The following is a 57,671-nucleotide window of genomic DNA, read 5'->3' on the forward strand; positions in this document are numbered from 1 at the left end:
CGCTTCAGTACTTATGATATTCCTTATGCCATCCCAGGCATAGACACTGCCTATCCATGAAAGTACTGCAACAAACCACCAAAGCAGAAAAAATACTGTAGCCGGATGTATTATGTTTTTATTCTTCATCTGGTTCAAGATTGTCAATATCAAGAATTCTCAGTTCGAATGCACGGGTTACCAGCCTGCATGCATTCACACCTACACGTTCATCCGAACGGAATAGTCTGTTTATCAGGTCATTCTGTCGTTTTTCTATAGACTTGACTCCAAATGGCATAGCTTTCAGGTTTGTTATCATTTCTTTTGTATAGCCAAGGGCAAGATGACGGAGCAGTCTTTCATCGTATTCATCAATATCATAATCGATTATTGCTTCCTGACGTTTCTGCTCAACAGCAACACTTTGTTTGAACCGTGAAACTATTTTCTCAAGAATTGGATAGTTGAACACAAGCTTCTTGCCTTCCATAACCGCCTGCACATCTACAGCTGTCAACAATTCTCCTGTCTTTAATATTATGCCATCGGCTCCTGCATTAAGCGCATCCACCCAAAGCTTTTCATTCAGTACCTCACCTGTAAATATCAATACTTTTATTTCAGGTTTCTGCTTATGCAGGCGTGAACATATTTCGACGCCGATAGTGGTAGAACCTCCCAGTCCCAAATCAAGCAACACAAGGTCTGGCGTTTTGGTTTCAAGCAAAGTCCAGAATTCGGCTTCTGTCATTGCTGTTCCTATCACTTCAGCATTAGGTATCTCATGACGGAAAATCTCTTCCGTACCTTTAAGTTCCAACTTTACATCCTCTACTATTATTACTTTAAATTTTTCCATCTTTATATGTATCTTAGTTTTTAATTTCTCTATTTACACTTTTCAAAGGCAAAGTGAACCAAACGCAGAAACCTTTTCCTCCGTCAGCTACCTTTGCATTAATCCGGCATCCTCTTCTTCCACCGAACTCGTCATGATCTCTTATAATCTGCTTGCATATCAGATATTCCGTTCCGTACAATACGTCTCCATTATCGGACAGACCAACTTTTGCATTATCAGGATAAAACAGCATGTTCAGTTCTTCCTGCGTGAAGTTACGCCTGTCGTCAACAAAATCGAATCTTGCAAATCCTTCGTCAACACTAACGGTAAGCGTAAGATTTCCTTCTGCGTTATACCTTAAAGCTTCGTCTATCAGATTTTCCAAAAGGAAACGAAACAGTATTTCATCTCCGGTCACAAAGCATTTATGACGCAATTCTATGTTAAACACAGGATAAGTTTTCAGACGTTTTACCGATTTGAGATAATACTTGCGAATATCTTCCATAACTGCCGGAACATCTATTGCAGTGCGCCTGAAAGTTACGCCATCAAGCATTCTTGAAGCGCATGAGGACAACAGGACGAATATATCTTTATAATAATTCACCAGTTCGTCCATATCTTCCAGATCTTTCAATACTGTATCGTCTGACGCACAGCAATCTTCCGCATATCTGATCTTTTCGACTATTTTCTTTAGTCTTCCCGGATAGTAAATGGTTTCGTGCTTGATTGTAGAAAGACAATTATCAAGTACAAGATTCTGTACATGCAACATGTTTTCTTCGTGTTGCGCCCTTAAAGTTTCATCTTTAGCAAGTTCGATATCCTGGAAATGTTTCTCTACCTGCACTATGGTATGATATAAAGCGACTCCCAGATATTCGCTCACAAGCTCAAGCAGCAAACGGTCTTCGGCCCTGACAGACCTGTCACTACTCATAAGTCCCATGACACCTATACACTTGATACCTCCGGAAACATCAACCCGAAGAGGCATAAAAATCCAGTTATTCCCGTCATAATCAATTATGCATCTGCCAGAATACGATTTATTCAGCTTTTCAAGTATAATCTCATCATCGCAATCCTTATACCACGAGCAGTTCAATTTCTTTTCCGAATCATCATATACACCAATTACAAGATTATCTATTGTAACAAGCTCATTTATATCGCGGAATATAACACTGACAGCATTGGAACATATTTCTGAAGGCGACTGCGAATGATTGTCGGACGCAAGTGACGAGAAAACAGAGCTGTTGATCGTAAGCACCTGTTCCATGTTATATCTGTAATGAAGCATGCGCCGTAAATAAATCACATAATATGCAACAACTCCCGCTATTATCAGCACAACAAAAAGCATTATAGCCACAATCTTGTTATTGGCCGATCTTTGCATTTTCTGACAATATTGTTCCAGCGATTTATCCTCACTTATCTGCTTGTACAAAGTAGTGTAAGCTTTATTATTGTAATAATATTTTGAGAACTCCTTAATGGCAAGACATGCCACGGCCACTTCATTGCGCACATCAAGTATGATATAGTAGTCCGTATCGAATTTTTCTCTCAACCACACCAGTTCCGGAATATCATCTTTATTTCCGGTATCAAGAAGAGGAGACTTCTTTCCTGAATATTTAATATAGTGCATATTCAGATAATGAAAAGCACTGTCAGCAAAATTCAAGGCTCTATTATATTGGGCTTTCACATTACTTTCATACACCATATTGGCATACGTATTTGCGATAGAAAGAAGGCTGTCGTAACCGGAAACTACATAGCCGTTTTCTGTAAACGGGATTGAATCCGAGCCACCCCAAGCATGGCATGGGGAATATCCAAAAGTTATCAATAGAATTAATACAGCAATAACCTTTCTTACCCCTTTAGGCAGGCGGAAATAAAAACGACTTCCCTTTCCCGGCTCACTGTCGATACCAAACATACATACACTGAACAGCGGACTTGTCTTACGATACTTGTCAATTATACCCTTACAGTTCATCAATCCAAAACCATGTCCTTTCTGACGGACAAGCTCATCTGTATCCAAAGCCGTATCCACACCTATCTTCAAGGAATCATATACCTTCTCGTTCAAGATACGCTCTACATCTGAGGACGAAAGACCGGGACCATTGTCCGAAACGGATACCTCCACATAATCATCACTCTCGCGGGCGGACAGAACTATCCTGCCTCCCGAAGACGTGTACTTACGGGCATTATCTGTCAATGTATTTATCATAAACATTGTCAAAGCCTTATCAGCTTTCACCACACTATGACACTCCTCTACATCAAGATGCTGTTTCTTCATCTCAAACGTATGTCTGCCCTTGGCTATGACTGAGAAAAGTTCGTCAAGTTCAAAGTTTTCTATATTCAGGCTTATGTCACCACGTTTCATCTTTATCCAAACAGCCAGTATCTCATTATAATCATTGATTTTGGACAAGAGTTCGTTGATATAATCCAACTTGGAATTTCGAATGTCGGCAACCTTTGCGTAAGACGCCTTTCTTAGTTTATCGACTTCGTTTATCACTCTGTCAATATACGGGATAATGCCTGTAACTATTGCCACACATGCCTTCTTCACCTCATTCTGGCGTTTGTTCTTGGCAATATGTTTTCTGTGTATATACTCTTCCTGTTCCAGCCTCAACCTTTCATCGGTAAGCATCATCAAATTCAATCCGTTCTCAAGCGTCCATGCCATATATGGGGTAACGAGTTTCATTATAGAAATCTCATCATGCTTCAACTTTCCTTTTTTCTTGAGCCACAAGCGTCCTACCGGTTCTTCTTTTCCAGGAGCCACAAGATCGAGTACCGGTATTCCAGCCTGACCGACCCATTCAGGTCTGTCATCATTATTCTCTCCGGAGCTCAATTCAATCCATAAATCATCTGATACAGTTATACTTAACACATCTATTCTGACTGCACGCTCTACCATATCAACCACTTCGTTAACTCCGGAAGCATCCTCAGGAACGGAGGCGGTTATGTTCCGACAGACTTCAAGCACTTTGCCCAGCTTGTCCATATAAAGGTTATTCCTGATTCTCCAGAACCTATTAAGGACAACCAATGCTACAGCAAGAACGAAAAAGCCAAGCATCACCATTATCAAAAGTATGTTCAGCAAATATGATTCCCTGTCAAGAGATGCATACCTGCTTTCCAGCTCCTTGTCCTGACGGGTGTAATCAAGAATATCAAGATAGATATTTCTGTTATAATCCGACTGGATTTTCATCCCCATAGCTGAATAGGTACGGCTCAACTGCTCCCTAAGACGGGCTATCCATTCAGGAACAGTCTTTATACCATCTTTGTTTATCCACTTCAACTCTAATGAATAGGGATATTCAGGATTGTATGTCATCAGGCGGTCTGTAGTATCACTACATGCATAGAACTTTTCATGATGCATATTCACATACTGCAAAGCCATATCAAGCAACGGCAAGGCCTTCTCTGGCATACCTATATAATTATAATATGTGGCCATAGTCCTGTACGAGCCTGAAATCTGATACCAGTCGCCGTAATCGCGAAACAAACCGAGCGCCCTTTGTGCCAAATTCAAAGGCAGACTGTCCAATGGGCAATCATACTCGTTTACCGCCTCCAGCCATCCTTTTCTTTTAGATGAAATCAAATCCCTGTTTGATCTGAAATTCAGAATCTCGGCCATAGCCTGCAAAGCATTCGCCTCGAAATACACATAACCTCTTTCAACAGATATCCTAAAGCAGTCCATCAGATATCCAAACTCTCCTATCACAACATCATCCGCAGTTGGAGCAGAATACATTCCTCCCGACCCTCTCATATACATATAATTGAGAAACTGAGCGGTATCTGACTCTATCTTATTGATATCAATGGCATCAATCTCAGCCATTGATTCTTTTTCCTGCTGCAAATAATAAAAATATACTCCTGAAGTTATATGATACTCGGACAGTGCATAGTTAAATCTAGCCGAAAGGATAGAGTCTGTCTCGACCACCCTATCCTGTTTTATTCTCTTAATACGTCTTTGGGCACGATTTCTGTAATCATAAAACTCTTTATTGGATGATGTACGCTGACAAATCTTCATCATTCCGACATCGGCCACAAGACACTCAACCTCATTGTCGGAAAGCTCTATAACTTTTGAGAACAAAGACATGGATTTCTCGAAGTCCATCGCCATGTACGCACAGAAACCCATATTGTTAAGCACCTGAGGGAATTCAGAATAATCAGGTGATGCCAAAAGATATGCCTGATTGGCAACCTCTGTCGCCCTGGACAAATCTTTATAGCGTAATCTGTAAGAAAGGCTATTCAATGAGTCAATCTCCGATACGACTTCGTCAGGTATTTCATATTTATTACATGAAATACAAGCTACAAATAATGACAATACAATAAACAAATCGAAGATTTTTCTCATCCTGACCTCCTAATATTAAACAATAACAACCGAATTATCGGATTTCACCGGAAGTACTCACCTCCGCAGTACCACACTTCCAAGGGGAACAACAGTTTGTTGACAATACATTCAAACAAAAAGGTTGTATCACTCCCACTTAACCGAAGTAATACAACCCCCTAAATAAAGCGTTGTCCCAAACATTATTTCTTAGATTCTTCCAAAGAAGCTTTTCTAAATTCTTTCAACACTTTTTCCAAATCCAAAGAAGCCTTACGTGCACGTGTACCGGCAGCTTTGTTACCTTTTTCAGCTTGCTGAGTAGCATCAGCAACAAGAGCAGCGCTCAATTCCTGAATTTTTTCAATTAATTCGTTCATAAATTATAATTTATTAAATTTTTAAATACCAAAACCGTTTATTATAAACCGCTTAGTATCTTCAAAGTAAATATAAAAACTTGGATTTACATCATAGCAGATGTGATATTTTACATCATTTAACCAAAAAATGCGCAATCTTATATCTTATTATCTATTTGTCTGATTTCTTTTTACAAAACGGAAAAATTATATGTTACCATCATCATTTGGATGACAATACCTCTATCTCAACGACATTTACTGTCTTACTGTCAATACGGAAACGGTTGTCTGTCCTTTCATTGACCAACCATACTATTTCCTCACCTGAAGTAACGACCATAACATTCTCTTTCTCAAACAATGACAGCTTCCTGTCGCGTAAATAATCACGTACTTTCTTAAAGCCTTTCATGCCGAAAGGAACAAACTTATCGCCTGATTTCCATTTACGTAATTTCAACTCACCACAAAGTTTATCAGCATCAATATATGCTATGTTATTGCATTTGGTAACTTCAAAACCTGACTCCACTGAAAACATTCGCACATTAAGTCTGTAATCTTCTTCACCGGCATTCCTCTCTCTCAATAAAAGCTGTTCCCTATCTCTAAGCAAAACCCAATCATTGGAAAAGAACATTTTGCCGGAAGTCGATTTAAGGCTTCTCATTACATCCTTTATCTGCGATGAATTAAATCCCAACGGGGACAACCATTCATACAATACTGCCTGTGGAGATACTTCACACAAAAGTTTTTCTATTGACATGCCATCAGGAGAAACCATTACACGCTCGATTGAAGAATTAATAGCCTGTCTGTATATGGCTGCTACATCCGCCAACCGTTGTGCAGTCTCGCATACCGACTCGCAAAACGAAGGATTTATCTGTTTAAAAAGAGGTATAATGTCAAGTCTTATTTTATTACGTGTGTATATATCTTCCAGATTTGTGCTGTCTGTAACATAATCCTGTCCGATTTGTCTCAGATATTCAAGAATATCATCTCTTCCAGCTTCAAGTAACGGCCGTACTATAAATCCGTTCTTAGGCATTATTCCTTTCAAACCGTTTATCCCTGTACCACGTGAAAGGTTCAACAAGAAAGTTTCAACACTGTCATCCCTATGATGAGCAACAGCTATGCACGAAGCTCCGTACTTCTTGCGTATTTCATCAAACCATCCGTAACGGAGTTCACGGGCTGCCATTTCTATAGACAAGGAGTTTTCACGGGCATAATCCGATGTCTGAAAATGAACAACCTCGAGAGGAACAGAAAGTCCCGCACAAAGTTTTCTTACAAAATCTTCGTCTCTGTCCGATTCGGCAGCACGCAAATGGAAATTACAATGTGCCGCCACACAGTCATATCCCAACGACAGCAATATACGCAATAATGCTACAGAATCGGCTCCCCCACTCAAGGCAACCACAAGTTTGTCTGTTTTGCCAAACAGCACTTTTTCACTTATATATTTTTCTATCTTACTTTCTAACATATTGCAAAAATAACGTTTTTATATATACAATAATAATGATAGAGACAATTTTATGACAATACGAAACAACATGACACATCCGACCGGAAACGAAAGCATCAATTTTATTATTTAAAAACAATCTAAATAACTTGCATAAAAAATTACTATCATCTATCTTTGCCAAAAATTAGCAATAAAAATGAAATTATCTGAACTCAAAACAGGAGAAAAAGGAGTAATAGTAAAGGTATTAGGCCACGGGGGTTTCAGAAGAAGAATCATCGAAATGGGATTCATCAAAGGAAAAACCGTTGAAGTGATACTTAACGCTCCACTCAAAGACCCTATCAAATACAAGATTATGGGATATGAAATATCATTACGCAGACAGGAAGCGGAAATGATAGAAATAATCAGTGAGGAAGAAGCAAGAAAAACAGGCAGAGACACATCTTTGTACGATCCCATTTCGGAAAACATCCCGGTTACGGAAGAACAAATGAAAATCCTTGCACAAGGGAAAAGACGTACTATAAACGTTGCCTTAGTAGGCAATCCCAACTGCGGAAAGACTTCCCTATTTAACATAGCATCAGGTTCGCACGAGCATGTAGGCAACTATAGTGGTGTGACAGTTGACGCCAAAGAAGGCTTTTTCGATTTTCAGGGATATCATTTCAGGCTTATCGATTTGCCTGGAACTTACTCATTATCAGCTTATAGCCCTGAAGAACTGTACGTCAGGAAACATATCATAGAAGAAACGCCTGACGTAATAATCAATGTGGTTGACGCCGGAAATATAGAACGGAACCTGTACCTCACCACACAGCTTATCGACATGAATGTGAGAATGGTTATCGCTCTTAACATGTACGACGCCCTGCAAAACAGCGGAAACAAACTTGACATTAAGAAACTAAGCCAATTATTGGGAGTTCCTGCCGTTCCGACTATAAGCCGTACAGGAGAAGGCATAGACGAGCTGTTTCACGTAATAATAGGACTGTACGAAGGTGCCGACTTCATGGGGCAGAAGGAAGAAATACAGAATGAGGCTCTTCAGGAATACCGTAAATGGCATGATGCATACGTGCCCGACCATAAATACGGAAGTCACAAGGAAGAGGAAAACGACTTTACTCCCAAAAACTTCATACGTCATATCCACATTAACCACGGTCCGGAACTGGAAAGAAGCATTGAGGCTATAAAGAAGGAAATAGGAAAGATTGAAAATATAAGACATAAATATTCCACACGTTTCCTGGCTATAAAAATGCTGGAAAACGACAAGGATATAGAACGTCGTATTATTTCCGACATGCCTAATGCCGACACAATAATAGAAATCAGGAATAAAGAAGCCGAAAGGCTTAAAGCCGTGCTTAACGAAGACAGCGAACAGGCTATAACCGACGCCAAATATGGTTTCATTTCAGGAGCCCTGAAAGAGACATATACGGACAATAATCAGAACACGGAAATGTTCACACGTATAGTGGACAGCATAGTAACCCACAGAATCTGGGGATTTCCTATATTTTTCATATTCCTATACATAATGTTCGAGGGCACTTTCGTAATCGGCGACTATCCTATGCAAGCCATAGAATGGCTGGTAGGCGTAATAGCACAGACTACAGAATCGCTCATGCCCGAAGGTCCTTTAAAAGATCTGATAATAGACGGTATTATAGGAGGTGTGGGAGGAGTTATTGTATTCCTGCCTAACATACTTATACTATATACCTTCATTTCGATTATGGAAGACTCAGGATATATGGCACGTGCAGCATTCATAATGGACAAGATAATGCACAAGATGGGGCTTCACGGTAAATCATTTATACCTCTCATAATGGGATTCGGCTGTAATGTACCTGCAATCATGGGTTCACGCATCATAGAAAGCCGCAAGTCAAGACTTGTGACAATGCTTATAACGCCTTTGATGTCGTGCAGTGCCCGTCTGCCTATTTACCTAATTCTGATAGGGGCATTTTTCCCAAGCCATGCCAGTCTTGTTTTACTTGGCATTTACAGTATAGGTATCATTCTTGCAATCATTATGGCAAGGGTTTTCAGCAAGTTCATAGTGAAAGACGATGACACTCCATTTGTTATGGAACTTCCTCCTTACAGAATGCCTACCGCAAAATCAGTATTAAGACATACGTGGGAGAAAGGTGTTCAATATCTGAGGAAAATGGGTGGCATAATAATGGTTGCTTCCATCATAATATGGTTCCTGGGATATTACCCTAACCATGACCAATATTCATCACAGGCAGAACAGCAGGAAAATTCATACATCGGCCAGATAGGAAAAGCCATAGAACCTGCAATAGAGCCTTTGGGATTTGACTGGAAGATGGGAATCGGTATCCTGTCCGGAGTAGGCGCAAAGGAACTTGTTGTAAGTACACTTGGAGTTTTATATGCAGATGATGAAGAAGTAGATAGTGTAAGCCTTGCCGAACGTCTCAATATCACGCCCCTTGTAGCCTTCGGATATATGCTGTTTACATTGATTTACTTTCCGTGTGTTGCCACAATTGTTGCAATAAAACAAGAATCGGGCAGTTGGAAATGGGCAATATTTGCAGCCACATATACCACAGTCCTGGCATGGATAGTATCATTCCTTGTGTATCAAATCGGAAAATTGTTTATGTAAATGGATATTCAAACTGTAATAATAAGTATAATAATAATCCTGTGCGTAGTCTTTGTAGGACTACGCATTTACAGGTTATTGTCCGGTAAAGGTAAGTCGGCATGCGACTCATGCACAGGTTGTGCGCTAAAAAATACGTGCCAAAAGAAATAAAAAGAACTTTTTTTCGCCAAAGTATTGCATATTTAAAAAAAAGCAGTACCTTTGCATCGCATTTGAGAAAAACGACATCAAATGACTTCCGGTTCCTTGGATGAGTGGCTTAGTCAGCGGTCTGCAAAACCGTGTACGGCGGTTCGAATCCGCCAGGAACCTCTTCTTACTGAAAAATTAATTGCTACGGTTCCTTGGATGAGTGGCTTAGTCAGCGGTCTGCAAAACCGTGTACGGCGGTTCGAATCCGCCAGGAACCTCAACAACAGGCAATGCACTCTTAGCTCAGTTGGTAGAGCAACTGACTCTTAATCAGTGGGTCCAGGGTTCGAATCCCTGAGGGTGTACAAAAGAGAGGATGTCAATCAAGACATTCTCTTTTTTTGTTTTTATATATCATTGAATTTTGTAATTTTGCGGCACTAACAAATAAATGTATTAATTATGGGTCTATTATCATCCCTGTTCGGAGGAAACAAGAAAGATGAAAGCAGCGAACAGGAGAAACAGGAAAAGAAAAACTTTGAAATTCTAAAATATGATGGTATCAGAGCGCGCAACATCCGACAGTTGCCATATGCCATCAAATGCTTTGAAGAAGCTACTGCAATAAAAGAAGATGTAGAGACAATGGAACTTCTGGCCGCATCATATCTTCAGACAGGAAAAACCGACGATGCGAGAACAGTATATAACCGACTGGCAGAAATTGTTCCAGAAAACACCAAAGTACTTCTTTCACTTGCAGGAGTATGTTTCATACAAGAAGATTATCCGGCCATGAAAGAAGCGTGCGAAAAAGCAATATCTCTTGACGATAAGAACAAAGCTGCATTCTATCTGGCTGCAAAGGCTGAAAAGGGAGAGAAAAACTACATTCAGGCAATAGTAATGCTGACAAAGGCAATAGCTATTGATGAGGATTTTAAGGATGCATATCAGCTGAGAGCAGAAGTTTTATGGGAAATGAGACAAGCCAAAGAAGCTATAGAGGATCTCGATTCTATTCTTTCAAAAGAAAGCGACGACGAAGATGCTTTGGTTCTGAAAGGTGAAATCTGTGCCGCTACAGGCAATTTCGAAGAAGGTATTTCATATTTGAACAAGGTTCTCTCAATGAATCCTTTCAACGAGAAGGCTTATATAATGAAAGGAACAGCACTACTTGGCAATAAGGAATTCGATCAGGCCATAGCCGTTTACGACGAGGCAATTGAATTATCTCCTGAAAACGCAAAGCTATATCAGAAAAGAGGCAGGGCAAAATTGCTTAAAGGCGACAAGGACGGTTCTGTTGAAGATCTGAAAAAAGCAATTGAACTGAATCCGGAAAGCGAGAACCTGATAAATGGGAATTACAACAATTTTTCTCAGGAAAATAAAGTAGGAATTTATTAATAGAAAACAGCAAAAAAACCGGAAATGAAAGCGATACCAGCATTACATTTCCGTTTTTTTATTACTCTGAAAAACAGATTACAGTGTATTATATGCTTCAGCAAGCTGTTTCATGGCACGTTCAAGGACAGAACGCTGCGTACCGATGTTCATCCTCATAAATCCTGCACCTTCACGACCAAACATCTCACCGTCATTCAATGCAAGACCGGCTTTATCGGCAAAGAATGAATTAAGTTCATCATGGTTCAACCCGAGTTCACGACAGTCAAGCCATATCAGGTATGAAGCCATAGGACGGATAGCTTTTATTTTCGGAGCATTCTCTTTCAGGAAAGAATCGACATAATCTATATTCCCCTGAATATAATCCAGACACTGGTCGAGCCACTCAGTTCCGTTAGAATAGGCAGCCTCAACAGCCGGAAAGGCAAACACATGTCCCGCATTCAACTCACCGGCTTCAAGATAAGCCTCAAATTTTCCACGCAAGGCATCATTATATATTATTGTATGCGATGCTGCGACACCGGGCATATTGAATGTCTTACTTGGAGCCATAAAGGTTACCGAATTCTTTTTCGCCTTCTCAGACACCATCGCAAAAGGCAGATGCTTATGCGGAGGAAGTGTCAAGTCGGCATGTATCTCGTCAGAGAATACCAGGATATTATCTTCAGCACATATTTCGGCAAGTTCCTCAAGCTCTTCTCTTTTCCATACTACCCCACCCGGATTATGAGGATTACAGAGGATAAGTACACGTACACCTTTCTTTATGCTTCTCAGGAGTTCAAGATTCATTCTGTACTCACCATTCTCGAATATCATAGGGCACTCCACCAACTGCCTGTTGTTTCTCGTTGTCAGCCATGCGAAAGGATGATAAACCGGCGGCATGATGACAACCTTATCGCCCGGAGCAGTGAAACAATTCAACGCCATTCCCAAACCGGCAACTATCCCCGGAACGTAGTTGATATGTTTTTTCTCAACCTCCATTCCGTAACGGGCCTTCACCCAGTTTATTATTGAATTGTAATAGCCATCGTGTTTTACCGTATATCCGAATACAGGATGTTCACAACGTTTCTTCACCGCATCGACCACAAAATCCGGTGTAGCGAAATCCATATCTGCCACCCACATCGGGATAAGATCGTCTCTACCCCATATATCTTTCATTTCGTCAACCTTGACAGAATTTGTATTTCTTCTGTCAATCAATTCATCAAAATTATACTTCATAATGATTATTCTATGTATTATAAATATTAAACCTGCATTACAAAATAAGGTAATAATGCTCGAAAATTAAAAATTTTGAAGAAAATTTTCATCATATTCTTGTTTTTTCAAGAAAAGTATTACATTTGCATCAGAAACGATAACAAAAAGTATAATATGAAAACATTTGCAACATACTTCTTCTTTTTCTTTTATTACTTTTACTTTAGCAATAAAGTGAAGCGGGAAGTCGTATGTGTAAGATACGTAAGATAATCAATACAAAATAAAATAACGAAATCCCGCTTCTGTATGAGGCGGGATTTTTTTTAATGGTATAATAAGAAAATGAGAAAGATAGCAATTCAAGGAGTAAAGGGCTCGTATCACGATATAGCTGCCCATAAATATTTTAAGGATGAAGAAATAGAACTTATTTGTTGTAATACATTCGAAGAAGTTTTTGCACAGATGAAAAAGGACAGCGACGTGATAGGTGTGATTGCAATAGAGAATACAATAGCCGGAAGCCTGCTGCACAACTACGAATTACTTCGTGAAAGCGGCGCCACTATCATAGGAGAACACAAACTCAGAATAAGCCACAGCATCATGTGTCTGCCAGAAGATAATTGGGAAGACCTCACCGAAGTAAACTCCCACCCTGTAGCCCTGGCACAGTGCCGCGACTTCCTGCACAACCATCCGGAACTGAAGGTAGTAGAAACGGAAGATACAGCAGGTAGCGCCGAGAATATCAGAAAAAACAACCTGAGAGGACATGCAGCCATCTGCTCCAAATATGCTGCCGGACTTTACGACATGAAAATCCTGGAAGAAGGAATAGAAACAAATAAACATAACTTCACCAGATTTCTGGTCATCAGCAATCCATGGCTGGCAGATGAGTTGAAAGACCGCTCTAAGGTAAACAAGGCAAACATAGTATTCTCTCTTCCTCACAGCGAAGGAAGCCTTTCGCAGGTATTGTCAATCTTCTCATTCTACAAGATAAACCTGACAAAGATACAGTCATTGCCGATTATCGGACGCGAATGGGAATATATGTTCTACGTTGACGTAATGTTCAATGATTATTTAAGATACAAACAGTCTATAGATGCAGTTACACCGCTTACAAAAGCACTTAAAATTTTAGGAGAATATGCAGAAGGAGAATCAACAATATAACATACAGCCAGCCGACAGACTGGCAAATGTCAGCGAATACTATTTCAGCAGAAAGCTGAAGGAAGTGGCAAAGATGAATGCCGAAGGTAAAAACGTGATAAGCCTCGGAATAGGCAGCCCGGACATGCCGCCTTCAGAAGAAACAATCAATGTTCTTTGCGAAAATGCCAAGAGACCTGACGCTCACGGCTACCAGCCTACAGTGGGAATACCCGAACTGAGAAAAGCCATGGCCGACTGGTATAAAAGATGGTACAATGTAGATCTTGACCCAGCCACAGAGATACAGCCTCTTATCGGCTCAAAAGAAGGTATCCTGCACGTGACACTGGCTTTGGTAAATCCTGGCGATAAGGTTCTTGTTCCAAACCCTGGCTACCCTACCTATACATCGCTCAATAAGATTTTAGGCAGTGAAATAATCAACTATAACCTTCGTGAGGACAACAACTGGCAGCCTGATTTCGACGAATTGGAAAAGATGGATCTCACAGGAGTGAAAATCATGTGGACCAACTACCCCAATATGCCGACAGGAGCCAATGCCACAATTGAACTGTACGAAAAGATTGTCGATTTCGCACGCCGTCACAACATCGTAGTAGTGAACGACAATCCATACAGCTTCATCCTGAACAAAAAGCCGATAAGCATACTCAATGTTCCCGGAGCCAAAGAATGCTGTATAGAATTCAACTCCATGAGTAAGAGCCACAACATGCCGGGCTGGCGTGTAGGAATGCTGGCAACAAACGCCACTTTCGTACAGTGGATACTGAAAATAAAGAGTAACATCGATTCCGGCACATTCCGTCCATTACAGCTGGCAGCTGCACAGGCATACAACAACAGCGCAGAATGGCACGAAGAAGCCAACTTCAATGTTTACAGCCGTCGCCGAAAGCTTGCCGAAGAAATAATGAACGTATTGGGATGTACATTCGACAAGAATCAGGTGGGAATGTTCCTCTGGGGCAAGATACCTGAAACTTATACAGATGTAGAGGAACTGACAGAAAAAGTTCTGCATCAGGCAAGAGTATTCATAACACCGGGATTTATCTTCGGAAGCAACGGAAAGAGATATATACGTATTTCGCTTTGCGCCAAAGAAGAAAAACTGGCAGAAGCACTTGAGAGAATAAAAAATATGAAATAAAAAGAAAATACAAATAACTACTAAAAGATTACAACTATGGCACTCGAATTAGAACCTATCAGACTGGAAGGCGTATCAGAAGAACGTCCATTGATCATAGCAGGACCTTGCAGCGCAGAAACAGAAGAACAAGTAATGACAACTGCAAAACAGTTGGCCGACAACGGAACAAAAATCTTCCGCGCAGGCATATGGAAACCACGTACCAAACCGGGAGGATTCGAAGGTGTAGGAGTTGACGGTCTGGCATGGCTGAAAGAAGTTAAGAAAGAAACAGGGATGTACGTTGCCACAGAAGTTGCAACAGCAAAACACGTTTACGAATGTCTTAAAGCCGGAATAGATATATTGTGGATAGGTGCACGCACCACAGCCAATCCGTTTGCAGTGCAGGAAATAGCAGATGCCTTGAAGGGAGTTGACATACCTGTATATGTAAAGAACCCTGTAAACCCAGATCTGGAGTTATGGATCGGAGCAATGGAAAGAATAAACAATGCAGGAATTAAACGCCTTGGAGCAATCCACCGCGGTTTCTCATCATACGACAAAAAAATCTACCGTAATCTTCCGCAATGGCATATTCCTATCGAACTGAGAAGACGTATTCCTAACCTACCTATCCTATGCGACCCTAGCCATATCGGCGGCAAACGCGAGCTCATCGCATCTCTTTGCCAGCAGGCTATGGACCTCGGTTTCGACGGACTGATAGTGGAATCACACTGTAACCCTGACTGCGCATGGAGCGACGCTTCTCAGCAGGTGACACCGGATATTCTTAACTATATTCTAAACCTGTTGGTTATCCGTAAGGAACACCAGTCAACAGAAAGCCTCAGCGAGCTGAGACGTCAGATTGACGAATGCGACAACGAGCTGATGGAGATTATGGCAAAACGTATGCGTGTGTGCCGCGAAATCGGAACATTCAAGAAAGAGCACAATATGACTATCCTCCAAACAGGACGTTACAATGAAATTCTTGACAAGCGCGGAGCACAAGGAACACTTTGCGGTATGGATTCTGAATTTGTGAAACATGTATTCGAAGCCATACACGAAGAAAGCGTACGTCAGCAGATGGAAATAATAAACAAGTAAAAAGAACAAGAAAATTATCAAGACGATGCGTATATTAATATTGGGAGCCGGAAAAATGGGCTCCTTCTTTACCGATGTATTAAGTTTCGACCACGAAGTGGCAGTTTACGATATAAAACCTCAGAACCTGCGCTTCATGTACAACTGCCTGCGCTTTACTTCACTGGATGAGATTAAAGAGTTCCGTCCTGAACTTGTAATAAATGCAGCTACAGTGAAATACACACTCGACGCATTCCGCCAGGTACTGCCAGTAATTCCGAAGGACTGTATCATAAGCGACATTGCATCAGTAAAGACCGGTCTTCAGGAATTCTACGACAACAGCGGTTTCAGATATGTATCAACCCACCCTATGTTCGGTCCTACATTTGCCAATCTCGACCAGCTGAGTACAGAGAATGCCATAATAATAAAGGAAGGCGACTGTCTGGGCAAAGTGTTCTTCAAGGATCTTTATCAAAGACTTGGACTCAACATTTTCGAATATACATTCGATGAGCATGACGAAACTGTAGCATATTCATTGTCAATACCGTTCGTTTCTACATTCGTGTTTGCCGCAGTGATGAAACATCAGGACGCTCCCGGTACAACATTCAAACGCCACATGGCAATAGCAAAGGGAGTTTTGAACGAAGACGATTATCTGCTTCAGGAAATCCTGTTCAACCCACGTACACCGAAACAAGTGGAAGGAATACGTACCGAACTGAACGAGCTTCTTGACATAATAAGCCGTAAGGATGCCGACGGCATGCATGCCTATCTTAGCAAGATTCGAAACAATATAAAATAATAAATCCACAGGCTGTTACATGTATTCAAGATCACGTAACAGCCTGTATTGTTATACAATAGTCGTATTATAAATCCAGTACTTCCAGATCGTCCGGAACATACACATTACCATTGAAATTCTTTTTGGCCTCAGCAGTATATTTTTCTTTACGGCTCGAAAGAGTCTTATCCTCTGTGTGGTACAACAACAGGTTTTTCACACCAAGTTCCTCAGCCTGTACTCCCGCATCAAGAGCTGTACTGTGATGTTTCTCGTATGGTTTGAATACATCTCTGTCCTCATAAAGACAAAAGGCCTCACACATGAGCCAGTCGGCATTCTTCACATACTCTTTATTATTCTCATTGTAAGGCTCGTCGCCCAGACAGACAATAGTTTTATTGTCAGAAGTTACAGCCTTAAAGCCGAACTGCTTCTCTTTTGTGGAATATATATCAAAACACTGAATTTCCATTCCGGCAGCACTGAACTTATCATTTTCCGACAGTACATTGAAGTTTATGCCATTCCCTATTCTGGCAACAATCTTCTTTGGCAGAGTGTTTCTGCATATCCAGTCAAGAACAAGTATCGCCTTGTCATGAGAATATACATTAAGCTCACCGTTATATTTTCCCTGCTGCATTCTCTGTGCAATGGTTCTGACTATCCATATTATGCCCAAGATATGGTCTGTATGAGCATGAGTTATAAAAATATCATGTATATCGTTAATCTCGATACCTGCCTTCTCAAGCTGTACGAGGATACCGTTTCCTCCACCTCCGTCAACCAGCAACAGGTCATTTCCATTATGAATCGTGAAGCAGGTGTTATAACATTTGGTTACGGCAGCATTACCTGTACCAAGCATTGTAATTTTTAAATTTCCTTGCATAAATCTGTTATCAGATTACATTCGTTAAAAATAAAAATCCGCTTAAAAACCTGATGAAAGGCTTTTAAGCGGACTCATGTATATGTTTTAAATAAAGATTACTTTCTGTCAGCTTTCAGACGGTCAGCCATAGCCTTTGCAAGTTCTTTTGCCTGAGCATAGTTGTCCTGCTTCATAGCCTGCTTCATTTCTACAGGGTTGCCTACAACCTCGAACTTCAGCTTTTCAGTGTATTCACCAATCTTCTTCACAGCAGCACTTGCCCAAGTATATGAGCCGAAGTAACCCATCACACGGTTCTTCACTTCGCGGGCAACAATCTTGCTCAACAATGATTCCATTTCAGGGTAAAGGTTCATGTTGTATGTAGTACATCCCACGATAAGACCTTTGTACTTGAACACGTCAGCCAAGATGTATGAATGATGAGTGTGAGAAACATTGTGCATGATGATATTCTTGATACCCTGACGGCTCAGTTCTTCTGCTATTGCTTCAGCCAGTTCCTCTGTATTGCCGTACATAGTTCCGTATGCTATCACAACACCTTCTTCAGCTTCGTAACGGCTCATCTTGTCGTACATATCGATAACCTGAGGAATCTTTTCTTCCCAAACAGGTCCGTGAGTAGAACAGATAGTGTTTATTTTCAGTCCGCCAAGTTTCTGCAAAGCCTTCTGTACAGGATTTCCGAACTTACCAACGATATTAGCATAGTAACGGCGCATTTCGTTCCAATAGATATCTGTATTGATATTCTTGTCGATGCATCCACCGTTCAAAGCTCCGAAACATCCGAAAGCATCACCCGCAAACAGGATTCCGTCTGTTTCATCGTATGTAACCATTGTTTCAGGCCAGTGAACCATAGGAACCAGATAGAAACGGAGGTTGTGATAACCAAGTTTCAGGAAATCGCCGTCATTTACTACATAGCGGTCGCCAGTCACACCATAATATCCTTCCACCATTTCGAAAGTCTTCTTGTTTCCTACAAGAACAATTTCAGGATAATACTGTTTGATAAGAGCGATAGAGCCTGAGTGGTCAGGTTCCATGTGGTTTATAATAAGATAATTGATTTTACGGTCGCCGATAATGCTGCGGATTTTCTTCAGATATACTTCGAAGAATGCAACATCAACTGTATCCACCAATGCCACCATCTCATCATCTGCAATCAGATAAGAGTTGTATGACACGCCGTATGGCAACGGCCAAAGATTTTCGAACAATGCTTTGGTGCGGTCGTTCACACCTACGTAATGTACTTTACCTTTAATTTCCATTTTATTATGAATTTGTTATTTATATGTTGACTATTTTTTTCCCTTGATACGAATCCCTCTCAATCATCCTCTTCTTCAGCTTCGCAGTGAATTCATGATTTTTCAGTCCCCAGTCAGGAGCAATAAGCAAATCGCGCGGCGACTGCGATATAAACCTTTCCAATACCAGGCCGGGACGCAAATGCTCTATATAATCCAATACAAGATCTATATACTCGTCGGCAGTATATAGATGAAAGTCTTCAGGGCATTCATCGTACTCGTGCGCCATCCTTGTTCCCTTTATCAGCTGCAGCTGATGCATCTTCAGTGTAGTAAGCGGCAACGATGATATATCTTTCGCCTGACGTATAATCATGTCATTATCCTCACCGGGGAGTCCCAATATAACATGTCCTCCTGTCATTATACCTCTTGAAACGGTACGCCTCACAGCATCAGCAGTACACGCAAAATCATGTCCGCGATTTATGCGTTTCAGCGTGACATCGTTAGTGCTTTCTATGCCATACTCAACCAAAAGGAAAGTCTTGCCGTTTATCTCTTCCAGATAATCCAATAGAGAATCCGGCATACAGTCCGGACGTGTACCAATAACCAGCCCCACTACTCCATCTACAGAAAGTGCTTCCTCATACATCGCCTTGAGTTTTTCCAACTCAGCGTATGTATTGGTATAAGCCTGGAAATAAGCAAGATATTTCATTTCGGGATACTTTCTTGAGAAAAACTCCTTTCCCTCTTCAAGTTGCTGTCTCACAGACTTCTCAGTCCGGCAATACTCCGGATTAAATGTCTGGTTGTTACAATAAGTACATCCCCCATATCCCTTGCTACCGTCACGGTTAGGACATGTAAAGCCTGCATTGACTGAAATTTTCTGAACTTTAAACGGAAAGTGTTTTGCCAGAAAACATCCGAAATCATTATATCTTATTTTATTATCCATCTGACTAAAAATACGCAGCAAAGATAATATTTTTCCGCCGAAACGACAATAAATGAAAAAACAGATTTTTACATGTTATTTAATGAGCAATGCCATACAAGATTCAGAATATTGAGTAAAAACAAAAGAGTACCACTCTCTTTCTATTTTTTTATCTTCATAACTTATTGAAAGATACTCACCGTTTTCAGACAAGGCATAAATCCAAAAACTTTTATAATTCGTACACTTAAAGACATAAACACTACCCTTATTTGGTACTTCTATCTTGTTTTTATTGATATTTGATACATTGGTTTCCCATTTCATCGATTCCCAACCTCCATCTTTTTCCTCGCTTTCACATGCGACAAATGTCATTGCAAAGATTATTAATAAAAGAATTTTGAATAAATTTCCTGTTTTCATACCGTTAGTGGAATTAATTTGCAAAGCTACAGAAATATAGAATCGAAATTCCCAATCTTATCTCCCGCAGACGATACAATGATAGAATCAAAATCTGTTCATCACCTGTCAGATTCTAATTCTTTCTCAATTTCTTCAATAGTAGGCAAACTACCTCGAAAATCTTTCGGTAGAGCTTGCCCTAATTCATAATCGGAAATTCCGATAGGCTTCTGAATATCACGCAATGCATATTCTGCCTTGATACGGTCTTTACTCTTGCATAGCAACAGTCCTATAGTCCGATTGTCCCCCTCCCGACAAAGAATATCATCTACGGCAGAGCAGTAGAAATTCAGTTTACCGATATATTCCGGCATGAACTCTGTATCTTTCAATTCGATTACTAAGTAACGGTGCAGAAAAGCATTATACATCAATATGTCAATATAATAATCATCGCCAGACACCTCTATATGATACTGTCGTCCCATGAAAGCAAAGCCTGCCCCCATTTCTACAAGGAATTTCTCCACATGCTTCACCAAGCCGATTTCCACGTCACGCTCATTGTATTGCTCTGTAAAAGTCAGCATATCAAATATATATGGGTCTTTGAGCATTGATTTCACATCATCTGCTTCCGGAACAGGCAGTGTTTCCGTGAAATTGTTAGCTAACGCTCCGTGCTTACCATAATCATCAAGTTTGATGGCTTCTTGAAGATAGCGCTTTGACCAATGGGATGTGATACTCTGCACCATGTACCAATAACGGGCACGAATATCCTTAACTTGTTGCATAATAATCAAGTTGTGCGTCCAATCCAAATGTTTGATGGGAAGAGTAAAGTTGTACTTCCCCAATTGCGCAACCGGTGGTTGCGCAATTGAAGTAGCACCCCCTTTTATCATCGTAAGTTCCTGATTATACTCGTTGAAGAACTGCATCATACACTGCATATTGCGGACTGAAAATCCTTTTATTTCGGAATAATCGTTCTTCAAATCCGCTGCCAGCCGTTGCAAAGTTTTCTTGCCCCAACCGTCTGCATCCTGGCTTTGCTGCAACATGCCGCCAATATCCCAATACATCCTGAGCATTTCTTCATTGGCAGCATAAATCGCCCTTTGCTGGGCTATCAGTACCCGTTGCTTGATTTTGCGAAGCAATGCCGCATAACCACGAAAGTTATCCGATATGTTTTCAATTGCTTGTTTATCTGTATTTTTAGCCATAATTTTCTTTGATAGATTTACAAAGTTACGTTTATATTAATTATTCAAACATGTATAAACAAAAATAATACATTAAAGTGAAACCCACAACTAAACAATAATAAAGACATTATTTACATTTTGACATTTTGCTTTTCTACCCTTCCAAGGTTTAAATATTCTGAAGAAAGATATTATCCATCAATAAAAATTTAAGCCACGGATATACAACATATAACAAAATAACATGTATAAGTACATTGTATAATCTTTTACATAAACAAAAGAACACGTAATACAATAAGGATTAACACTTACCTTCTAGAATAATATTTTCCGGAAATAGCAATGATATATAACAAATAAAAACGTAAGCATTTTAACAGATAATAGAACTTTTCACTTACAAAGAGACAGACCAGCACATATAAGGAGATTGGTCATTAAAATTATAACCCGGTTCCGCACCTGAACAACAGAATGGGAACCGGGTTAAACTGATAAATATATTAAAGTTCTTTCTTTATCTTCTCAATCATCGAAGCATACTCTTCGTCAGATAAATATACTTCCTTAGGATTCATGCGGAACACACCACCGAAATCAGGACCGTCAACATACTTAGGAACAAGATGAAAGTGCAAATGCTCCAAAGTATCGGAATAGGCACCATAATTTATCTTGGCAGGACTGAACACTTTCTGCATTGCTCTCGTTACGCGTGCCACATCTGCCATAAAAGCGTTTCTTTCTTCATCACTCAAAAGATTAAGATCGTCCACATGTCCGTTGTAAGCTACCAGGCAACGTCCTCTGTAAGTCTGTTCCTTGAAGAGGAACACTCTGGAAACACTTAGTTTCGCTATTTCAATCATTAAACTGTGCAATGTATCGTTATTCTGACAATACAAGCACTCCATTGGATTACTTTTCATTTCTCATCATATTTTTAATAGACATACAAAAATACACTTTTTCAATATATCATAAACATCTGAAGCAAAATTTAAAACTGTTTGAAAAGCTTTTGCAAAAGGTTATCAAACTTTAAGATTTATGGCAAATTCCATTATACAGACAAGCTGAATAACAAAATAAATATACAAAATGAGAAAAAAATTTTCATATATCGAAGTTATATACTATATTTGTCATAGAAAACATGTAGCATAGATGACAGAAGAGGACAAAAATCTACTAAACAGTTTCGAAGGAAAGCTAAGGCATGTCCTTTTTTTATATGATGAAGAGAAAAAAGAAAATGCCATTTTAAAGCAATCCATAGCCGACAAAGATTCTGAAATACAGGTCTTGTTAAGTAAGATTAAAGAACTTGAAACCAGATATGCGAACCTGAAAATGGCCCGTATGATAAGTGTAAATGATGATGAAATCAGAGACACGAAACAAAGACTTACGAGGCTGGTGCGTGAGGTCGATAAATGTATTGCTTTACTGAACAAATAGAGGAAAGAAAAGGCAGTGAAACATATAATATATGGACGACAAACTGAAAATACACTTACAGATTGACAGAGAACGGTATCCGCTGGTGATTAATCGTGAAGAAGAGATTTTCTACCGTGAAGCTGCCAAGATGATTGACAATAAACTGAACAAATACCGCAGTCTATATCCGGATTTCGGAACCATGAAACACTGGACTATGGTGGCACTGGAACTGGCATACGAAAATGCAAAAATAAAGGATTCGGTGGATATGACACCATATAAAGAAAAGATTGAACAACTGGAAAACCTGTTGGATGGTTACATAAAGGACAGCAAATAAAAGTAGTTGTTTGGGAAACGAGTAAGGAAATTCACGCACAAGTTTACAGGATAAACTCCTGAAGCTTGTGCGTTTTTATTTATATTTTAAACTTAAATTATAGATGTTGACAACAGTAATACTAACAGTTGTAGCCTTCCTGGTAGGAGGAGCTATTTCATATAGCTTTTTCAGATACGGTCTGAAATCGAAATATGAGAATATCATTAAAGAGGCTGAAACGGAAGCCGAAGTAATCAAGAAAAACAAACTCCTGGAAGTTAAGGAGAAGTTCCTGAACAAAAAAGCCGACCTTGAAAAGGAAGTGGCTGCCCGTAACCAGAAAATCCAGCAGGCTGAAAACAAGCTGAAACAGCGTGAAATGGTATTGAACCAGAAAAATGAAGAACTTCAGCGCAAACGCAACGAAACTGAAGCCATCAAGGAAAATCTCGACGCACAACTGGTAATCATCGAGAAGAAGAAAGAAGAACTTGACCACCTGCAGTCACAGGAACGTGAAAAGCTTGAGGCTATCTCAGGATTGTCTGCAGAGGACGCAAAAGAAAGACTGATTGAATCACTCAAGGATGAAGCCAAGACTCAGGCTCAGTCTTACATCAACGACATTATGGACGACGCTAAACTTACTGCCAACCGCGAAGCTAAGCGTATAGTAATACAGTCTATCCAGAGAGTGGCTACTGAAACTGCAATCGAAAACTCTGTAACTGTATTCCATATCGAATCGGACGAAATCAAAGGACGTATCATCGGACGTGAAGGACGTAACATACGTGCCCTTGAAGCTGCTACCGGAGTGGAAATAGTAGTTGACGATACTCCTGAAGCTATCGTACTTTCTGCATTCGATCCTGTTCGCCGCGAAATCGCTCGTCTTGCACTTCATCAGCTTGTTACTGACGGACGTATCCATCCGGCACGCATCGAAGAAGTTGTTGCCAAGGTACGCAAGCAGGTGGAAGAAGAAATCATCGAAACAGGTAAACGCACTACTATCGACCTTGGTATCCACGGTCTGCATCCTGAACTTATCCGTATCATCGGTAAGATGAAATACCGTTCATCATACGGACAGAACCTGCTGCAGCACGCACGCGAAACAGCTAACCTCTGTGCTGTGATGGCTTCTGAACTTGGATTGAATCCTAAGAAAGCAAAACGTGCCGGATTGCTTCACGATATAGGTAAGGTACCTGATGAAGAACCTGAATTGCCACACGCATTGCTCGGTATGAAACTGGCTGAAAAATACAAGGAAAAACCTGATATCTGCAACGCTATCGGTGCTCACCACGACGAAGTGGAAATGAACAGCTTGCTGGCTCCTATCGTACAGGTGTGCGACGCTATCTCAGGTGCACGTCCTGGTGCCCGCCGCGAAATTGTTGAAGCATATATCAAACGTCTGAACGACCTTGAACAGCTTGCAATGTCTTATCCTGGTGTAACCAAAACATATGCTATCCAGGCTGGTCGCGAGTTGCGCGTAATAGTAGGTGCAGACAAGATTGACGACAAGCAGACAGAAAGCCTGTCAACAGAAATCGCCAAGAAGATACAGGACGAAATGACTTATCCGGGTCAGGTAAAGATTACCGTGATAAGAGAAACACGCGCCGTAAGCTTCGCAAAATAATAAACAGAGAAATAAATAATAAAGGCTATATTTCATATCCTGTATTTAAGGATTGGAATATAGCCTTTTTAGTTTTCTGATTAATGAAGTATATATAATAACTAATACCGCTCTAAACAAATAATTACTCTTCTGGAATATATTCTTCAATAGAGAATTTGTTTACTGTCAGGTTTATCTGGTTCTTACTTGGGTCGCACACCATCCTTACCGTCATTCCATCGTTTGCCGTAAGGATACGCTCTTTCCAATCGTACTGGTTCATCTTATACCACATTCCGTTTTGTCCGTACTGTACTTCCACATAACTACTATACGAGCTGAAATCCCAACTGATTTTATAGTTTGAAGTTGTTCCTTTACGGAATACGAAACAGCAGTAATCCTCGTCATAATCCACATAATCAAGGTCAGTGACTTCGTCCTTATAGAAATTCAGAACTACTACCGAATCGCCCTGCCTTATATTATTGAGAGTCGTATCGAACACATACTGCTCGCCGATATGCAGCTTGTCAATAGGTTCATAGACTCTCAAATCATCGTCGGCACTGCATGACGACAAACCAACACATAAAAACACCAGAGAAGGCAATGATGCCATGAATAATCCAAATCTTTTTACACTCATATCATAAACATTTATTTTCTACAAAAATATAATGCGACACCACGTATAAAAAGAAGTTTAGATACACCCGATTGTTTTATCGACAAAATAAAAAAGGGAGGTCAATACCTCCCTTAAATACCTATGAATAGAATGAAATCATCGACGAATATGACGTTTGACTCTTCTTTTTCTTCTGCTCTGATTGCGTCTGTTCCTATATTTCTCTATCTTTTTATACGAAACATAGATAACCAGCACCAACAGTGTAAGAAGAATGAATATCACAAGTCCTCCTCCAAGATTGTCTCCCTTGACGTGCGACCACATATCCAGAACAGCCTGTGTCCTCTCTCCTGAATCGCGTATGATTGCACAGCGTGCCACTACCGCACTGTCAGGATACTGTATCGGATCTATCTGTATATGTCTTGCCTCAGGGCCGAAGAAATAAGCCAGATTGGAATATGTTTCAAGAGTTGTATCAATCTTTTCCTCAAGAATCTCAGGTGTGGCAACCGCACTGACATAACCTATGGTTTCCATATTAGCCAATGCCACATCAGGACGGCAAAGATAGTTTATGAAATAGCTTGCAGCCTTCCTGTTGCGTGCATATCGCGGGATAACCCATCCGTCGAACCATACGTTACTTCCTTCTTTCGGCACTTCATATCCCAATTCCACTCCTATCGCTTCAGCTTCCTCTATCGCCCACACGGCGTCACCGCTCCATGTCATATTCAGATATGCCTTGCTTTTGGTCATCATTTCCTTACCGAAATCGGCCTCCCATCCGGCTATGTTAGGTTTCAGATCCTTCAGGTATTTTTCAGCTGTGGCAATAGCCTCAGGCGAATAGTTGTTCATCAGGTCATCAACCTTTATATCGCCCTTTGCCAATGCTTCACGATTGGCATATATCACAGCAGTTCCATATGCATCACGATAGCTGTCTTTCATCAGCAGCTTGTTGCGGAACTTGCTGTCCCATAAAGAATGCCATGTAGATGCTTCTTCTGTCGATACATATTTCTTGTTGTAAAGTATTCCTGCCGTACCCCACATGTACCCTACAGCATATTTCGACGTCGGGCGTCCCGGAAGTCCAAGCTTATCCAGCTCGCCACGTACATACGGAGATATATTGTGAATGTAGTTTGGTGTCTTGCCAAAAGCCGTATCTATAGGCAGAAGCAGGTCTTTCACCAGCATTCTCTCGATAATATATTCCGAAGGGCATACCACATCGAAGTCTTCCTTACCACGTTCTATCTTGGTTAGCATTATCTCATTTATATCGAATGTCTGATATACAATGCTTATCTCCTCTCCTGTCTGCTCCTTATACCACTCGGGGAAAGCCGCCAGCACTTCCTCGTCAATATAATCGCCCCAGTTGTAAATCTTCAAGACCTTCTCGCGATCCTCACTGTTATAGCATCCCGTAAGGAATATTGCCGTGAGCAGTGTCAGAAATATTGTATAAAGTCTGTTCATAATCTATCATCGTTATTTTGCGTTCTTCTTCCCTGCACGGCGGTTTATCATTATAAGCATAAACAGCACGATGAGGAATATAATAGTTGACAACGGACGAAGTTCCGGTGTAAGTCCGCCCTTTCTTGCATCCGAATATATATATGTAGAAAGAGTCTCTAGCCCTTCGTTTCCTATGGTAAATATGGTTACAGCGAAATCGTCAATTGAAATTGTTACTGCAAGCATGAAACCTGCTATCATTCCGGGCAGAATTTCAGGGATGATGACTTTCCTCAATGCCTGTCCGGGAGTCGCTCCCAGGTCGAGCGCAGCCTCATAAAGGTTAGGGTTCATCTGTTTGAGACGCGGCAACACACTGAGCACCACGTATGGTGTACAGAAAGCTATATGAGCCATGAGTACAGTGCCATATCCCTGATGTATTCCCAACGAAACGAAAAGCAGGAACAGGGATACACCCATGATTATATCACCGTTCAATATAGGAATGTTGTTTATGAATGACACAGCCCTACGCTGACGTGCACGCAGATTGAACATACCTATTGCAGTTATCGTTCCAAGCAGAGTAGATACTACAGCTGTAATCAAGGCTATGGTAATGGTGTTCCAGAGGGCATTTACCAAAGAGTGGTGAGTGCCGTGCACGAAAAGATTTTCGTAAAGTTTTGTTGAAAAACCGGTCCAGTTGCCAAGAACTTTAGCCTCCGTGAAGGAGTATATCATGATTATGATGATAGGAGAATAAAGCATCAGAAGCAACAGCCATAGATAGCCATGGCAGAGGACTTTCTTTATCATGTTTACCATATCGCACCTCCTTCCTTCTCCTGATTGTCGTCAGAAGCAAAAAGAGTGGCGGCACCTATAAGGAACAGCATAATGAGCGAAAGTGCGGCACCGTAGTTCCACATACTGTTGTTAATGTTCTCCTGAATTGTAGTACCGAACAGTTTTATATTGTTCATTGTAAGCAGCTCGGCTATGGCAAAAGTAGAAATGGTAGGCATAAACACCATGAGAATGCCGCTTGCCACTCCCGGCATGGAAAGCGGAAGTATGGTTTTGGTGAAAACCTGAAAAGGAGTTGCTCCAAGATCCTGTGCCGCCTCGATATAGCTGCGATCCATCTTGACCAGTGTATTGTAGATGGGGTAAATCATAAACGGAATGTAGTTATAAACCATACCGAAAATCAATGCCCCCTCTCCCAACGGTACACGGAAGAAATCGAACAGTGCCACTGTGGCAAGAGTACGTATCAGAATGTTTACCCACATAGGCAGGATGAAAAGCATCACTACTATCTGTGAATAGCCTGACTTGAGCCTGCTCAGAATATACGCAGCCGGATATCCCAGCAGGATACATATCAGTGTATTTATTATGGCTATACCTATGGAATAGATAAATGTGTTCACAGCCTCCGGATGAGACATGAACTTACTGAAGTTGGCAAAAGTGAAATCCCCCCTCTCGTCAGTAAACGCAAATACCACAATCAATATCAGCGGAAGGACTACAAAGAATGCCGAGAAGATGATGTACGGCAATGTCCAACTCTTACGCGAAGTAAGAAAAATACGAATGTTACTTAGTTTCACCTCGTTTCCTTTTATAGTTAGTTATTAATTTTTTCTGCGTATGGATATGTATTCAGACGGAATGCTGATACCTACATTGTCGCCCTTATCCCAAATATCGTTTGTATCGGCATATACCGGCTCATCCCAATCGGAATTGACAGTGATATGGTAATGGTCGCCCTTATAAAGGATGAAGCTTATGCTTCCAGTCAGAGTACCGTCCTCCTGATTATCGTCAAGCACAATTCCGTCGAAAGGTACTTCCACCAACACTTCCGTGCCTGCATCCATGCCTGACGTTGCTTCCTTACGACACTCAAACTCACAACCGAGGAACTCAACATGAGTTTCGTCTATGATTTTTCCTTCAAACGTGTTGCATACCCTTTCTTTCTTCATTATATGTATGTCGTATGGCTTCACCAACAGTCCAACTTCTGATCCTACTTCAAAATGATGATAATCCTGCACAACAAACTCAAATCCGTTTGCAACTACCACCATCTCGTAGTGCACACCCTTGAATATGCATGATGTAACCTTACCACGGAACTGTGCGGAGTCGTTTACAGGGAATATGTAAAGATCCTCCGGACGTATAACCACATCCACAGGTACATTGTCACCAAATCCTTCGTCCACACATTCTGCCTCTACACCTGCAAAGCTTACTAAGCGGTCGTGTATCATCACTCCGTTAAGTATGTTACTCTCACCGATAAAGTCAGCCACAAACGAATTGACAGGCTCATTATATATATCCGTTGGGGTACCTATCTGCTGAATTCTTCCCTCGCTCATCACAACTATGGTGTCACTCAGAGTTAAAGCTTCTTCCTGGTCGTGTGTCACATACACAAACGTGATACCCAGACGCTTGTGCATTTCCTTCAGTTCCATCTGCATATCCTTACGCATCTTGAGATCAAGTGCAGCAAGCGGTTCGTCAAGCAGAAGAACATCAGGCTCGTTTACAATGGCACGGGCTATAGCTACACGCTGCTGCTGACCGCCGGAAAGAGAGTTTACATCGCGATACTCATAATCACTCATGCTCACCATCTTCAAGGCGTTCTTCACCTTGCGCATGATTTCATCCTTGGGCATCTTTTTCAGTTTCAGACCGAACGCTATATTGTCGTAAACATTAAGATGAGGGAATAAAGCATATTTCTGGAATACTGTGTTGACGGGACGCTTATGCGGAGGTGTCTGGGTAATCTCTTTACCATTAATTGTTATAACACCTTCCGATGCTGTCTGAAAACCTGCCAACAGACGGAGCAACGTTGTCTTTCCACAACCCGAAGGCCCCAATATAGTTACAAACTCGCCCTTGCGTATGTAAAGGTTGATATCGTCAAGAGCTACCTTATCATCGAAGTATTTTGAGACATGGGAAATCTCAATAATATTATTTACCCTTTCTTGCATTTCAATTAAAACTCTAACCGGCGGCAAAGTTACTGCTTTTTTGCATAAATAATCATCATATGACAACTTTTATATGTCAGAATAATGAATATTCGTAAATATATACCTTTATATTAAATTTTTATTGCAAAAAAATGCATGTATGCATACAATACCGCATACATGCAAATCTGGAAAAGTCATTATATCAGTCTTCTATCAAGCCTATTGACTTCCAATTATCCAACAAGGCACGGGCATCCTTCAATGCCACGCTACGTTCAATGTCGTAACGTTCAAGAAGCAAATCCACCATAGTTTCCAAGTCAAATTCTCTGCTTACCAAATGTTCCCACAAATAAGCGGCAGACGAATTCAATGAAACCAACTTGTTGAAATCTATTTGTTCAAGTCCCTCGCCGGTAACTATTTTCTGTCCTACCAATTCGCGTAGTACAAATCCTTTCTTTATCCTCATAGTTTAATTATATAATTTATGTGTTCTAATATTAATCCTCATTTAACTGTCTCGTGACACAAAAGCGAAGCCTCAGCATCAGGAAGACACTCCAGATGGTATATTCCAACAGTTGAAACTAGCTTTGACAATGTTTCATGCAATCCGTCTGCCATACTCTTTTCCCATTTCATCGATGAAGCCGAAGGTGCCAATGCCGCATAAGCTGAAATTCCTGACAATTTTCTTATAAGATTCCGAGGTGCCTGGCTCAATCTGACTATAGCTCTAAGCGGCACTTCCTCATTACGATAGCATGGCGTCTTGCCGCTCCACGGAGAGCCATAAATAACAGGGTTTCCTGACGAATCAATCCTGACGACAGGGTTATCATCATTAAGCAATGATGTTCCAGGTATATTCTGGAGCCACAATCGTGTATGAGTACTCTTTCCGGTACCGCTTTTACCAAGGAAAGCAAAACCATATCCGTCCGCCATCACTACAGATGCATGTATCAATATGGTATCTTTCACTGACGACATCAAGGCATAAAGCAGCATCAAGGCATTATTCACTATAAACAAGCCATGCCTATAATCATTGCATGCACCCAAATACAGCTTACATTCCTGATTATTACGTTCCACTGCCAATATACCTCCCTGTTCCTTCATTGCCGAATTAAGAGATATCAGAAAAAGTCTTTGATTATCAGGGCCTGACATCAAGGATATGTATGCGGTATCATCATCAAACTCTGCCAGATACTTTGAATCACGGACAATATCGTCCCCATTTGAAGAAAAGTCTATATCAAGACGGAACAGCAAATCCGAGATTTCAGCATTACATAAACCAGCATTGCTATCCACCATGAAAGGATTATAATTGTCCATTCCTTTCCATAAAGCAGAATCATCCGACATTGAAACACAAAACCTGTGTCCGCCAACCTTATATGTTCTTAGCATATTCTATCTATATTAATTTAATGAAAAGTCTTATATATATCGCAAGCAGATAACGCCTGACAGGCAATAGATGCCTCCATATTCTATACATCGAAAGCCAAATTCTGGAATCAGGATTATACTTCCTGCCCTTCCTTATAACAAAAACCGCCTTTCCGCACAAGCGGCTGATATGGCAACTTTCTGTTCCACGGATATTCCCGTCACCCATAAGTGTTACAGTCCCATTATCGGATATATGTATTATACGATGAAGAACATAAACATCATTGTCCAAATGAGCCAGTGCAATATCACCTACTTTCGGTTCACCATATGATTTAAGGACCACACTATCCCTTTCACCGACGATAAACGGCAGCATGCTGTTACCCTTGGTTATAATGGTAACAACTGTCCCTTGCGACAAAAGTCTTTCAACCTCTCCCAACAATATACCGTTAGGCATTATCAATTTTTTCATCCAACTCAGTCTTTCTGTTCATATACACAATATTATCACACTGTTCCGCTATTTCTGCCCTATGAGTGATAAACACCAACGTTTTGTCACCTGCATTTTCCGTGAGACGGTTCATCAATTTACGCTCTGTCTCGGCATCAAGGGCAGAAGTAAATTCATCAAGCAACATTATGCGTCCTCTGTTCAACAAAGCTCTGGCTATTGCTATGCGCTGTGCCTGCCCTTCGCTCAAACCTTCACCGCCTTCACCACATTTGGTTTCAAGACCTTCCGGAAGTTCATATACAAACTCAGCAGCAGCCATATAAAGTGCTTTTCTTATATCGTCATCACTCAGGGAAACATTGTCACCGATAAGGTTCTCACGGATTGTAGCACTGAGCAGACTGTTACCTTGAGGAACATATACTATTCCCTGTCTTGAACTAGCGGAAGCATTAACAGTGTCTCCATTTTCATCATACAGTGTCACATTACCGTTTTCCGGTCTGAGAAGTCCAAGCATTATCCTCATCATGGTACTTTTCCCTGCTCCCGTCTCACCCATTATCGCTGTAGAAGTTCCGGGGCGGAAATCATAGCTGAAATTATCCAATATATTTCTCTTTCCATCAGGATACCTGAAAGTCACATTTTCGAACCTTATTCCATTCCAACGACTTCCAGAAACATGATCATCCATAGAGATTTCCTCTTGCTCCACATTATACACTTCCACCAGCCTGTCGGCAGACGCCATAGCATGTATCATAGCCGGAAGACGACGACTCAAATCGGCAGTAGGACGCTGTATAAGGCCGACCAGCTGAAGAAATGCCGACAACATACCGAATGTCACAACACCGGCCTGCAAGTTATGCACTCCCCATATAAAAGCCGTGAGATATCCTGTAGCAAAACCTGCCATTACAGCAGTGCGCGATGTAGTAGTAAATTTATTCCTCTTCATCACCTTATCCTGCAAAATTCCCTGAGCCTCGTCCAAACGTTTTAATATATACCCTGCCCTGCTCAAAGCAATTATAACAATACGTTTCTGAAGAGATTCCTGCAATATGGATTGCACACGAGAATCAGAATTACGGATATCTGACGTCAGTTTCTTTATCTTACGCGCCATTACGGCAGACATCAACAGAAACAAAGGCAGAATACATATTATAACCCATGCCAGTGATCTGTTCATTGTCCATAAGAAAATGAAAGCCCCTACCAGCTGTGCCAGAATTATTACAGTTCCAGGCATCAAATGACATAACGTATCTGCCACTACCCTGACATCTTCTTCCAGACGGTTCACCACATCACCCGTATGCCACCTTTCCTTGCCAAACCATCTTCCATTCAAAGCCTTACGGAAGATATTACCTCTCAAGGTGTTACGCAGCCCGACCTCTGTCCTTACATCTATATATCCCTGAAAAGCCGAACATATTATCTCCACTCCCAAAGTCATAACCAACGCCAGCGAATAAGACTTCAGGTCAGCACCCGAATTTACCGCAGCATCAATCATCTCCTTGCTTATCCAGATAAAAAGCAGAGAAGCTACAATCCTTACAAGACCAATAAACACAGAGGCAAATACCGGAACCCTATATCCCGCCATCTGCCTCCACATCCATATAATAGTATTTAATATTCCGGAAAGAGATTTCTTATCAAACAACATCTCCAAGATTATATTACCAACGTGTTATACCTATGTCCTGCCAATGGTTCATATATGCCAGAGCCTCATCAATCGCACGGCTGTAATCCATACCAAATTCACTGCACAGCAACCCGGCCAGAGTATCTTCATCAAATTCATCCTGACCTACCTTTTCTATCAGGAACACGGCTTCATCACTAAGCGGAGTAAGCATGTCATATTCAGAAGCTTCCATATCCCCTCCGCCCAAGACATATCCATCGGGACCTTTTTCTATTTCTATATCTTTTTTCAATTTCATACTATACCAACAATCTCTTTTATTTGGTGTGCAAAATTACCAAAAAAAGATAAATAATTCAAGCCATCAGTTGTGTAGTAATGAAAAATATTTTGAAATAAAATCGCATTGTGCTACCTTTGCCTCGTATTTATAAAACAGCATAATAACACTAAAAGAAACATGATATACCCCCTTAACTTTGAACAAAAAATAGGGTTCGACCAAATACGTTCACTCATAAAGCAAAAATGCCTATGCACGCTAGGAGAAGAAAAGGTGGACGAAATGAGTTTTTCAGATGATTTCAGCAATGTAAATTTATTACTGGACCAGGTAAACGAATTCACTCAAATTCTTCAGGGAGAAAACGAATTCCCTGACCAGAACTTTTTCGATGTACGCCCATCACTGAAAAGAATCAGGATTGAAGGAATGTACATGAACGAAGCTGAGCTTTTCGACCTTCGCCGTTCACTCGAAACCATCAGGGATATAATTATGTTTTTTCAGAGAGACAATGACGGGGAAACTGACGACAACGAAAAGAACAGTCAATTCCCTACTCTATGCAAACTTGCAGAAGACATCATGGTCTTTCCACAGCTGACATCAAAAATCAATAATATACTTGATAAATTCGGGAAAATCAAAGACAATGCCTCACCACAGCTTTTGTCTATCCGACGCGAACTGTCATCAACGGCAGGCAGCATATCACGAAGTCTGAACTCGATATTGAGGCAGGCACAATCGGAAGGCTTTGTTGACAAGGACGTCACACCAACCGTACGCGACGGAAGACTTGTAATCCCTGTAGCACCCGGCATGAAAAGAAAGATCAGGGGTATAGTGCACGACGAATCCGCAACAGGAAAAACCGTCTTCATAGAACCGGCAGAAGTAGTTGAAGCCAACAACAGAATAAGAGAGCTTGAAGGTGAAGAGCGAAGAGAAATAATAAGAATCCTGACCGAATTCTCTAAAGAAATCCGACCACATATTCCCGCAATACTCGTCTCATACGAGTTTCTTGCCAAAATAGATTTCATAAGAGCAAAAGCATTGTTCGGCATCGACACCAAAGCCGTAAAGCCTGCCATGGAAAACAGCAGGACAATAGACTGGTTTGATGCAATACATCCACTTTTGAGAATAAACCTCGAGAAGCATAACAAGAAAGTTGTTCCGCTGGAAATAGCCCTGAACGACAAGAACAGAATTCTCCTCATCTCCGGTCCTAATGCAGGTGGTAAATCAGTCTGCCTCAAGACCGTAGGACTGCTACAGTATATGCTGCAATGCGGAATACCTGTCCCGATGAACGAACGCAGCCATGCCGGCATCTTCAGCGGCATCTTCATCGACATAGGCGACGAGCAAAGCATCGAGGACGACCTCAGTACATATTCGTCACATCTTACGAATATGAAGAACATGATGAAATACTGCAACGAAGGAAGCATCATCCTGATTGATGAATTCGGAGGCGGTACGGAACCGCAAATAGGCGGTGCCATAGCAGAAGCAGTGCTGAAACGCTTCAATGCAAAGAAAACATTCGGAGTGATAACGACACACTACCAGAACCTGAAACATTTTGCAGAGAACAACGAAGGAGTGATTAACGGAGCCATGCTGTACGACAGGCATGAGATGCGTGCCCTGTTCCAGCTTCAGATAGGCAACCCGGGAAGCTCGTTCGCCGTAGAGATAGCACGCAAGATAGGACTTCCGGAAGACGTTATAGCAGATGCATCCGAAATTGTTGGAAGCGAATACATACAGAGCGACAAATATCTGCAAGACATAGTCCGCGACAAAAGATACTGGGAAACCAAGCGTCAGAATATCCGTAAGCGCGAAAAGCAAATGGAAGAAACCATTGCCAAGTATGAAAAGGAAATGGAGGAACTTGCCAAGAGCAGAAAGGAAATACTGAAAAAAGCCAAGGACGAAGCAGAGAAAATCCTGCAGGAATCGAATGCCCGCATAGAAAACACCATCCGTACCATTAAGGAAGCGCAGGCTGAAAAAGAACGTACACGTTTGGCAAGACAGGAACTTACAGACTTCAGACGCGAAGTGGAAGAACTGGAAAAGGCTGCCATGGAAGAGAAAATAGCCCAAAAGATGGAAAAACTGAGGGAAAAACAGGAACGCCGCAAGGAAAAGAAAGAAAAGAAGGCAAACGAGACAAGCACACCTGTCATTCCTAAGGTGAAACCTATCAATACCGGGGACTATGTACGTATAAAAGGACAGAGCAGCGTAGGACAGGTTTTGGAGATCAACGGCAAGAATGCAGTTGTAATGTTCGGCCTTATGAAAACAAACGTAAAGACGGAGAGACTGGAACATACAGACGCTCCCAAGCCGTCTGCCGCTTCTCCTGCCAAGGCCAGCTTTGTAAGTACTGCCACACAAAGCAGCATGTACGAAAAGAAGCTCAACTTCAAGCATGAAATCGACGTGCGCGGCATGAGAGCAGATGAAGCCATCCAGGCTGTTACTTATTTTATTGACGATGCCATACTGGTAGGAGCCAAAAGCGTAAGGATATTGCACGGCACCGGTTCGGGCATCCTCCGTACACTGATCAGGCAATATCTAGCCACAGTGCCGGGAGTGTCCAGCTTCCACGACGAACACGTGCAATTCGGAGGTGCAGGAATTACAGTAGTAAACATATAATATGCCATCACAGGCAAACAATATAAAACAAATCACGATGAAATCAATTAGAGAACTATACAGAATAGGAACAGGCCCTTCAAGCAGCCACACCATGGGACCAAGAAAAGCTGCAGAAATGTTCCTGAAAAAACATCCTGAAGCTGCATCGTTTCAGGTGATACTTTACGGAAGCCTGGCAGCTACCGGAAAAGGACACATGACAGACATTGCCATACTGGACACCCTGCAACCGCATGCCCCAGTAGAATTGATCTGGAAATCACACGTATTCCTGCCATTTCACCCCAACGGAATGACATTCAAGTCGCTCGACTCAAACAAACGTGTGACAGACGAATGGACAGTATTCAGTGTAGGCGGAGGAGCTCTTGCCGAAGAAGGTAAAGGCATGACTGTATCAGAAGACATCTACGACATGAAGAACATGAGTGAAATTCTGGCATGGTGCAAGCATACAGGAAAAAGCTACTGGGAATATGTAGAACAGTGCGAAGGTCCGGAGATATGGGATTTCCTGGCAGAAGTATGGGAAACCATGAAAGCCGCCATCTACAGAGGCTTGGATGCCGAAGGCGTATTGCCCGGTCCGCTAAACTTGCCAAGAAAAGCCTCATCATACTATATACGCGCCAAGGGATACAAAGATTCTCTTCGCTCAAGAGGACTGGTTTTTGCTTATGCACTGGCAGTAAGCGAGGAAAATGCAGCCGGAGGAAAAATTGTCACGGCTCCTACCTGCGGTTCGTGCGGAGTAGTGCCGGCAGTATTGCTGCACTTGCAGAAAAGCCGTGAATTCAGCGACGCCAGAATATTGAGAGCCCTTGCCACTGCAGGTCTGATTGGAAATATCGTAAAACAAAACGCTTCTATTTCAGGTGCAGAAGCAGGATGTCAGGCAGAAGTCGGAGTGGCATGTTCCATGGCCTCAGCAGCTGCAAGCCAATTATTCGGCGGAAGCCCCGCACAAATCGAGTATGCGGCAGAAATGGGATTGGAACACCATCTAGGCATGACTTGCGACCCTGTATGCGGTCTGGTACAAATACCATGTATCGAAAGAAACGCATACGCCGCAGCGCGTGCTCTCGACGCAAATATCTATTCGGCATTTACCGACGGACACCACCGTGTATCGTTCGATCGTGTGGTAGAAGTAATGAAACAGACAGGCCACGACCTCCCTTCATTATACAAGGAAACAAGCGAAGGAGGATTGGCAAAAAATTACAGACAAATGTAAAAACATCAAGAAATTATAAAAGGGTTAAACAGCATTGACATACTCAACTGTTTAACCCTTTGCTTTATGAATTATTAATTGAAATAATAAAGGAATGTTGCAACTCCTTCAAGTGCTTTCTTCTTCTGGTCTTTAATTTCTATAGAGAATTTAATCTCAGCCTTGGCAACTCCGCGAAGGTTAACCAGCGACTGCAAGTCGGCAACCAGTCTCACGCTCTGACCTGAAAGTACAGCCTGACCGAATTTCATCTTGTCCATACCATAATTAACCATCATCTTCAGGTTGTTTACCTCTATTATCTGATTCCAAAGATACGGAAGAACAGAAAGAGTGAGATAACCGTGTACTATAGTACTTTTATAAGGGCTTTCCACCTTTGCCTTCTCTACATCAACATGTATCCACTGATGATCCAAAGTAGCATCTGCAAACTGATTAATACGTTCCTGAGATATTTCCAACCAGTCTGAAATTCCAATCTGTTTGCCTACCAACTTTTCAAATTCATCATAAGAATTGATTATAACTTTTTCCATAATATATAATTCATTAATATTTAAACATTTAGGTGGCAAAGATACTAAAACTTACCGAAAACGAGTAAAAAAGAAGCATTTATTACACAGAAAAACAGATTTTGTGCAATAAATTCATACATATTTACTACTCAATCTCTTTGGTGAACCATGCCAAGAACATCCCAGGCAATATACTTCAGTCAGATCAAACCCCTCCAGACTCTCTTCAGGATACTTAGGCACGATATTGTGATTTTCATCCACATATACCAGCCGGCGTTCTCCACTGGCATTCTTTACATACATAGATGATATCTTACACTGCGGACAAAGTAGTTTCTTCATAATCAATTCAATGTTATAGTTTTATTACCTTTTTAGTATTATTATAGTCACAGCCGAAATTATAAGTATTATACCTACCGCAATAGTAAAAGTAAACGCTTCACCAAAAATCGCTATACCAACTATTACAGCTGTCACCGGTTCCATGGCTCCCAATACAGATGTCTGTGTAGCCCCAATGTACTTTATAGCCTCTATTAAAGTCAGATTCGACACGATAGTCGGTATTATGGCGAGCAGCAGCAAGTTACCTGCAGTAGCCAAATCAGGTATAGAATGCAAACTTCCGGTTGACGACATTCCTGCAAGCAGTATCACCGTACTGAAAAGAAACACATAAAAAGTAAGCTTAAGTCCTTTCAGGCTCTGGTTCTTGCGCTGACCAACCGTAACAAGATACAATGCATATCCCACTGCCGATATCAGCACAATAATCACTCCCAACATATTAGTTTCGCCTTGCGAATCGGAATACGAAAGTGCATACACCCCTCCTATCGCCATCAGAATAGCCAATGTGCGAAACAGCGAATTCTTTTCGTGGAAGAAGAGCATCATGACAAGAGTCGTTATCACAGGATACATGAAATGTATTGTGGTAGCCACCCCTGACGGCATAAACTTATATCCCCATAACAGGAATACGGAAGAAACCAGATAAAAAAATGAGAGCAGCAAGAGCGTTGGCAAATCCGATTTTTCTATACCGAAAGAAACCTTCCTGATTTTCAGAAGAACAGCCAGTGCTATTGTTGCAAAAAGGAATCTGTATGAAATGACATTCATAAAGTCCATACCATGCTGCATGGCTGGAATGGCAAAAAGCGGAATCAATCCAAACGATGCCGATGATATTATGCCATAAAGCAGTCCGTTTAATTTATTCATTTGTTTAAAGGGAATTTTCAAAACGGCGGCAAAGATAGTAAATAAACCCGATGGGGCAATTACTTATTGTCAAAATGATAATTTAAGTACGTAATAATAATAAAATTCGGGGCGATACCAGGTTTGATTGAAAAATTGCCATTCTCGCCATAGTTCGTAAATACACAATGAAATAATATTATTATATATAAAATCTTTTATACATAGCAACAACACTTCTCAGCTACATTATAACACAAATAAATCAAATACAGTAGCACAATAACACATGAAATATTTTCTATTCTAAAACAAATCTAGAGCGAAAAAAGATAATTTTCAAGCCTTTTTGATAGCCGAAAAAGACCGGGCGCACGTTCAAAGTAAAATGTGCGCCCTGTTTATATTGAATATACGCACGGTTAAAATGAAATGTGCGCACGTTTTTTTTCGTCATTAGCCTTAATAAATAAGGCTATTTTAACTATTCTGCAGTATTTAATTACAAAATTAGCAATCTAAAGCAGGTTTATAATTAACATTTCATTCTGTTTTAATAAAATCGTTCTATTAATAAGGCAGAAAAAGTATCATAAAGCAATCATTTTTATATTAAACAAGCAAATATTCTTTCTTTTTGCATCGTAATTAAAAGTCTAAAATCATATTTTCACTTTGTATTTCACTCGGTTTGCACTATCTTTGGATAAGAAAATCATAAAAACATTATTTCATGAGCGGAGAAGACTTACAGAGACAGACTTCTATAAATATACAGGAAAAAGCAAACCTTATCTGGGCTATTGCCGATAAACTGGTAGGATTATACAAACCTCACGAATACGGAAAGGTAATCCTGCCTATGTGCGTGATAAAGCGTTTTGAAGATACTTTGGCGCCAACAAAGAACGCCGTTATCAAGATGAACGAGGAGCTTGAGGCAAAAGGTATAGCCGTAAAAAAAGGTTTCCTTGAAGCTGCAGCCAAGCAGAAGTTCTACAATACCAGCAAATTTACTTTCGATATATTGCTTGCCGATGCCGATAACATCAAAGACAACTTCGAGAGTTACCTCAACCATTTCTCCGAGAACGTGATTGACATAATCAACCGTATGGACTTCTACAACGAAATAAAAAAAATGGACGACAACAACCGTCTATACCTCGTTATAAAGGAGTTCTGCTCTGCCAAGGCTTATCTTGGTGCGGATGTTGTTTCGGCCGTAGATATGGGTTATATCTTTGAAGAGCTGGTCAGAAAGTTCTCCGAGTCATATAACGACCAGGCAGGAGCACACTTTACCGCACGCGACATCATCTATCTGATGAGCGAACTGCTTGTAGGAGAAGACGAACAGAAGATGGAAGACGAAGGCATCGTAGCATCCATATACGATATGGCAATGGGAACCAGCCAGATGCTTGCCTGTCTTGACGAGAGATTCCGCAAGATAGACTCCGAAGCCGAAATCACATGCTACGGTCAGGAACTCAATCCGCAGACGTATGGTATTGCCAAAGCCGATATGCTTATCAAGGGCGGTAATGCAGACAATATGCGACTTGGCGATACTCTTGGCGATGACCAGTTCAAAGGCTATCAGTTCGACTATATCATATCAAACCCACCTTTCGGCATCGACTGGGAAGCATCCGAGAAACGTGTGAAAGCCGAAAACGAGATGGGCGAAGCAGGACGTTTTGCCCCGGGACTGCCGGCAAAAGGCGACGGACAGATGCTGTTCATGCTCAACGGTGTGGCGAAACTGAAAGAAGAAGGACGTATGGCTATCATCCAGAACGGTTCTCCTCTGTTCAAAGGCGATGCAGGAAGCGGCGAAAGCGAAATCAGAGGTTATCTGCTTGAACACGACTGGCTGGAAGCAATCGTTCAGCTGCCTAATGATTTGTTCTATAATACAGGTATAGCCACATACATATGGGTAGTGAGCAAAAACAAATCGGAAGAACGTGCAGGAAAGGTTCAGCTTATTGACGCAAGCAAATGCTTTGAGAAACTGCGCAAACCTCTAGGCAACAAGCGTGTGGAAATTACCACAGTTTGCCGCGAACTTATTATGCAGGCTTATCACGATTTTACCGATTGGGAATATACCTCTGAGATGAACCCGGAGCTGAAAGTAGAAAGCAAGGTGAAGGACGTAGAGGACTTCAAGTTTACTAAACTCACCATAAACCGTCCTTTGCGCTTAGAGTATAAGGATATTCATTTTGACGATGCCACTGCCGAAAACTATAAGGAAGCCGACAGAGCTTTATTGAAAGAAGTTGCCACATATTGGGAAAATAATATGCCTAACCATGTGGGATTCCCGGACATCACTTTCTTCCTCGAACTGAAGAAAGCCAAGATAAAAGTACCGCAAGGAAAGGTAGCCCTATTGAGAAACTATTTCGGCAAGCGCAACCCCGATATGATGGAGGCATACGTGAAACCTGTTGACCAGGAAAGCGGATTTGCTCCCGACCCTGAACTGAAGGACAGCGAGATTATTCCATGGAAGGAAGACATTACTGAATACCTCGACAAGAACGTACGTCCGTATGCTCCCGACTTCTGGTACAGCGAATCCGAAAGCAAAATCGGTTATGAAATACCTCTCACCCGCGAGTTCTATAAATACACTCCACTAACACCAAGTTCTGTGATATTTGATGAACTGAAAAAGTTGGAAGAAAAAGAATCGGAACTGATGTCCAGAATATTAGGGTAAGCAGATATTATTTGGAAATAGATTAAAAATATATTAAGCCATTATACTTATGATTTCAGACACAAAAAGATATATCAAACAGTTAATCAGCGGTTCTGAGAACTCTGAAATCGAGTTCAAATCTGCAAAAGGAGGATTACCGGAAAGTTTTTGGGAAACTTTTTCTGCTTTTGCCAATACGAATGGAGGTATTATAGTATTAGGCATAAAAGAAAAGAATGGTATATTTTATCCTGACGGATTTGACAAACAACAATTACAAACGTATAAAAAACGATTTTGGGATTGTGCACACAATAAAGAGAAAGTTAGTGCAACGATGCTTACAGAACGTGATGTAATTGATGCTGAAATAGATGGTAATTTCTTTTTGCTATTCAGGATTCCAAGAGCCTCATACGACATACGTCCTGTTTTCCTGACAAGAAATCCTTTTGGAAATACTTTCAAAAGAAATCATGAAGGTGATTATCATTGTACAGATTCCGAAATACGTCAGATGTTTGCTGATGCCCATCATTCTACGTTACCTTTCGATAATCAGATATTGCCAAACTATTCTATTAGCGACATTGATACTGAGACATTAAGAGGTTATCGTCAACGTTTTATACTCCGTAAAAACAATCATCCTTGGAATGAATTGGATGATTTTAATTTCTTGTGTAAAATTGGAGCTTATCGCGTAGATAGAGAGAGCGGTCAAGAAGGATTTACACGTGCTGGAATACTTATGTTCGGTAAAACAGAAAGCATTACAGACCAGGCTTGCTGTCCATGGTATTTTGTCGATTATCAAGAGAAACTTAGCAATAATATGAATGAAAGATGGTCGGATAGAATATATGCCGATAGCTCATGGAATTCCAATTTATATCAGTTCTTTTTCAAAGTATATAATAAGTTGGCACAAACCTTGCCTGTCCCATTCTCATTGAATGGCATAGAAAGAACAGAAGAGACTGCAGCTCATATTGCTATTAGAGAAGCTTTGGTAAACAGTCTTGTACATTCCAGTTATGCAGAACAAGGCAATATTGTTATTATCAGAGAAAAAGATAAAATAATATTCCGTAATCCCGGAAGAATGCTTATCACCATAGATGATTTTTATTCTGGTAGCCAAAGCGTTTGCCGTAATCCCATCATACAGAAATTTTTCATTCAATTGGGATACGGAGAAAAGGCCGGTAGTGGTGCCGACTATATTATAAAAGGATGTAGAGAGAACCAATGGCATATGCCTGAGCTTATTGAGAATGTACAGCCAGATACAGTTTCTTTATATCTGTATATGTCAGATAATGATACAAGCTTAGATAGTAATGATACAAGCTTAGATAGTAATGATACAAGTTTGGATAGTAATGATACAAGTTTGGATAGTAATGATACAAGCTTAGACAAAGTAGGGCAACGATTAAACAGAGATACATTAATAAACAAAGTCCTTGAACTATGTGAAGATTGGATAACAATAGATGAAATATCAGAAAAGGTTGGAAAGAGCCATCAATATATAAGAGGAAAGATTATACCAGAGATGCTTAAACTCGGACTTTTGGAGAAACTTTATCCCGAAGCATCAACAAGTCCTAACCAAAAGTATAGAAAACAAAATATTGATATGAAAGAAGTAAATCTGTAAAGATAAGTCGGTAATGAACGAGCAGCAAAACAACGGAAATATAATCCTCTACCAGACAGAGGATGGCAAATCAAGGATAGAAGTAACTCTATGCAATGATACAGTTTGGCTTACGGCCGACCAGATGGCAGAGCTGTTCCAGAGAAACAAATCTACCATTTCACGACATATAAAGAATGTATTCGAGGACGGAGAGTTGAGTCCGGACTCAACTGTTGCATTTTTTGCAACAGTTCAAAATGAAGGAAACAGAAGTGTCGAACGAAATCTTGCATACTATAACCTTGACATGATAATCAGCGTAGGTTATCGTGTCAAGTCACACCGTGGAGTACAGTTCAGAATATGGGCTACAAGTGTCCTTCGTGAATATCTTGTAAAAGGATTTGCCATGAACGATGATTTGCTGAAAAGAGCCGGAGGAGGAAACTACTTCGACGAACTGTTAAGCCGTATCCGCGACATACGTTCCTCGGAAAAGGTATTCTACCGCAAGATACTTGAAATATATGCCCTGAGTATAGATTACGACCCACGTACAGAAGCTACCATGCAGTTTTTCAAGACTGTACAGAACAAGATGCACTACTCTGTTCATGGACATACAGCAGCCGAAATCATTTACGAACGTGCAGATGCTGAAAAAGATTTCATGGGACTTACTTCATGGACAGGAGCATTACCAAAACGCACCGATGCTGAAATAGCCAAGAACTATCTTTCTTCAGATGAATTGGATACTCTCAACAGAATAGTCAGTCTGTATTTGGATTTTGCAGAACTTCAAGCCAAATCGCATAAGCCAATGTACATGAAAGACTGGATTCAGAAATTGGACGATTTTCTAAAGCTTTCCGGAAAAGAGCTGTTAAGCCATGCCGGAAAGATTTCTGCAGAACTTGCAAAGCAGAAAGCGGATACGGAGTACGACAAGTTCAAAGAAAGGACTGTTTACAGTCTTTCACCCGTAGAGATTCATTTTCTTGAAAACTTTGAAAAGGAGCAGAAGAAGCTGAAAGGCAGATAAACGATTCTAATTATGACCAAGATAAATAAAATATCCATACGTTTCTTTGATGACAGAGAAGTACGTGCCATTTGGGATGACGAGAATTCCAAATGGTGGTTTTCTGTACTAGATATTGTTGGCGTTCTAAATGCCCAAGATGATTATACCAAGAACAGAAACTACTGGAAGTATCTGAAAAACAAGCTGAAGAAAGAAAATAATGAGTTGGTTAGTGTCACTAACCAACTGAAACTAATGGCTTCGGACGGAAAGCATTATATGACAGATGTCCTTGATAACACAGGAGTTCTTTCTCTTGCAGCATGTTTCCCTAATACCAAAGCCGCGCGGTTTGTAGAATGGTTTAGCAACAGTGATGAAACTATAGACGGACGAAGCAAATCGAAAGCTTACGCACTATTCGAAAGCAGTCTGATTGACAGCATTGAGGTAGGAACCATAAAAGGTTTGCAGCAGATTCATGCCTATTTATTTGGCGGACTATACGACTTTGCCGGACAGATACGCACGGTAAACATAGCCAAAGGAGGATTCCAGTTTGCAATAGTTCAATATCTTCAAGCTACATTGGAACAGATAGAACGTATGCCCGAAACAAGTTTCGATGATATAATAGACAAGTATGTGGAGATGAACATAGCTCATCCTTTCCGTGAAGGCAACGGGCGTGCCACCCGTATTTGGCTTGACCTGATGCTGAAGAAAAATCTTAAAGTTTGTGTGGACTGGAGCAATGTAAACAAGAAATCTTACCTTGATGCAATGACTCACAGTGTAGCAAATGCTGATGAACTGAAAGCACTTCTGCGCCCTGCACTTACCGACAAGATTAATGACCGGGAAACCTTTATGAAAGGTATTGATTACTCTTATTATTACGAACAGGAAGATTGAGGATTATGGAAAATAGATACGATAAATATAAAGATAGTGGGATTGCTTGGATTGGGGAGATTCCGGAGCATTGGGAGGTTAAAAGAGTAAAAAATATTTGTTCTCAAACCAATATTAAAGAAAATAGTAAGGGAAATCCTTTACCTTATATAGGATTAGAAAATATAGAATCAGGTTCAGGTAAATATGTTGATACGACATCAGAAGTTGACGGAATCGCAAACAGATTTTGCAAAAACAATGTTCTATTTGGGAAGTTAAGACCATATCTATCAAAAGTATATCTTGCGAAATCAGATGGTATCTGTTCTACAGAGTTTATTGTTTACGATACAAAAGAAAATGATTGCCGTTTTATACATAAACTTCTTCTTTCCCAAGCTTTCATTGAAGTGGTTAATTCTTCTACTTATGGAGCAAAAATGCCAAGAGCTAATAGTGATTTTATTAATAATATATATGTACAAATTCCTCCTCTCTCCGAGCAACAATCCATCGCCAACTACCTTGAACAAAAATGTGGCGAAATAGACGAAATGATAACTTTGCAAGAGGAAATGATAACCAAACTGCAAAGCTACAAGCAATCTGTCATTACCGAAGCTGTAACCAAAGGTTTGGATAAAAATGTACCTCTAAAAGATAGCGGTATTGAATGGATTGGGGAGATTCCGGAGCATTGGGAAGTGAAAAGATTAAAATTCTCTTGTAATGTTTTTGGTCGTATTGGTTTTAGAGGGTATAAATCTGATGATTTAGTTTCAGAAGGAAACGGAGCTATAACTCTAAGTCCATCAAATATGAAAGACATGAAAATGGATTACACAAATAGGACATATTTGTCATGGAAAAAGTATTATGAATCTCCCGAAATAATGATATCAAAAAATGATATACTTATGGTTAAGACAGGTTCTACATATGGAAAATGTTCATTTGTTGATGATATACCTATGGAATGTACAATAAACCCACAGATTGTCGTTTTTAAACAACACAAGGATTATCCAAAGTTTCTGGCATATAGTTTCCAAACTAAAGCTACAAGAGCGTTTGTTGAAACATCTGTTGTTGGAGGTACAATTCCAACTATAGCACAAGAAAAAATTATGAATTATTTCTTTGCATTTCCTCCTCTCTCCGAACAACAATCCATCGCCAACTACCTTGACCAGAAATGCAGCGAGATAGACGAACTAATCTCCATAAAGCAGCAGAAGATAGAAAAACTGAAAGACTACAAAAAATCATTGATTTTCGAATGTGTAACCGGAAAAAGAAAAGTATAAGCCATGACTGAATTCGACAAATATATCCGACAGGGAGAACCCGACCAGAAAGAGAAAGCAGCCGCATGGCAAGTCGCTATAGGCTTGCAGGATGTGGACGGACTGAAACCGTCTGAGTATCTTATTCGGACGGCACAGCAACATATAGAGGGAGACATTTCCATTGAAGAAGTGAAACATCTGATTGATACATACTATCAGTCGAAATCATCACGTGGGGAAATGGAAGATGAACGGACGGAAGAAGCTGACAAGGTATCGGCACGTATAACCGAACTGCTTTCGGAAAAGACTTTCTCGTTTACACCGGACTATCTCCTGTATATTCATAAACGTCTGTTTGAAGGTCTGTACAAGCATGCAGGGCAAATACGAAACTATAATATAACAAAGAAAGAATGGGTACTCGACGGAGATACGGTTATCTACTCGGATTATGAAATGATTCGCCCTACTCTGGAATACGATTTTGCACAGGAAAAAAGTACTGATTATCCCGCAATGAATGCCGAACAGGCTTTACAGAGAATCGGTAAATTCATTTCAGGTATTTGGCAGATACATGCTTTCGGAGAAGGTAATACCAGAACCATAGCTGTATTCCTTATGAAATATCTGAAAACTTTCGGATTTAAGGTGGATAATGATATATTCAAGAAACATTCGTGGTATTTCAGAAATGCGCTTGTACGTGCCAACTACAATAACTATACAAAAGGGGTTTCTGCTAATACAAAGTACCTGGAAATGTTCCTGAGAAATATGTTGTTTGGGGAAGAGAACAACCTCAGCAATAGAGAAATGAACATAAACTTTTCTCAAAGTGCCAAAGAAGAGGAGTCAAAGAGCCAAAATGGCACTTTGGATGGCACTTTGAACTGAAAACATAAGATTAAAGAAATATATAACTATGAATACCACAGACTTAAAAGAAAAGAACTTTGAAGCCGACATAGAACAATACCTTATCACAGAGGGCGGATATATCAAAGGTAATCAGGATACATACGACAAGGACAGGGCTATAGATATGCCTGTGCTTATCTCCTTTATAGAAAAGACACAGCCAAAGCAGTGGAAACGCTATGTAACCAAGTATGGCGACAAGGCTGAGAAACAGCTGTACCGTGTGTTTCAGGATGACGTTTCGCGCTATGGACTGATTTATGTGCTCCGCAAGGGTATAAGCGACGTGGGTATAAACATCAGATTCTGCTATTTTGCTCCGGCTTCGATGCTGAATGATGAGCTTGTGGCAAATTACGATGCGAATATTCTCACAGTGACACGCCAGTTTGCCTATTCCAAGCTGAACAAGAATACCATCGACATGGTACTCTCATTGAACGGTATTCCTGTGGTGGCACTCGAACTTAAAAACCAGATTACGGGTCAGAATGTGGAGAACTCAAAACGTCAGTGGTGCACGGACAGAGACCCGAAAGAACCGCTGTTTCATTTCAACAACCGTATATTGGCATACTTCGGAGTTGACCTGTATGAAGTGGCTCTTGCTACAGAACTGAAAAAGGAAAAGACTTTCTTCATCCCTTTCAATCAGGGCTCAAACGGTGCCGGAGAGGTGGGCGGCGCAGGAAATCCGGAACGTGAGGACGGCGGATATGTAACTGCCTATCTGTGGGAAAAGGTATTGCGCAGGGACATGCTGCTTTCCATTCTTCAGCGTTATATCTCGCGCCAGGAGGAAGAAAAGCTGAAGATTATAATAGACAAGCACGGCAAGGAGAAAGAGGTTACGGAAACCTCTGTGAAGATAATCTTCCCTCGTTATCATCAGTTGGATGTGGTGGAAAAGTTAGTGGCCGACACTTATTTTGCAAACGTTTTGCAAAGCCGTTGCAAAGAAGAAGCAAGATACGATATGGCTGCGGACGAAAAGACAAAATACTATTCACTGAAGAAGCCGCACGGGAACAATTATCTCATACAGCATTCGGCAGGTTCGGGAAAATCGAACTCTATCGCATGGCTCACTTATCGTCTTGCAGGACTACAGAATGCGGAGATGAAGAATATGTTCAACAGTGTGTTTGTAATCACCGACAGACGTGTGCTGAACAAGCAGCTACAGAGTACAATCCTAGGCTTCGACCATATAGACGGACAGATAGAAACCATTACCGATTCTGACAACTCGGAGAAACTGGCAAGAATCATCAACGACGACAATACGAGAATTGTTATCACTACCCTACACCGTTTCCCGGTTATCTACAAGGAACTGACAAGTCGAAGCGGAAAGAGATATGCCATAATTGTAGATGAGGCTCATTCTTCACAGTCGGGCAAGAGTGCGGAAAAACTGAAGGCCGCACTTGCGGATACAGACGAGGCATTGCGCGAATATGCCGAAATAGAAGAGATTGAGGCTGAAGAACTGGAAAAGAAAAAGGATGCCCTGATGGAGGATTTATTAGCGCAGGGACAGCACAACAATCTGTACTTCTATGCATTTACGGCAACTCCAAAGCCAAAGACTCTGCAGACTTTCGGTGAGTTGGCCGAAGAAGGTGAAAATCCGGAAGACAACAAATATGTAGCCTATCATAACTATTCCATGCTACAGGCCATAGAAGAGGGATTCATCAAGGACGTGTTGAAATATTATACCACGTACGACACTACTTACGAGATTGCAAAGCGTATAGAGTCTGATCCTTCGTATGAGGAAACTCCTGCCACACGCGCCATAAAGGCTTTCCATGATAACCATCAGCATGTGATAGCTCAGAAAACGGCTATCATCGTGGAGAAATTCAGAGAAGTGACACTCAATGCCATGCTTGGAAAGGCAAAAGCTATGGTGGTATGTTCTTCGCGTGCTCATGCGGTACGTTATTTTCTGGAAATCAAGAGGTATTGTCAGGAAAACAATATTACTGATGTGAATCCTATGGTGGCTTTCTCCGGTACGGTATCGTATGAGGGAGTGGAATATACAGAAACGAAGTTGAACTCCGCTGACGGACGAAACATTTCGGATGCCAAACTGCCATTGTATTTCGCTTCGGACTTATATAATATGCTGGTTGTTGCAGACAAATATCAGACAGGATTCGACGAGCCTCTGCTACATACAATGTTCGTTGACAAAAAACTGAAGGACGTAAAGGCTGTGCAGACACTCTCGCGTCTGAACAGATGGCAGAAAGACAAGAAGGATACATACGTGCTCGACTTCTGCAACAAGCCGGAGGATATTAAAAAATCGTTCGAACCGTTCTATAAAGGTACAGAGCTGATAAAGCCTGTTGACGTGAACTATGTATATACATTCAGAAAGGACATACAGATGTTCCAACTATGGACAGAGGGTGACGAACAGAAATTCTATGATTTGCTGCAAAACATAAGCAAGCAGAAGAACCGACTTGGAGCTTTGTCTAATGCCTTCAAGAGTACTGTTGACAGATATGGAGAATTGGACGAGGAGAAACAGTTTGAGGTAAGGTCGAAAATCAAGAACTTTATCCGTTTCTATTCTTATATGGCACAGATAGCAAGAACATACGATAAGGAACTGTACAAAGCATACGTATATGCCGACTATTTGTACAGACTGCTGCCAAAGAACGCCAAGGAAAGAATAGACCTGAACAAACAGATTATGCTGGTAAACTCCAAAATATCTGAAGGAGAAACAGTTTCCATTAAATTGGGTGATGGGAAAGCCATCAAAGGCGAAAATCCAAAAGCGGGAAAGCCGAAGAACGATAAAGAGGACTTGCTGAGCCGCATCATTGATAAAGTCAATATTATGTATCATGGACAATTCTCTGAAGCAGACCGTGTTATAGTGGAATCCATCTACGACAAGATGGTCACGACAGCCAAAAAGAAACTGACAAAACAGGCGAACAATACGGATGAAAAGCAATTTGAGGAAAGTATCTTCCCTCAGATATTCGATGAAGTGGCAAGAGGATGTTATGTGGAACAAATGGATTCTTTCGCCAAGTTGTTTGAAAACAGTGATTTCTATCGTAATGTCATGACTCAGATGGCAAGGGTGATGTATGAGAACTACAAGAAAAAGGAAGACGAATAGCCGTATTGAAGAGTCTGAATTTTGCTATAGGCAAATAATAGATAAACTGAAGATTAATTTTGTTATCTCTGCTACACTTTTGCGACGGGAAAAATTTCTGTAGCAAAATTGTAGCAGAGTTTTATTCTATACCCTTTCTACTCTATATAAGAAACAAAAAAGCCCCATAATCAGTCGATTACAGAGCTTATTTGCGGAAGCTGGGGGATTCGAACCCCCGGTACGGTAACCCGTACGTCAGTTTAGCAAACTGGTGGTTTCAGCCACTCACCCAAACTTCCAATACCGTTGTAGCGCCTACGGGACTCGAACCCGTGTTTCAGCCGTGAGAGGGCCGCGTCCTAGACCGCTAGACGAAGGCGCCATAAAAAAGTGACCGCGACAGGATTCAAACCTGTAACCGGCTGATCCGTAGTCAGCTACTCTATTCAGTTGAGCTACGCGGCCATCTTTACATTACTACTGGCGGAAGCTGGGGGATTCGAACCCCCGGTACGGTAACCCGTACGTCAGTTTAGCAAACTGGTGGTTTCAGCCACTCACCCAAACTTCCTTTTTTCAGTAGTGCATTTCCTTAAATGCGGTGCAAAGATATGTGTACTTTCCGACATATCCAAACATTTTCATACATTTTTATCCCTTTTTTTTGTTACTTTTTAATAGTCATTTGATTATAAAGTAGTTAATAAAATACATTATTTGCTTTGTGATTTCATTGAAGAGTTAATCTACATTATAGTTATAAACTTGATTTCAATCAAAATAATTTTGTAATTAATACAAATTAATAATATACCTAATTATAGGTATTGTATAGTATAACAATTATTAGTACCTTTGCAGTGCTTAAAAATCATTTTTAAACATATAAAATATAAATCACTATGGTAATGAATTTCAAAGAAGGTCGTTGGAACCATGAAATCAATGTCACAGATTTTGTAAAGACAAACATCACTCCTTACGAGGGTGACGCTTCATTTCTGGCAGGTCCGACAGAACGCACAAAGGCAGTTTGGAACAAATGTTTGGAAGCTTTGGCCGAAGAACGCGCTAACAACGGAGTACGCTCGCTTGACCCTTCGACAGTTTCTACCATCACATCATTCGCTCCAGGGTATATAGATAAGGATAACGAGGTTATTGCAGGTTTGCAGACAGACGAACTGCTGCGCCGCGCAATCAAGCCTTTCGGAGGTATTAAGGTTGTAGAAAAAGCATGCCGTGAAAACGGTGTAGAAGTAGATCCAAAGGTTAAGGATATTTTCACTCACTATCGCAAGACTCATAACGACGGTGTATTCGATGCTTACACTGAAGAAATACGTTCATTCCGCTCACTGGGATTCCTTACTGGTTTGCCTGACAACTATGCACGCGGACGTATAATCGGTGACTACCGCCGTCTTGCACTTTACGGTATCGACCGTCTTATCGAATCAAAACAGGATGATTTACGCCATCTGACAGGTCCTATGACAGATGCCCGCATCCGCCAGCGTGAGGAAGTGGCAGAACAGATAAAGGCCCTGAAGGAAATCAAAGTTATGGGCGAGCAATATGGTCTTGACCTCAGCCGTCCGGCTACTAACGCTCAGGAAGCTGTTCAGTGGGTATATATGGCATATCTTGCTGCCGTTAAGGAACAGGATGGTGCTGCAATGTCTCTTGGTAACGTTTCATCATTCCTTGATATATATATTGAATATGATATGGCTCACGGTCTGTTGGACGAGATACATGCACAGGAATTGATTGACCAGTTCGTAATCAAATTGCGTATGGTTCGTCACTTGCGTATGCAGGCTTACACAGATATCTTCGCAGGTGACCCTACATGGGTAACTGAAGCTATCGGCGGACGCTTCAACGACGGACGTACAAAGGTTACAAAGACTTCATTCCGTTTCTTGCAGACTCTTTATAACCTCGGCCCATCACCTGAACCAAACTTGACAGTTCTTTGGAGCCCTGAACTTCCGGAAGGATTCAAGAACTTCTGCGCTCAGGTTTCTATCGATACATCATCTATCCAGTACGAAAACGACGAACTGATGCGTGAAGTACGTAACTCTGACGACTACGGTATCGCATGCTGCGTATCTTATCAGGATATAGGCCGCCACATCCAGTTCTTCGGTGCACGTTGTAACCTTGCAAAAGCTCTTCTTCTTGCAATCAACGGTGGTAGATGTGAGAACACAGGTACGCTGATGGTTAAGGACATCCCTGTATTGAGCGGTGACGTTCTTCAGTTCGAAGAGGTTCTTGCCAACTACAAGAAGGTATTGAAGGAAATGGCCCGTGTATATAATGAGGCTATGAACATCATCCACTATATGCACGACAAGTATTATTACGAAAAAGCTCAGATGGCTTTCGTTGATACTGACCACGTGATAAATCTTGCATACGGTGTGGCTGGTATGTCAATCGCTGTTGACTCACTTTCTGCTATCAAATATGCAAAGGTTAAGGCTAAACGTAATGAAATAGGTCTGACTGAAGGTTTCGAAATCGAAGGTGAATTCCCATGCTTCGGAAACGATGACGACCGTGTTGACCACTTGGCTGTTGACCTGATTTATTATTTCGATGAGGAATTGAAGAAACTTCCTGTATATAAGAATGCAAAACCTACCCTTTCTATCCTTACTATCACTTCAAACGTGATGTACGGAAAGAAAACAGGTGCTACTCCTGACGGTCGTGCCAAAGGTGTCGCTTTCGCTCCGGGCGCAAACCCAATGCACGGACGTGACAAGAACGGTGCTGTTGCTTCATTGAGCTCTGTAGCAAAACTTCGTTACCGTGACTCACAGGATGGTATCAGTAACACTTTCTCTATCGTTCCTAAATCACTTGGTGTTGATATGGAAAACCGTATCGAGAACCTTGTTACAATGATGGACGGTTACTTCGTGAAAGGTGCTCACCACTTGAACGTAAACGTTCTGAACCGTGAGATGCTGGAAGACGCAATGGAACATCCTGAGAAATATCCACAGCTTACAATCCGTGTTTCGGGATATGCAGTGAACTTCATTAAGCTGAGCCGTGAGCATCAGTTGGAAGTTATCTCACGCAGCTTCCACGAACGCATGTAATAAACATACTTGTTTCTCGTCATTCAGACAAGAAAGATTGGCGAAGACATGACAAATACAGTAGCAGAGACCGCCAGTCAATAAGGTGGTCTCTGTTTATTTTTTCACCAACACAAATAATAAAAAATCTCATCATGATAAGAGTACATTCATACGAATCACTTGGAACTTACGACGGACCGGGCATCCGTTTGGTTGTTTTTCTTCAAGGTTGCAATTTCCGCTGCCTCTATTGTGCAAATCCAGACACAATAGATGCCAAAGGCGAAAGCAAGGAAACAATCCCAGAAGAGATACTGAAGATGGCAGTGAGCCAAAAGCCTTTCTTCGGCAAAAAAGGAGGTATAACATTCAGTGGAGGTGAACCTACTTTCCAGGCTAAAGCTCTTGTTCCTTTATTCAAAATGCTGAAAGAAGCAGGCATACATATTTGTGTAGATACAAACGGAGGTATCTGGAACGATGACGTAAAAGAGATGCTTTCACTGGCTGATCTGGTTCTGCTTGACGTAAAGGAATTCAATCCTTCAAGACACAAAACTCTGACAGAGCGCAGCAACGAACAGACACTTAAAACAGCGGCATGGCTTGAAGAGAACGGAAAGCCTTTCTGGCTAAGATACGTATTGGTTCAAGGTTATAGCGCATTCAACGACGACATGGAAGCCCTTGGTGAACATTTCAAAGATTACAAACAGATTGAAAGAGTAGAGATACTGCCATACCACACGCTTGGAGTACACAAGTATGAAGCCATGAACATGGAATATAAGCTCAAAGGAGTGGAATACAACACGCCTGAACAGCTGGAAAATGCAAGGAATATCTTTCAAAAATACTTCAAGACAGTTTACGTAAACTGATTTTTCTAAAAAAATCTGCTTTTGGGTGCAGTAATATCGTCTATCAGCCATTTACTTAGTACAACAGCTCCATGGAACGATTAAAGACACAACCCAAAATAAATGAATTAAAAACATGAATAGAAGAACAGTGAACATTTCAAGCAAGAAGATTGAGCGCAAAATTACTACTGTAACCTCAATCCTGGGTTTCATAATAATGAACATCATCTGGATTGTTGGAAATGAAAATATGAATGAACAGCCACACACATCAATAACACAGACAAAAGAGAATGTGGGTAACGACAAGAAAATTGCAAACAACCAGTTGTTTGTGTCCTACCCTCAGGTAAAACTTGACTATTAAATGCGTGCACCCCGCGAATCACTTCGCAGGGTGCGCCCAACTAATAACTAACTTTTTTACTTTTGTGGTTTACGTAATTTCTATATGACTAACACTGCAAAGGTAATCACTCCAGCCATAACAGGCAATACCTAAAAATAGGTATTTTCAGAGTTTCATTTTCACCTCGCTTATATCTACAAGTTTGTTTACTATGGCATAAATTGTAAGTCCGGCAGCCGAATGTACCTGAAGTTTGCGTGTTATATTCCTTCTGTGAGTAATGACTGTATGTACGGATATATATAGCTTTTCCGCTATTTCCTTGTTCGTCATACCTTTCACCACACACCCCAGTATCTCCTTTTCACGCTGGCTCAATGAATCGGTATCACCGTCGTCTTCTTCGACATTCATCATCAAGGATATTTTTGCCGATAGAGTCTCTATATTGTCAAAAAGGTTTATACTTTCATCATAACCTTTAAGTACGTTAGAATCCACAACGGTACATATAAGTGAAATGAACTTCATTTCATGAACGTTATACTGCTGTTTCAGTTCCTCTACATTAAACCATCCGTCGAACATCGGATTTACAATGAGTATGTCCGGCCGGTGAGATTCCATACATAAATGAAGTCCCTCAGTGGAAGATATCTCCAGCGTTTGTATATTCAAGTCGGGCAAATGCCTCAATACAGATATTAGACCGCTCCTGACTATCATAGACGTCTCTGCCACTGCAACATTTATAACATCATGCGATTTCATTTTGCCTCCTTTTCCAATTCTTTTATAGCCGGTACGAACAAGAAGTCTTCCACCCTGTTATGAGATGCCAGATCTTCTTCACAACTGAAAATATCGAATAATGTCGCGTTAAGCAGACGGTTGTTTCCGCCTGCAGGGAAATATTTGATAATAATATTCTTGAGCTCTGTCAGTTTGGTATCTATATGCTCATGATGACTGGCAAACACACTTATATTATATTCCTCCGAATGTTCTCCGCGCAAAAGTTTCTCTACATACGTAAACACGTTTTCGTTTTCATGTTCCATATGTTTCTTTACCTCGTCAACGTACGCATCGAAGAAACGTAATATAAGGAATGTAACATCTTTCTCTTTCGAGTCACCTATTGCCTCTATCAGTTTCTTTCTGATAGAAGGAAGCTGGAAATCAAGAAAATAGCTGTGCGCTTCTCTCAAATAATTCATTAGCGAAGGTATTGAAATGCCTTCCAGGTAGTCGTGCACTCTATTGCCGTCTTCCACAAGGAAATTTACAACAGTGAGAAACGTATTACAATCTACATTGTTGATCTGGCAAACTTCGCGTACATTCTTGTCACCAAACCCTAAAGATATGCCAAAACGGCTAAGGACCTGAAGGAGACTGTAATTCTCGCATATCAAATCGCTCATCTTATCAGTGGGTTTGTATATTTTTGGTCTGTACATATCTAAAACATTATTCATAATTCTAATTCGGTTACAAAATAAGACATAAAAAATGAAGTTGAAAATACCTACTTTTAGGTATATTTCACTCTGACAAACTTAAAGAAAATAGACGAAAAAATCTAATTTCATACATTAATTTTCAAATTCTGATTGAATGTCCTATCTTTGCATATATCAAAAATGAAACAGAATGTCCGACAGCAAATACATTTCAATAAAAGGTGCAAAAGTAAACAACCTTAAAAACATAGACGTTGATATACCACGCAACAAACTGGTGGTAATTACAGGTCTGTCCGGCTCCGGAAAATCATCACTGGCTTTCGATACTCTGTATGCAGAAGGCCAGAGAAGATATGTAGAGAGCCTTTCTTCATACGCAAGGCAGTTCCTTGGAAGAATGGGAAAACCGGAATGCGACTTCATTAAAGGTATTCCGCCTGCTATAGCCATCGAACAGAAGGTCATAAGCCGAAACCCACGCTCCACAGTAGGAACATCTACCGAAATATACGAATACCTGCGACTGCTGTTTGCCAGAATCGGAAAAACATACTCGCCTGTAAGCGGTGAGCTTGTGAAAAAAGACAGCCCTGAAGATATAGTGAACTGTATGCTTTCCTACCCCAA

General features: G+C 40.9%; 48 protein-coding genes, 7 tRNA genes and 1 pseudogene (2 of these 56 running past the window's edge). 25 read left to right on the forward strand and 31 right to left on the reverse strand.

The genetic code is table 11. The features are described from left to right. The 5 genes from OCV82_RS02425 to tilS form a co-directional block, all read right to left on the reverse strand. On the reverse strand, positions 1 to 129 hold the start of the coding sequence (locus OCV82_RS02425) for an AbgT family transporter (RefSeq protein ID WP_154042929.1). The gene continues 576 nt to the left of window position 1, outside the view; the window shows 129 of its 705 coding nt (coding positions 1-129); its start codon is at positions 127 to 129; its stop codon lies off the left edge, out of view. Further along, positions 119 to 847: a DUF5932 domain-containing protein gene (locus tag OCV82_RS02430; RefSeq protein ID WP_204392077.1), complete on the reverse strand. Its 729-nt coding sequence runs from the start codon at positions 845 to 847 to the stop codon at positions 119 to 121. The genes OCV82_RS02425 and OCV82_RS02430 overlap by 11 nt, the downstream gene beginning before the upstream one ends. A gap of 7 nt (positions 848 to 854) precedes the next feature. Next, positions 855 to 5,300, reverse strand: a complete 4,446-nt coding sequence (locus tag OCV82_RS02435) for a DUF5113 domain-containing protein (protein ID WP_154042931.1) — start codon at positions 5,298 to 5,300, stop codon at positions 855 to 857. A gap of 185 nt (positions 5,301 to 5,485) precedes the next feature. Beyond that, positions 5,486 to 5,662, reverse strand: coding sequence for a histone H1 (locus OCV82_RS02440; protein ID WP_154042932.1), 177 nt, complete (start codon positions 5,660 to 5,662; stop codon positions 5,486 to 5,488). 205 nt (positions 5,663 to 5,867) lie between these two features. Then, complete coding sequence (gene tilS, locus OCV82_RS02445) at positions 5,868 to 7,151, reverse strand: tRNA lysidine(34) synthetase TilS (protein ID WP_154042933.1); 1,284 nt, start codon at positions 7,149 to 7,151, stop codon at positions 5,868 to 5,870. Between the two features lie 181 nt (positions 7,152 to 7,332). Here tilS and feoB point away from each other — a divergent pair, with 181 nt between their 5' ends. The 5 genes from feoB to OCV82_RS02470 all read left to right on the forward strand — a co-directional run bounded on the left by feoB (position 7,333) and on the right by OCV82_RS02470 (position 11,364). After that, complete coding sequence (gene feoB / locus OCV82_RS02450) at positions 7,333 to 9,813, forward strand: ferrous iron transport protein B (RefSeq protein WP_154042934.1); 2,481 nt, start codon at positions 7,333 to 7,335, stop codon at positions 9,811 to 9,813. A gap of 243 nt (positions 9,814 to 10,056) precedes the next feature. Continuing rightward, positions 10,057 to 10,128, forward strand: a tRNA-Cys gene (locus OCV82_RS02455). A gap of 26 nt (positions 10,129 to 10,154) precedes the next feature. Continuing rightward, positions 10,155 to 10,226: transfer RNA gene (locus OCV82_RS02460), tRNA-Cys, on the forward strand. A gap of 14 nt (positions 10,227 to 10,240) precedes the next feature. Beyond that, a tRNA-Lys gene (locus OCV82_RS02465) sits at positions 10,241 to 10,313 on the forward strand. A 97-nt stretch (positions 10,314 to 10,410) separates the two neighbouring features. Beyond that, positions 10,411 to 11,364, forward strand: a complete 954-nt coding sequence (locus tag OCV82_RS02470; protein ID WP_154042936.1) for a tetratricopeptide repeat protein — start codon at positions 10,411 to 10,413, stop codon at positions 11,362 to 11,364. Positions 11,365 to 11,442: 78 nt separating this feature from the next. Here OCV82_RS02470 and OCV82_RS02475 read toward each other — a convergent pair whose 3' ends face one another. Continuing rightward, the gene (locus OCV82_RS02475; protein ID WP_154042937.1) at positions 11,443 to 12,612 is read right to left on the reverse strand and encodes a MalY/PatB family protein; all 1,170 of its coding nucleotides are present in this window, start codon (positions 12,610 to 12,612) and stop codon (positions 11,443 to 11,445) included. A gap of 327 nt (positions 12,613 to 12,939) precedes the next feature. Between OCV82_RS02475 and OCV82_RS02480 the strand changes: the two genes are divergently transcribed. The 4 genes from OCV82_RS02480 to OCV82_RS02495 are packed head-to-tail and all read left to right on the forward strand — an operon-like array spanning position 12,940 to position 16,844. After that, on the forward strand, positions 12,940 to 13,782 hold the full coding sequence (locus tag OCV82_RS02480) for a prephenate dehydratase (RefSeq protein WP_154042939.1): 843 nt from the start codon (positions 12,940 to 12,942) through the stop codon (positions 13,780 to 13,782). Continuing rightward, positions 13,757 to 14,941, forward strand: a complete 1,185-nt coding sequence (locus OCV82_RS02485; protein WP_154042940.1) for a pyridoxal phosphate-dependent aminotransferase — start codon at positions 13,757 to 13,759, stop codon at positions 14,939 to 14,941. The genes OCV82_RS02480 and OCV82_RS02485 overlap by 26 nt, the downstream gene beginning before the upstream one ends. 36 nt (positions 14,942 to 14,977) lie before the next feature. Further along, complete coding sequence (locus OCV82_RS02490) at positions 14,978 to 16,045, forward strand: bifunctional 3-deoxy-7-phosphoheptulonate synthase/chorismate mutase type II (protein ID WP_154042941.1); 1,068 nt, start codon at positions 14,978 to 14,980, stop codon at positions 16,043 to 16,045. 25 nt (positions 16,046 to 16,070) lie between these two features. After that, complete coding sequence (locus tag OCV82_RS02495) at positions 16,071 to 16,844, forward strand: prephenate dehydrogenase (protein ID WP_154042942.1); 774 nt, start codon at positions 16,071 to 16,073, stop codon at positions 16,842 to 16,844. Positions 16,845 to 16,911: 67 nt separating this feature from the next. Here OCV82_RS02495 and OCV82_RS02500 read toward each other — a convergent pair whose 3' ends face one another. The 6 genes from OCV82_RS02500 to OCV82_RS02525 all read right to left on the reverse strand — a co-directional run bounded on the left by OCV82_RS02500 (position 16,912) and on the right by OCV82_RS02525 (position 22,501). Then, positions 16,912 to 17,724 (reverse strand): MBL fold metallo-hydrolase, encoded by an 813-nt coding sequence (locus OCV82_RS02500; protein ID WP_154042943.1) that lies wholly within the window; start codon positions 17,722 to 17,724, stop codon positions 16,912 to 16,914. A 98-nt stretch (positions 17,725 to 17,822) separates the two neighbouring features. Continuing rightward, a complete protein-coding gene (locus OCV82_RS02505) occupies positions 17,823 to 19,013 on the reverse strand; it encodes an FprA family A-type flavoprotein (protein ID WP_154042944.1) in 1,191 nt (396 codons plus the stop codon). 19 nt (positions 19,014 to 19,032) lie between these two features. Further along, positions 19,033 to 19,962: a TIGR01212 family radical SAM protein gene (locus OCV82_RS02510; protein WP_154042945.1), complete on the reverse strand. Its 930-nt coding sequence runs from the start codon at positions 19,960 to 19,962 to the stop codon at positions 19,033 to 19,035. Positions 19,963 to 20,037: 75 nt separating this feature from the next. Continuing rightward, positions 20,038 to 20,370, reverse strand: coding sequence for a hypothetical protein (locus tag OCV82_RS02515; RefSeq protein ID WP_154042946.1), 333 nt, complete (start codon positions 20,368 to 20,370; stop codon positions 20,038 to 20,040). A gap of 101 nt (positions 20,371 to 20,471) precedes the next feature. Beyond that, positions 20,472 to 21,587 (reverse strand): PDDEXK nuclease domain-containing protein, encoded by a 1,116-nt coding sequence (locus OCV82_RS02520; protein WP_154042947.1) that lies wholly within the window; start codon positions 21,585 to 21,587, stop codon positions 20,472 to 20,474. 488 nt (positions 21,588 to 22,075) lie between these two features. Next, positions 22,076 to 22,501 (reverse strand): HIT family protein, encoded by a 426-nt coding sequence (locus tag OCV82_RS02525; protein WP_154042948.1) that lies wholly within the window; start codon positions 22,499 to 22,501, stop codon positions 22,076 to 22,078. 238 nt (positions 22,502 to 22,739) lie between these two features. Here OCV82_RS02525 and OCV82_RS02530 point away from each other — a divergent pair, with 238 nt between their 5' ends. The 3 genes from OCV82_RS02530 (at position 22,740) to rny (ending at position 24,997) form a co-directional block, all read left to right on the forward strand. Then, a complete protein-coding gene (locus tag OCV82_RS02530; protein ID WP_154042949.1) occupies positions 22,740 to 23,033 on the forward strand; it encodes a hypothetical protein in 294 nt (97 codons plus the stop codon). Between the two features lie 31 nt (positions 23,034 to 23,064). Next, a complete protein-coding gene (locus tag OCV82_RS02535) occupies positions 23,065 to 23,358 on the forward strand; it encodes a cell division protein ZapA (protein ID WP_154042950.1) in 294 nt (97 codons plus the stop codon). A gap of 103 nt (positions 23,359 to 23,461) precedes the next feature. Beyond that, the gene (gene rny, locus OCV82_RS02540; RefSeq protein WP_154042951.1) at positions 23,462 to 24,997 is read left to right on the forward strand and encodes a ribonuclease Y; all 1,536 of its coding nucleotides are present in this window, start codon (positions 23,462 to 23,464) and stop codon (positions 24,995 to 24,997) included. A gap of 124 nt (positions 24,998 to 25,121) precedes the next feature. Here rny and OCV82_RS02545 read toward each other — a convergent pair whose 3' ends face one another. From OCV82_RS02545 to OCV82_RS02590, 10 genes are all read right to left on the reverse strand, one after another. Beyond that, a complete protein-coding gene (locus OCV82_RS02545) occupies positions 25,122 to 25,628 on the reverse strand; it encodes a hypothetical protein (protein ID WP_154042952.1) in 507 nt (168 codons plus the stop codon). A 138-nt stretch (positions 25,629 to 25,766) separates the two neighbouring features. Then, the gene (locus tag OCV82_RS02550) at positions 25,767 to 27,107 is read right to left on the reverse strand and encodes an ABC transporter substrate-binding protein (RefSeq protein WP_154042953.1); all 1,341 of its coding nucleotides are present in this window, start codon (positions 27,105 to 27,107) and stop codon (positions 25,767 to 25,769) included. A 12-nt stretch (positions 27,108 to 27,119) separates the two neighbouring features. Beyond that, a complete protein-coding gene (locus tag OCV82_RS02555; RefSeq protein WP_154042954.1) occupies positions 27,120 to 27,911 on the reverse strand; it encodes an ABC transporter permease in 792 nt (263 codons plus the stop codon). 2 nt (positions 27,912 to 27,913) lie between these two features. Next, entirely contained in the window at positions 27,914 to 28,714 is an 801-nt protein-coding gene (locus OCV82_RS02560; protein ID WP_154042955.1) for an ABC transporter permease, read from the reverse strand. 24 nt (positions 28,715 to 28,738) lie between these two features. Continuing rightward, a complete protein-coding gene (locus tag OCV82_RS02565) occupies positions 28,739 to 30,130 on the reverse strand; it encodes an ABC transporter ATP-binding protein (protein ID WP_154042956.1) in 1,392 nt (463 codons plus the stop codon). 187 nt (positions 30,131 to 30,317) lie between these two features. Continuing rightward, complete coding sequence (locus OCV82_RS02570; RefSeq protein ID WP_154042957.1) at positions 30,318 to 30,587, reverse strand: PqqD family protein; 270 nt, start codon at positions 30,585 to 30,587, stop codon at positions 30,318 to 30,320. Positions 30,588 to 30,625: 38 nt separating this feature from the next. Next, complete coding sequence (locus tag OCV82_RS02575) at positions 30,626 to 31,540, reverse strand: hypothetical protein (RefSeq protein ID WP_154042958.1); 915 nt, start codon at positions 31,538 to 31,540, stop codon at positions 30,626 to 30,628. A 7-nt stretch (positions 31,541 to 31,547) separates the two neighbouring features. Next, positions 31,548 to 32,003, reverse strand: coding sequence for a S24/S26 family peptidase (locus OCV82_RS02580; protein WP_154042959.1), 456 nt, complete (start codon positions 32,001 to 32,003; stop codon positions 31,548 to 31,550). Beyond that, entirely contained in the window at positions 31,981 to 33,624 is a 1,644-nt protein-coding gene (locus tag OCV82_RS02585) for an ABC transporter ATP-binding protein (RefSeq protein WP_262542809.1), read from the reverse strand. The genes OCV82_RS02580 and OCV82_RS02585 overlap by 23 nt, the downstream gene beginning before the upstream one ends. A 64-nt stretch (positions 33,625 to 33,688) precedes the next feature. Beyond that, on the reverse strand, positions 33,689 to 33,958 hold the full coding sequence (locus OCV82_RS02590; protein ID WP_154042961.1) for a hypothetical protein: 270 nt from the start codon (positions 33,956 to 33,958) through the stop codon (positions 33,689 to 33,691). A 162-nt stretch (positions 33,959 to 34,120) separates the two neighbouring features. On the opposite strand from OCV82_RS02590, the gene OCV82_RS02595 reads away from it, so the two are divergent. Together OCV82_RS02595 and OCV82_RS02600 are read left to right on the forward strand one after the other, a co-directional pair. Then, positions 34,121 to 36,631 (forward strand): endonuclease MutS2, encoded by a 2,511-nt coding sequence (locus OCV82_RS02595; RefSeq protein WP_154042962.1) that lies wholly within the window; start codon positions 34,121 to 34,123, stop codon positions 36,629 to 36,631. A 37-nt stretch (positions 36,632 to 36,668) separates the two neighbouring features. Then, a complete protein-coding gene (locus tag OCV82_RS02600; protein ID WP_154042963.1) occupies positions 36,669 to 37,874 on the forward strand; it encodes an L-serine ammonia-lyase in 1,206 nt (401 codons plus the stop codon). 74 nt (positions 37,875 to 37,948) lie between these two features. Here OCV82_RS02600 and OCV82_RS02605 read toward each other — a convergent pair whose 3' ends face one another. The 3 genes from OCV82_RS02605 to OCV82_RS02615 all read right to left on the reverse strand — a co-directional run bounded on the left by OCV82_RS02605 (position 37,949) and on the right by OCV82_RS02615 (position 39,628). Then, positions 37,949 to 38,413 carry a MaoC family dehydratase gene (locus OCV82_RS02605; protein WP_154042964.1) on the reverse strand — a complete coding sequence of 155 codons (465 nt, stop codon included), beginning with the start codon at positions 38,411 to 38,413 and terminating at the stop codon, positions 37,949 to 37,951. A 114-nt stretch (positions 38,414 to 38,527) separates the two neighbouring features. Next, positions 38,528 to 38,740: a hypothetical protein gene (locus tag OCV82_RS02610; RefSeq protein ID WP_154042965.1), complete on the reverse strand. Its 213-nt coding sequence runs from the start codon at positions 38,738 to 38,740 to the stop codon at positions 38,528 to 38,530. 24 nt (positions 38,741 to 38,764) lie between these two features. Further along, positions 38,765 to 39,628 (reverse strand): DMT family transporter, encoded by an 864-nt coding sequence (locus OCV82_RS02615; RefSeq protein ID WP_154042966.1) that lies wholly within the window; start codon positions 39,626 to 39,628, stop codon positions 38,765 to 38,767. 712 nt (positions 39,629 to 40,340) lie between these two features. Between OCV82_RS02615 and OCV82_RS02620 the strand changes: the two genes are divergently transcribed. From OCV82_RS02620 to OCV82_RS02650, 7 genes and pseudogenes are all read left to right on the forward strand, one after another. Further along, the gene (locus OCV82_RS02620; protein WP_262542812.1) at positions 40,341 to 42,344 is read left to right on the forward strand and encodes a type I restriction-modification system subunit M; all 2,004 of its coding nucleotides are present in this window, start codon (positions 40,341 to 40,343) and stop codon (positions 42,342 to 42,344) included. Positions 42,345 to 42,393: 49 nt separating this feature from the next. After that, a complete protein-coding gene (locus OCV82_RS02625) occupies positions 42,394 to 43,992 on the forward strand; it encodes an RNA-binding domain-containing protein (protein WP_154042967.1) in 1,599 nt (532 codons plus the stop codon). 13 nt (positions 43,993 to 44,005) lie between these two features. Next, positions 44,006 to 45,019 (forward strand): virulence RhuM family protein, encoded by a 1,014-nt coding sequence (locus OCV82_RS02630; protein ID WP_154042968.1) that lies wholly within the window; start codon positions 44,006 to 44,008, stop codon positions 45,017 to 45,019. 12 nt (positions 45,020 to 45,031) lie between these two features. Then, complete coding sequence (fic, locus tag OCV82_RS02635; RefSeq protein ID WP_154042969.1) at positions 45,032 to 45,916, forward strand: protein adenylyltransferase Fic; 885 nt, start codon at positions 45,032 to 45,034, stop codon at positions 45,914 to 45,916. A 5-nt stretch (positions 45,917 to 45,921) separates the two neighbouring features. Then, a complete protein-coding gene (locus OCV82_RS02640) occupies positions 45,922 to 47,205 on the forward strand; it encodes a restriction endonuclease subunit S (protein WP_154042970.1) in 1,284 nt (427 codons plus the stop codon). Positions 47,206 to 47,208: 3 nt separating this feature from the next. Then, a pseudogene (locus OCV82_RS02645) lies at positions 47,209 to 48,081 on the forward strand (Fic family protein); the annotation flags it as partial. 34 nt (positions 48,082 to 48,115) lie between these two features. Next, entirely contained in the window at positions 48,116 to 51,274 is a 3,159-nt protein-coding gene (locus OCV82_RS02650; RefSeq protein ID WP_154042972.1) for a type I restriction endonuclease subunit R, read from the forward strand. A gap of 194 nt (positions 51,275 to 51,468) precedes the next feature. On the opposite strand, the gene OCV82_RS02655 is transcribed toward OCV82_RS02650, so the two are convergent. The 4 genes from OCV82_RS02655 to OCV82_RS02670 all read right to left on the reverse strand — a co-directional run bounded on the left by OCV82_RS02655 (position 51,469) and on the right by OCV82_RS02670 (position 51,827). Beyond that, positions 51,469 to 51,555: transfer RNA gene (locus OCV82_RS02655), tRNA-Ser, on the reverse strand. A 10-nt stretch (positions 51,556 to 51,565) separates the two neighbouring features. Beyond that, positions 51,566 to 51,638, reverse strand: a tRNA-Glu gene (locus OCV82_RS02660). A 9-nt stretch (positions 51,639 to 51,647) separates the two neighbouring features. Then, positions 51,648 to 51,721, reverse strand: a tRNA-Arg gene (locus OCV82_RS02665). 16 nt (positions 51,722 to 51,737) lie between these two features. Then, positions 51,738 to 51,827 (reverse strand) — tRNA-Ser (locus OCV82_RS02670). Positions 51,828 to 52,158: 331 nt separating this feature from the next. Here OCV82_RS02670 and pflB point away from each other — a divergent pair. From pflB to OCV82_RS02685, 3 genes are all read left to right on the forward strand, one after another. Beyond that, positions 52,159 to 54,381, forward strand: a complete 2,223-nt coding sequence (gene pflB / locus OCV82_RS02675; RefSeq protein WP_154042973.1) for a formate C-acetyltransferase — start codon at positions 52,159 to 52,161, stop codon at positions 54,379 to 54,381. Between the two features lie 134 nt (positions 54,382 to 54,515). Continuing rightward, positions 54,516 to 55,244, forward strand: a complete 729-nt coding sequence (pflA, locus tag OCV82_RS02680) for a pyruvate formate-lyase-activating protein (RefSeq protein ID WP_154042974.1) — start codon at positions 54,516 to 54,518, stop codon at positions 55,242 to 55,244. Positions 55,245 to 55,359: 115 nt separating this feature from the next. Further along, entirely contained in the window at positions 55,360 to 55,593 is a 234-nt protein-coding gene (locus tag OCV82_RS02685) for a hypothetical protein (RefSeq protein ID WP_154042975.1), read from the forward strand. Between the two features lie 147 nt (positions 55,594 to 55,740). On the opposite strand, the gene OCV82_RS02690 is transcribed toward OCV82_RS02685, so the two are convergent. Then, complete coding sequence (locus OCV82_RS02690; RefSeq protein ID WP_154042976.1) at positions 55,741 to 56,346, reverse strand: response regulator transcription factor; 606 nt, start codon at positions 56,344 to 56,346, stop codon at positions 55,741 to 55,743. Beyond that, positions 56,343 to 57,038: a hemerythrin domain-containing protein gene (locus OCV82_RS02695; RefSeq protein WP_154042977.1), complete on the reverse strand. Its 696-nt coding sequence runs from the start codon at positions 57,036 to 57,038 to the stop codon at positions 56,343 to 56,345. Before OCV82_RS02695 ends, OCV82_RS02690 begins: the two co-directional genes overlap by 4 nt. A 193-nt stretch (positions 57,039 to 57,231) precedes the next feature. Between OCV82_RS02695 and uvrA the strand changes: the two genes are divergently transcribed. After that, positions 57,232 to 57,671 carry the beginning of an excinuclease ABC subunit UvrA gene (uvrA, locus tag OCV82_RS02700; RefSeq protein ID WP_154042978.1) on the forward strand. 2,335 nt of this gene lie beyond the right edge of the window, so the window shows 440 of its 2,775 coding nt (coding positions 1-440); the start codon lies at positions 57,232 to 57,234; its stop codon lies beyond the right edge, outside the window.

It is taken from the genome of Bacteroides cellulolyticus, from assembly GCF_025567135.1.
GTDB classification, from domain to species: domain Bacteria; phylum Bacteroidota; class Bacteroidia; order Bacteroidales; family Bacteroidaceae; genus Phocaeicola; species Phocaeicola cellulolyticus.

Coding starts and splice junctions, on each gene's coding strand:
- OCV82_RS02435 (WP_154042931.1), bottom strand. CDS start 5,300: ATGAGAAAAATCTTCGATTTGTTTATTGTATTGTCATTATTTGTAGCT.
- OCV82_RS02440 (WP_154042932.1), bottom strand. CDS start 5,662: ATGAACGAATTAATTGAAAAAATTCAGGAATTGAGCGCTGCTCTTGTT.
- tilS (WP_154042933.1), bottom strand. CDS start 7,151: ATGTTAGAAAGTAAGATAGAAAAATATATAAGTGAAAAAGTGCTGTTT.
- feoB (WP_154042934.1), top strand. CDS start 7,333: ATGAAATTATCTGAACTCAAAACAGGAGAAAAAGGAGTAATAGTAAAG.
- OCV82_RS02470 (WP_154042936.1), top strand. CDS start 10,411: ATGGGTCTATTATCATCCCTGTTCGGAGGAAACAAGAAAGATGAAAGC.
- OCV82_RS02475 (WP_154042937.1), bottom strand. CDS start 12,612: ATGAAGTATAATTTTGATGAATTGATTGACAGAAGAAATACAAATTCT.
- OCV82_RS02480 (WP_154042939.1), top strand. CDS start 12,940: ATGAGAAAGATAGCAATTCAAGGAGTAAAGGGCTCGTATCACGATATA.
- OCV82_RS02485 (WP_154042940.1), top strand. CDS start 13,757: ATGCAGAAGGAGAATCAACAATATAACATACAGCCAGCCGACAGACTG.
- OCV82_RS02490 (WP_154042941.1), top strand. CDS start 14,978: ATGGCACTCGAATTAGAACCTATCAGACTGGAAGGCGTATCAGAAGAA.
- OCV82_RS02495 (WP_154042942.1), top strand. CDS start 16,071: ATGCGTATATTAATATTGGGAGCCGGAAAAATGGGCTCCTTCTTTACC.
- OCV82_RS02500 (WP_154042943.1), bottom strand. CDS start 17,724: ATGCAAGGAAATTTAAAAATTACAATGCTTGGTACAGGTAATGCTGCC.
- OCV82_RS02505 (WP_154042944.1), bottom strand. CDS start 19,013: ATGGAAATTAAAGGTAAAGTACATTACGTAGGTGTGAACGACCGCACC.
- OCV82_RS02510 (WP_154042945.1), bottom strand. CDS start 19,962: ATGGATAATAAAATAAGATATAATGATTTCGGATGTTTTCTGGCAAAA.
- OCV82_RS02515 (WP_154042946.1), bottom strand. CDS start 20,370: ATGAAAACAGGAAATTTATTCAAAATTCTTTTATTAATAATCTTTGCA.
- OCV82_RS02520 (WP_154042947.1), bottom strand. CDS start 21,587: ATGGCTAAAAATACAGATAAACAAGCAATTGAAAACATATCGGATAAC.
- OCV82_RS02525 (WP_154042948.1), bottom strand. CDS start 22,501: ATGAAAAGTAATCCAATGGAGTGCTTGTATTGTCAGAATAACGATACA.
- OCV82_RS02530 (WP_154042949.1), top strand. CDS start 22,740: ATGACAGAAGAGGACAAAAATCTACTAAACAGTTTCGAAGGAAAGCTA.
- OCV82_RS02535 (WP_154042950.1), top strand. CDS start 23,065: ATGGACGACAAACTGAAAATACACTTACAGATTGACAGAGAACGGTAT.
- rny (WP_154042951.1), top strand. CDS start 23,462: ATGTTGACAACAGTAATACTAACAGTTGTAGCCTTCCTGGTAGGAGGA.
- OCV82_RS02545 (WP_154042952.1), bottom strand. CDS start 25,628: ATGAGTGTAAAAAGATTTGGATTATTCATGGCATCATTGCCTTCTCTG.
- OCV82_RS02550 (WP_154042953.1), bottom strand. CDS start 27,107: ATGAACAGACTTTATACAATATTTCTGACACTGCTCACGGCAATATTC.
- OCV82_RS02555 (WP_154042954.1), bottom strand. CDS start 27,911: ATGATAAAGAAAGTCCTCTGCCATGGCTATCTATGGCTGTTGCTTCTG.
- OCV82_RS02565 (WP_154042956.1), bottom strand. CDS start 30,130: ATGCAAGAAAGGGTAAATAATATTATTGAGATTTCCCATGTCTCAAAA.
- OCV82_RS02570 (WP_154042957.1), bottom strand. CDS start 30,587: ATGAGGATAAAGAAAGGATTTGTACTACGCGAATTGGTAGGACAGAAA.
- OCV82_RS02575 (WP_154042958.1), bottom strand. CDS start 31,540: ATGCTAAGAACATATAAGGTTGGCGGACACAGGTTTTGTGTTTCAATG.
- OCV82_RS02580 (WP_154042959.1), bottom strand. CDS start 32,003: ATGAAAAAATTGATAATGCCTAACGGTATATTGTTGGGAGAGGTTGAA.
- OCV82_RS02585 (WP_262542809.1), bottom strand. CDS start 33,624: ATGTGGAGGCAGATGGCGGGATATAGGGTTCCGGTATTTGCCTCTGTG.
- OCV82_RS02590 (WP_154042961.1), bottom strand. CDS start 33,958: ATGAAATTGAAAAAAGATATAGAAATAGAAAAAGGTCCCGATGGATAT.
- OCV82_RS02595 (WP_154042962.1), top strand. CDS start 34,121: ATGATATACCCCCTTAACTTTGAACAAAAAATAGGGTTCGACCAAATA.
- OCV82_RS02600 (WP_154042963.1), top strand. CDS start 36,669: ATGAAATCAATTAGAGAACTATACAGAATAGGAACAGGCCCTTCAAGC.
- OCV82_RS02605 (WP_154042964.1), bottom strand. CDS start 38,413: ATGGAAAAAGTTATAATCAATTCTTATGATGAATTTGAAAAGTTGGTA.
- OCV82_RS02610 (WP_154042965.1), bottom strand. CDS start 38,740: ATGAAGAAACTACTTTGTCCGCAGTGTAAGATATCATCTATGTATGTA.
- OCV82_RS02615 (WP_154042966.1), bottom strand. CDS start 39,628: ATGAATAAATTAAACGGACTGCTTTATGGCATAATATCATCGGCATCG.
- OCV82_RS02620 (WP_262542812.1), top strand. CDS start 40,341: ATGAGCGGAGAAGACTTACAGAGACAGACTTCTATAAATATACAGGAA.
- OCV82_RS02625 (WP_154042967.1), top strand. CDS start 42,394: ATGATTTCAGACACAAAAAGATATATCAAACAGTTAATCAGCGGTTCT.
- OCV82_RS02630 (WP_154042968.1), top strand. CDS start 44,006: ATGAACGAGCAGCAAAACAACGGAAATATAATCCTCTACCAGACAGAG.
- fic (WP_154042969.1), top strand. CDS start 45,032: ATGACCAAGATAAATAAAATATCCATACGTTTCTTTGATGACAGAGAA.
- OCV82_RS02640 (WP_154042970.1), top strand. CDS start 45,922: ATGGAAAATAGATACGATAAATATAAAGATAGTGGGATTGCTTGGATT.
- OCV82_RS02650 (WP_154042972.1), top strand. CDS start 48,116: ATGAATACCACAGACTTAAAAGAAAAGAACTTTGAAGCCGACATAGAA.
- pflB (WP_154042973.1), top strand. CDS start 52,159: ATGGTAATGAATTTCAAAGAAGGTCGTTGGAACCATGAAATCAATGTC.
- pflA (WP_154042974.1), top strand. CDS start 54,516: ATGATAAGAGTACATTCATACGAATCACTTGGAACTTACGACGGACCG.
- OCV82_RS02685 (WP_154042975.1), top strand. CDS start 55,360: ATGAATAGAAGAACAGTGAACATTTCAAGCAAGAAGATTGAGCGCAAA.
- OCV82_RS02690 (WP_154042976.1), bottom strand. CDS start 56,346: ATGAAATCGCATGATGTTATAAATGTTGCAGTGGCAGAGACGTCTATG.
- OCV82_RS02695 (WP_154042977.1), bottom strand. CDS start 57,038: ATGTACAGACCAAAAATATACAAACCCACTGATAAGATGAGCGATTTG.